The organism is Mesorhizobium sanjuanii, from assembly GCF_002529485.1.
In the GTDB taxonomy this organism is placed as follows: Bacteria; Pseudomonadota; Alphaproteobacteria; order Rhizobiales; family Rhizobiaceae; genus Mesorhizobium; species Mesorhizobium sanjuanii.
In genome coordinates this window covers 1-43,676 of record NZ_NWQG01000105.1, presented here as the reverse complement: position 1 = coordinate 43,676, position 43,676 = coordinate 1, and the positions used below count along the sequence as shown (strand labels likewise).

42 protein-coding genes and 3 tRNA genes are annotated in these 43,676 nt (G+C 61.1%); 21 read left to right on the top strand and 24 right to left on the bottom strand.

Annotation, left to right across the window (positions count from 1 at the left end; all coding sequences use genetic code 11):
• Positions 1-1,165, bottom strand: a 1,165-nt coding sequence (gene tuf, locus CN311_RS17245; RefSeq protein ID WP_097574961.1) for an elongation factor Tu, incomplete at its 3' end; no start/stop codon positions are given.
• Positions 1,166-1,448: 283 nt separating this feature from the next.
• On the opposite strand from tuf, the gene CN311_RS17240 reads away from it, so the two are divergent.
• Positions 1,449-2,336 (top strand): DMT family transporter, encoded by an 888-nt coding sequence (locus tag CN311_RS17240; protein WP_097574955.1) that lies wholly within the window; start codon positions 1,449-1,451, stop codon positions 2,334-2,336.
• Positions 2,337-2,384: 48 nt separating this feature from the next.
• On the opposite strand, the gene CN311_RS17235 is transcribed toward CN311_RS17240, so the two are convergent.
• A tRNA-Gly gene (locus CN311_RS17235) sits at positions 2,385-2,458 on the bottom strand.
• 26 nt (positions 2,459-2,484) lie between these two features.
• Positions 2,485-2,569, bottom strand: a tRNA-Tyr gene (locus tag CN311_RS17230).
• A 200-nt stretch (positions 2,570-2,769) separates the two neighbouring features.
• On the opposite strand from CN311_RS17230, the gene CN311_RS17225 reads away from it, so the two are divergent.
• Positions 2,770-3,612 (top strand): TrmH family RNA methyltransferase, encoded by an 843-nt coding sequence (locus tag CN311_RS17225; protein ID WP_097574954.1) that lies wholly within the window; start codon positions 2,770-2,772, stop codon positions 3,610-3,612.
• Positions 3,613-3,687: 75 nt separating this feature from the next.
• Here the strand turns inward: CN311_RS17225 and CN311_RS17220 are convergent, their stop codons facing one another.
• The 3 genes from CN311_RS17220 to gcl form a co-directional block, all read right to left on the bottom strand.
• A complete protein-coding gene (locus CN311_RS17220) occupies positions 3,688-4,581 on the bottom strand; it encodes a 2-hydroxy-3-oxopropionate reductase (protein WP_097574953.1) in 894 nt (297 codons plus the stop codon).
• Positions 4,582-4,787: 206 nt separating this feature from the next.
• The gene (gene otnI / locus CN311_RS17215; protein WP_097574952.1) at positions 4,788-5,585 is read right to left on the bottom strand and encodes a 2-oxo-tetronate isomerase; all 798 of its coding nucleotides are present in this window, start codon (positions 5,583-5,585) and stop codon (positions 4,788-4,790) included.
• Positions 5,586-5,631: 46 nt separating this feature from the next.
• The gene (gene gcl / locus CN311_RS17210; RefSeq protein ID WP_097574951.1) at positions 5,632-7,413 is read right to left on the bottom strand and encodes a glyoxylate carboligase; all 1,782 of its coding nucleotides are present in this window, start codon (positions 7,411-7,413) and stop codon (positions 5,632-5,634) included.
• 204 nt (positions 7,414-7,617) lie between these two features.
• Between gcl and bhcR the strand changes: the two genes are divergently transcribed.
• Together bhcR and CN311_RS17200 are read left to right on the top strand one after the other, a co-directional pair.
• Positions 7,618-8,502 (top strand): HTH-type transcriptional regulator BhcR, encoded by an 885-nt coding sequence (bhcR, locus tag CN311_RS17205; protein ID WP_097574960.1) that lies wholly within the window; start codon positions 7,618-7,620, stop codon positions 8,500-8,502.
• Positions 8,503-8,557: 55 nt separating this feature from the next.
• On the top strand, positions 8,558-9,052 hold the full coding sequence (locus CN311_RS17200; RefSeq protein WP_097574959.1) for a YbaK/EbsC family protein: 495 nt from the start codon (positions 8,558-8,560) through the stop codon (positions 9,050-9,052).
• Between the two features lie 163 nt (positions 9,053-9,215).
• Here the strand turns inward: CN311_RS17200 and CN311_RS17195 are convergent, their stop codons facing one another.
• Entirely contained in the window at positions 9,216-9,515 is a 300-nt protein-coding gene (locus CN311_RS17195; RefSeq protein ID WP_097574958.1) for a BA14K family protein, read from the bottom strand.
• Here CN311_RS17195 and CN311_RS32285 point away from each other — a divergent pair.
• Positions 9,508-9,699, top strand: coding sequence for a hypothetical protein (locus tag CN311_RS32285; protein WP_133117209.1), 192 nt, complete (start codon positions 9,508-9,510; stop codon positions 9,697-9,699). The genes CN311_RS17195 and CN311_RS32285 overlap by 8 nt on opposite strands.
• A 384-nt stretch (positions 9,700-10,083) precedes the next feature.
• Here the strand turns inward: CN311_RS32285 and CN311_RS17190 are convergent, their stop codons facing one another.
• Entirely contained in the window at positions 10,084-10,251 is a 168-nt protein-coding gene (locus CN311_RS17190; RefSeq protein WP_097574950.1) for a hypothetical protein, read from the bottom strand.
• Between the two features lie 260 nt (positions 10,252-10,511).
• Between CN311_RS17190 and CN311_RS17185 the strand changes: the two genes are divergently transcribed.
• Positions 10,512-10,587 (top strand) — tRNA-Thr (locus tag CN311_RS17185).
• A gap of 531 nt (positions 10,588-11,118) precedes the next feature.
• The gene (locus CN311_RS32995) at positions 11,119-11,346 is read left to right on the top strand and encodes a hypothetical protein (protein ID WP_208866519.1); all 228 of its coding nucleotides are present in this window, start codon (positions 11,119-11,121) and stop codon (positions 11,344-11,346) included.
• Positions 11,347-11,512: 166 nt separating this feature from the next.
• Here CN311_RS32995 and CN311_RS32280 read toward each other — a convergent pair whose 3' ends face one another.
• Positions 11,513-12,034 carry a hypothetical protein gene (locus CN311_RS32280; RefSeq protein WP_133117208.1) on the bottom strand — a complete coding sequence of 174 codons (522 nt, stop codon included), beginning with the start codon at positions 12,032-12,034 and terminating at the stop codon, positions 11,513-11,515.
• Positions 12,035-12,343: 309 nt separating this feature from the next.
• Here CN311_RS32280 and CN311_RS17180 point away from each other — a divergent pair, with 309 nt between their 5' ends.
• A complete protein-coding gene (locus CN311_RS17180) occupies positions 12,344-12,832 on the top strand; it encodes a hypothetical protein (protein ID WP_133117207.1) in 489 nt (162 codons plus the stop codon).
• Positions 12,833-12,834: 2 nt separating this feature from the next.
• A complete protein-coding gene (locus CN311_RS17175) occupies positions 12,835-13,242 on the top strand; it encodes a hypothetical protein (protein WP_097574948.1) in 408 nt (135 codons plus the stop codon).
• 198 nt (positions 13,243-13,440) lie between these two features.
• Here the strand turns inward: CN311_RS17175 and CN311_RS32620 are convergent, their stop codons facing one another.
• Positions 13,441-13,593, bottom strand: a complete 153-nt coding sequence (locus CN311_RS32620; RefSeq protein ID WP_165779732.1) for a hypothetical protein — start codon at positions 13,591-13,593, stop codon at positions 13,441-13,443.
• Between the two features lie 9 nt (positions 13,594-13,602).
• Positions 13,603-14,373, bottom strand: coding sequence for a hypothetical protein (locus CN311_RS17170; protein ID WP_133117206.1), 771 nt, complete (start codon positions 14,371-14,373; stop codon positions 13,603-13,605).
• A 32-nt stretch (positions 14,374-14,405) separates the two neighbouring features.
• On the opposite strand from CN311_RS17170, the gene CN311_RS17165 reads away from it, so the two are divergent.
• The 3 genes from CN311_RS17165 to CN311_RS17155 all read left to right on the top strand — a co-directional run bounded on the left by CN311_RS17165 (position 14,406) and on the right by CN311_RS17155 (position 15,898).
• Positions 14,406-14,720 carry a hypothetical protein gene (locus CN311_RS17165; RefSeq protein WP_133117205.1) on the top strand — a complete coding sequence of 105 codons (315 nt, stop codon included), beginning with the start codon at positions 14,406-14,408 and terminating at the stop codon, positions 14,718-14,720.
• 200 nt (positions 14,721-14,920) lie between these two features.
• Positions 14,921-15,118 (top strand): hypothetical protein, encoded by a 198-nt coding sequence (locus tag CN311_RS17160; RefSeq protein WP_097574957.1) that lies wholly within the window; start codon positions 14,921-14,923, stop codon positions 15,116-15,118.
• Positions 15,119-15,259: 141 nt separating this feature from the next.
• Positions 15,260-15,898 (top strand): cupin domain-containing protein, encoded by a 639-nt coding sequence (locus CN311_RS17155; protein WP_097574956.1) that lies wholly within the window; start codon positions 15,260-15,262, stop codon positions 15,896-15,898.
• Positions 15,899-15,975: 77 nt separating this feature from the next.
• Here the strand turns inward: CN311_RS17155 and CN311_RS17150 are convergent, their stop codons facing one another.
• Positions 15,976-17,970: a diguanylate cyclase domain-containing protein gene (locus CN311_RS17150; protein ID WP_245440854.1), complete on the bottom strand. Its 1,995-nt coding sequence runs from the start codon at positions 17,968-17,970 to the stop codon at positions 15,976-15,978.
• Positions 17,960-18,574, bottom strand: coding sequence for a TetR/AcrR family transcriptional regulator (locus CN311_RS17145; RefSeq protein WP_097574944.1), 615 nt, complete (start codon positions 18,572-18,574; stop codon positions 17,960-17,962). Before CN311_RS17145 ends, CN311_RS17150 begins: the two co-directional genes overlap by 11 nt.
• 91 nt (positions 18,575-18,665) lie before the next feature.
• Between CN311_RS17145 and CN311_RS17140 the strand changes: the two genes are divergently transcribed.
• The 5 genes from CN311_RS17140 to CN311_RS17120 are packed head-to-tail and all read left to right on the top strand — an operon-like array spanning position 18,666 to position 23,213.
• Positions 18,666-19,736, top strand: coding sequence for a polyamine ABC transporter substrate-binding protein (locus CN311_RS17140; protein WP_097574943.1), 1,071 nt, complete (start codon positions 18,666-18,668; stop codon positions 19,734-19,736).
• A 6-nt stretch (positions 19,737-19,742) separates the two neighbouring features.
• A complete protein-coding gene (locus CN311_RS17135) occupies positions 19,743-20,603 on the top strand; it encodes an ABC transporter permease (protein WP_097574942.1) in 861 nt (286 codons plus the stop codon).
• 1 nt (position 20,604) lies between these two features.
• Entirely contained in the window at positions 20,605-21,387 is a 783-nt protein-coding gene (locus tag CN311_RS17130) for an ABC transporter permease (RefSeq protein ID WP_097574941.1), read from the top strand.
• The gene (locus tag CN311_RS17125) at positions 21,384-22,448 is read left to right on the top strand and encodes an ABC transporter ATP-binding protein (RefSeq protein WP_097574940.1); all 1,065 of its coding nucleotides are present in this window, start codon (positions 21,384-21,386) and stop codon (positions 22,446-22,448) included. Before CN311_RS17130 ends, CN311_RS17125 begins: the two co-directional genes overlap by 4 nt.
• Before the next feature lie 3 nt (positions 22,449-22,451).
• Positions 22,452-23,213, top strand: coding sequence for an MBL fold metallo-hydrolase (locus CN311_RS17120; RefSeq protein WP_097574939.1), 762 nt, complete (start codon positions 22,452-22,454; stop codon positions 23,211-23,213).
• Positions 23,214-23,216: 3 nt separating this feature from the next.
• Here CN311_RS17120 and CN311_RS17115 read toward each other — a convergent pair whose 3' ends face one another.
• Both CN311_RS17115 and CN311_RS17110 read right to left on the bottom strand, forming a co-directional pair.
• On the bottom strand, positions 23,217-24,218 hold the full coding sequence (locus tag CN311_RS17115) for a glycosyl transferase family 90 (protein WP_097574938.1): 1,002 nt from the start codon (positions 24,216-24,218) through the stop codon (positions 23,217-23,219).
• A 100-nt stretch (positions 24,219-24,318) separates the two neighbouring features.
• On the bottom strand, positions 24,319-25,251 hold the full coding sequence (locus tag CN311_RS17110) for a hypothetical protein (protein ID WP_097574937.1): 933 nt from the start codon (positions 25,249-25,251) through the stop codon (positions 24,319-24,321).
• A gap of 252 nt (positions 25,252-25,503) precedes the next feature.
• Between CN311_RS17110 and glf the strand changes: the two genes are divergently transcribed.
• Positions 25,504-26,736: a UDP-galactopyranose mutase gene (gene glf, locus CN311_RS17105; protein WP_097574936.1), complete on the top strand. Its 1,233-nt coding sequence runs from the start codon at positions 25,504-25,506 to the stop codon at positions 26,734-26,736.
• On the opposite strand, the gene CN311_RS17100 is transcribed toward glf, so the two are convergent.
• Positions 26,646-27,653 (bottom strand): NAD-dependent epimerase/dehydratase family protein, encoded by a 1,008-nt coding sequence (locus tag CN311_RS17100; RefSeq protein ID WP_097574935.1) that lies wholly within the window; start codon positions 27,651-27,653, stop codon positions 26,646-26,648. The two genes, glf and CN311_RS17100, sit on opposite strands and share 91 nt — an antisense overlap.
• A gap of 574 nt (positions 27,654-28,227) precedes the next feature.
• Here CN311_RS17100 and CN311_RS17095 point away from each other — a divergent pair.
• A complete protein-coding gene (locus CN311_RS17095) occupies positions 28,228-29,001 on the top strand; it encodes an NAD kinase (RefSeq protein ID WP_097574934.1) in 774 nt (257 codons plus the stop codon).
• A gap of 190 nt (positions 29,002-29,191) precedes the next feature.
• Positions 29,192-30,787 (top strand): DEAD/DEAH box helicase, encoded by a 1,596-nt coding sequence (locus CN311_RS17090; RefSeq protein WP_165779731.1) that lies wholly within the window; start codon positions 29,192-29,194, stop codon positions 30,785-30,787.
• Between the two features lie 81 nt (positions 30,788-30,868).
• On the opposite strand, the gene CN311_RS17085 is transcribed toward CN311_RS17090, so the two are convergent.
• The 7 genes from CN311_RS17085 to CN311_RS17055 form a co-directional block, all read right to left on the bottom strand.
• Positions 30,869-31,477: a hypothetical protein gene (locus CN311_RS17085; RefSeq protein WP_097574932.1), complete on the bottom strand. Its 609-nt coding sequence runs from the start codon at positions 31,475-31,477 to the stop codon at positions 30,869-30,871.
• Positions 31,478-31,722: 245 nt separating this feature from the next.
• Positions 31,723-32,373, bottom strand: a complete 651-nt coding sequence (locus CN311_RS17080; protein WP_097574931.1) for a YiaD family glycine zipper/OmpA-like lipoprotein — start codon at positions 32,371-32,373, stop codon at positions 31,723-31,725.
• Positions 32,374-32,529: 156 nt separating this feature from the next.
• Entirely contained in the window at positions 32,530-32,898 is a 369-nt protein-coding gene (locus tag CN311_RS17075) for a GFA family protein (RefSeq protein WP_097574930.1), read from the bottom strand.
• A 235-nt stretch (positions 32,899-33,133) separates the two neighbouring features.
• Positions 33,134-33,511, bottom strand: coding sequence for a hypothetical protein (locus CN311_RS17070; RefSeq protein ID WP_097574929.1), 378 nt, complete (start codon positions 33,509-33,511; stop codon positions 33,134-33,136).
• A gap of 356 nt (positions 33,512-33,867) precedes the next feature.
• A protein-coding gene (prfB, locus tag CN311_RS17065; protein WP_097574928.1) for a peptide chain release factor 2 occupies positions 33,868-34,999 on the bottom strand; the annotation gives its coding sequence in 2 pieces (ribosomal slippage) (positions 33,868-34,932 and positions 34,934-34,999; 1,131 coding nt in all).
• Positions 35,000-35,221: 222 nt separating this feature from the next.
• Positions 35,222-37,678 (bottom strand): penicillin-binding protein 1A, encoded by a 2,457-nt coding sequence (locus CN311_RS17060; RefSeq protein WP_097574927.1) that lies wholly within the window; start codon positions 37,676-37,678, stop codon positions 35,222-35,224.
• A 214-nt stretch (positions 37,679-37,892) separates the two neighbouring features.
• Entirely contained in the window at positions 37,893-39,155 is a 1,263-nt protein-coding gene (locus CN311_RS17055) for an N-acetylmuramoyl-L-alanine amidase (protein WP_097574926.1), read from the bottom strand.
• Positions 39,156-39,804: 649 nt separating this feature from the next.
• Between CN311_RS17055 and CN311_RS17050 the strand changes: the two genes are divergently transcribed.
• Positions 39,805-42,714, top strand: a complete 2,910-nt coding sequence (locus tag CN311_RS17050) for a ribonuclease E/G (protein ID WP_097574925.1) — start codon at positions 39,805-39,807, stop codon at positions 42,712-42,714.
• 106 nt (positions 42,715-42,820) lie between these two features.
• Here CN311_RS17050 and CN311_RS17045 read toward each other — a convergent pair whose 3' ends face one another.
• Complete coding sequence (locus tag CN311_RS17045) at positions 42,821-43,609, bottom strand: heme ABC transporter ATP-binding protein (RefSeq protein ID WP_097574924.1); 789 nt, start codon at positions 43,607-43,609, stop codon at positions 42,821-42,823.
• Positions 43,610-43,676: the final 67 nt, after the last annotated feature.

The window sequence follows — 43,676 nt, the reverse complement described above, 5'->3', positions numbered from 1 at the left end:
TGGTGACGACGATGCCGGCACCGACGGTGCGGCCGCCTTCACGGATGGCGAAGCGCAGCTTCTCTTCCATGGCGATCGGCACGATCAGCTCGACATCGACCGTGATGTTGTCGCCAGGCATCACCATCTCGGTGCCTTCCGGCAGCGACACGATGCCGGTCACGTCCGTCGTGCGGAAGTAGAACTGCGGACGGTAGTTGGTGAAGAACGGCGTGTGACGGCCACCCTCGTCCTTGGTCAGGATGTAGGCTTCGGCCACGAACTTCTTGTGCGGCTTGACCGTACCCGGCTTGGCCAGAACCTGGCCGCGCTCGACGCCTTCACGGTCGACACCGCGCAGCAGCGCGCCGATGTTGTCGCCGGCCTGGCCCTGATCGAGCAGCTTGCGGAACATCTCGACGCCCGTGCAGGTCGTCTTGGTCGTCGGACGGATGCCGATGATCTCGAGCTCCTCGCCAACCTTGACCACGCCGCGCTCGACGCGGCCGGTCACCACCGTGCCACGGCCCGAGATCGAGAACACGTCCTCGATCGGCATCAGGAACGGCTTGTCGAGCGGGCGAACCGGGGTCGGGATGTAGGCGTCGACCTGCTCCATCAGCTCGCGGATCGCGTCCTCGCCGATCTTCTTGTCGGAATCTTCCAGAGCGGCCAAAGCCGAACCCTTGACGATCGGAATGTCGTCGCCGGGGAACTCGTTCTTGGTCAGAAGCTCGCGCACCTCGAGCTCGACCAGCTCCAGAAGCTCGGCGTCGTCGACCTGGTCGACCTTGTTCAAAAACACCACGATCGAAGGCACGCCGACCTGGCGGGCCAGCAGGATGTGCTCGCGCGTCTGCGGCATCGGGCCGTCGGCGGCCGAAACCACCAGGATCGCGCCGTCCATCTGCGCGGCACCGGTGATCATGTTCTTCACATAGTCGGCGTGGCCGGGGCAGTCGACGTGAGCGTAGTGGCGGTTGGCCGTCTCGTATTCGACATGCGCCGTCGAAATCGTGATGCCGCGCGCCTTCTCTTCCGGAGCCGCATCGATCTGGTCATAGCGCTTGTATTCGCCAAAATACTTGGTGATCGCCGCCGTCAGCGACGTCTTGCCATGGTCGACGTGACCAATCGTGCCGATGTTCACATGAGGCTTAGTGCGCTCGAATTTACCTTTTGCCATAGTCTCTTTCCTTGGACGGCCGGAACCTTCAGTTCAGTCGAATGCGGGGCGATTAGCGACAACGGCCGAAAAACACAAGTGCCTTGTGGCTGAGCGCTTTCCGCTCGGTCCGAACCCATGATCCGATTTTCGGGGGATATGGCGCGGATATAGGAACGCCAGCCGGGAAATGAAATAGGCAGGCGCCCGGCTCGTCGAAGGCCGCATTGCCCCTGCCCTTGCTGGAATCACAGCGCAAGCCTGGCCCATTGCCGCCGCAGCATCCGTCTGATTTGTTCGACCGATGCAGTTCATTCCCAGCTCCATTCGCGGCCCGCTGTTCATGATCGTCTCGACCGGGTCGTATCTGGTCAACGATACGATGATGAAGCTCGCGACCGTTGGCCTGCCGCCCTACGAGGTGCTGTTCCTGCGCGGTATGGCGGCCACGCTGTGGGGTGTGCCGCTGCTGTTCCTGCTCGGTTATAGCAGGCAGATCCCGCTGATCCTGGACGGGAAGGTCCTGCGCAGGAACCTGCTCGAGTTGGGTGCGATCCTTTGCTATGTGGTGGCGCTCGCCAACATGCAGATCGCCGATTCGACTGCGCTGGGGCAGATCACGCCGCTGCTCATGCTGGTCGGCTCCTCGATCCTGTTCGGCGAGCGGATCGGCGGCATGCGCATGGCGCTGATCGGTCTCGGCTTCATCGGCGCGCTGATGGTGGCGCAACCGACGATGCAGGGCATTTCGGTCTATGCAGCGCTGGCGCTCGGCAATGCTGCGCTCGCCGCCGCGCGCGATCTCGCCGGGCGCAAGGTCGCCTCGAAGGTGCCGGGCATGATCGTCGCCATTTCCGCCGTCGTGGTGGTGCTGGCCGGCGCGGGCATCGCGCATCTTGCGACCGAGCAATGGGCGGCGCCCGCGGCCCATCATCTGCTGCTGATCGCCGGGGCCGGGCTGTTCCTGATCTTCGGCCATTTCTTCATCTTCATGGCCTATCGCGTCGGGCCGACGAGCGCGGTAGCGCCGTTCTATTATTGCTTCACTGTCTGGGCGGTCATTTCGGGCCTGGTGGTGTTCGGCCAGTTCCCGAATGCGCTGGCGGTCTGCGGCATCCTGCTGGTGGTGGCCAGCGGGCTGACCATCGTGTCGCTCGACGAGCGCAAGCGCCGGCTGGCCGTCGTCGCCTAGTAGAGGCCTGAAACCAGCCCGGCGCGCTTGGTGTTGAAAAGGAAAACTTGGAGCGGGTAGCGGGAATCGAACCCGCATATTCAGCTTGGAAGGCTGCTGCTCTACCACTGAGCTATACCCGCACGTTTCAAGGCCTACGGGCTGGCAGTGGTGGAGAGGGTTGGATTCGAACCAACGTAGGCTAAGCCAACGGATTTACAGTCCGTCCCCTTTAACCACTCGGGCACCTCTCCAGCCTGCCGTCGAAGCCTTGCAACGAGGCATTCTCGCCGATCAGGGAGGAAACCTCTGGTTTTCTCCGAAATCAGCGAAGCGCCTTATGGCGGCAAGGCCATTTTGTGTCAACCGCGCAGCCAGGCTTTTTCGCTGTTGTCCGGCATCCGCGGCGACGTGCCATATCCTTAGCCGAAAGAGGCGGTTATAGAAGCCAGCCATGAGCAACAAGACCGGCACGCCGAAAGACACCCATTACGCCAAGCTGCGCCGCGCCTATCGCGACGACAAGGCCGGCGCGCCGGCGTTCCGGCCGCGCCAACCGGTGCCGCCAGGCGAAAACGCCAGCGACGGGCTGGTGCGACTCTATGGCCTGCACACGGTGCGCGCCGCGCTCGACAATCCGCGCCGCAAGATCAGGAAAATGCTGGTGACGCGCAACGCGGCCGAGCGGCTTGATATCGCCGACCTCGCCGCCTTGCCCTTCAAGGCCGAGCTGGTCGAGCCCAGGGAGATCGACAGGATCACCGGTTCGGACGCCGTGCATCAGGGCGTGCTGGTCGAAGCCGAGCCGCTGAAGCCGAAACGCCTCGATGCGCTTGGCGACACCAGGCTGGTGCTGGTGCTCGACCAGGTCACCGACCCGCACAATGTCGGCGCGATCCTGCGCTCGGCGGTCGCCTTCGGCGCCGGCGCATTGATCACCACGGCGCGCCACAGCCCGCAGGAATCCGGCGTGCTGGCGAAATCCGCCTCCGGCGCGCTTGAACATATCGACCAGATCGAGGTGAAGAACCTCGCCGATGCGCTTGGCCAGCTTCACGATGCCGGCTTCCAGACCATCGGTCTCGATTCGGACGGGCCGGCGGAACTCGAAAAGAGCTTTTCCGGCGACAGAATAGCGCTGGTGCTCGGCGCGGAAGGCAAGGGCCTGCGCCAGAAGACGCGTGAGACGGTGACGACGCTGGCCCGACTCGACATGCCCGGCGCCATCCGCTCGCTCAACGTGTCGAACGCCGCGGCGGTGAGCCTTTATGCGGCGAGGAAGTTTTTGAAAGAGTGAATGGTGAATGGTGAATGGTGAATGGAAGTGGCAGAGCGTCGTTCGACGTCTATAGTCAGTTCTATCTACCATTTACTATTCACCATTCACCACCTCATGTCCCGCCATCCGCTCCAGCGCCCTGACCAGGGCCGAATGATCCTCCTTGGCGCCGCCATTGGCCGCGCAGGCGTTGAATAGCTGCTGCGTCGTCGAGGTGTTGGGTAGTGCTACGCCAAGCGCCCTTGCCCCTTCCAGCGCGAGATTGAGATCCTTCTGGTGCAGCTCGATGCGGAAGCCCGGCGCGAAGCTGCGCTTGACCATCCGCTCGCCATGCACTTCGAGAATACGCGAGGCGGCCAGCCCGCCCATCAGCGCCTGCCGTACCTTGGCCGGGTCGGCGCCGGCTTTCGATGCAAAAACAAGCGCTTCGGCGACCGCTTCAATGGTCAGCGCGACGACGATCTGATTGGCGACCTTGGTGGTCTGGCCGACGCCGTTGGGACCGACCAGGGTGATGTTCTTGCCCATCTTTTCGAAGACCGGCCTGGCGCGTTCGAAGGCCTTTTCTTCTCCGCCGACCATGATGGTCAGCGACGCCGCCTTGGCGCCGACCTCGCCGCCCGACACCGGCGCGTCGAGATAGTCGCAGCCGAGATCGTTGATCTTGCTGGCGAATTTTTTGGTCTCGATCGGCGAGATCGAGCTCATGTCGATGACCAGCCTGCCCTTGGCGAGGCCGGACGCGACGCCCTTGTCGCCGAACAGCACTTCGGCCACCTGCGGGGTGTCAGGCACCATGGTGATGATGATGTCGGCAGCCTTGGCCACGGCATCATGGCCGGTGACCGTCTTCAATCCCTTGGCGACGAGATCGGCCGGTGGCTTCGAGCGGTGGCCGCTGGCCACGACTGTGTAGCCGGCATCCAGCAAGTGCCCCGCCATCGGCGCGCCCATGATGCCGAGGCCGATGAAGCCGATGGTTTCCATTGTTTTTCTCCTGAAATCTTATTGGAACTCAACCAGAGGTCGGCGCAGCCTCTCATCCGCCTGCCGGCACCTTCTCCCCGTTTAGTGACGGGGAGAAGGGAAGCGCTCCAGCGTCGGCGCCCCTCTCCCCGTCTCTATACGGGGAGAGGGCAAGATACGGGGAGAGGGCAAGGGTGAGGGCAGCGCCAGCGTTGGTTGGAAATCGCTTAAGCCGCCGCACTCCCTCGCCCGGCAAACTCCCGAAACCATCCCAACCCCGCTTCCGTCCCGGCCTTTGGCTTGTACTCCGCCCCGATCCAGCCCGCATAACCAATCCGGTCGATATGGCTGTACAGGAAAGGAAAATTGATTTCGCCCGTCCCCGGCTCGTGACGGCCGGGATTGTCCGCAAGCTGGATATGGGCGATGCGGTCGAGATTGGCCTCGATGGTACGGGCGAGATCCCCCTCCATGATCTGCATGTGATAGATGTCGTATTGCAGGAACAGGTTCTTCGAACCGATGCGGTCGATCAGCGCCAGTGCCTGGTCCGAGTAGTTGAGAAAAAAGCCCGGAATGTCACGGGTGTTGATCGGCTCGATCAAAAGGCGAATGCCGGCCTGCTCCAGCTTCTCGGCCGCGAAGGCGAGGTTCTCGGCAAAGACGTTTTCCAGCACCAAACGGTCGGCGCCCTGTGGCGCGATGCCGGCGAGGCAGTTGACCTGCTCGCAGCCGAGCGCATGGGCATAAGTGATTGCCTTGGCGACGCTTTGCCGGAATTCCGGCACACGGTCTGGCAGCACGGCGATGCCGCGCTCGCCTTTTGCCCAGTCGCCGGCCGGCAGGTTGAACAGCACTTGCGTCAGGCCGTTCTTCTTCAGCCTGGCGGCGACGACATCGGGCGCATGGTCGTAGGGGCCGATATATTCGACGCCCTTGAAACCGGCGCGAGCGGCCGCATCGAAGCGGTCGAGGAATTCATGCTCGCCAAAAAGCATCGAAAGATTGGCTGAAAAACGCGGCATTCTTTTTCTCCCTGGAGCATCGATCCAAAAATTGGATCCAAACAATCTAGTCCAGCATGACGATCGCTGTCGGCGCATCCTCATGGCTTTCGGCAAGTTCCTCGAATTCGGTGATCTTGTCGATTTCCGTGCCCATCGAAATATTGGTAACGCGCTCCAGGATGAATTCCAGCACGACCGGAACCTGATGCTCCTTCATCAGCTGCTGCGCTTGCTTGAAGGCGCCGCCGAACTCCTCGGGCTTCCTCACCCTGACCGCCTTGCAGCCCATGGCCTCGGCGACGGCGACATGGTCGACGCCATAGCCCGCCTCGGGGTCATCCTTCCGGTTGACATTCTCGAAGGCAAGACTGACCTCGAAATCCATGGAAAAGCCGCGCTGCGCCTGGCGGATCAGGCCGAGATAGGCGTTGTTCACGACGACGTGGATGTAGGGCAATTTGTGCTGCGCGCCGACGGCCAGTTCCTCGATCATGAACTGGAAATCATAGTCGCCGGACAGCGCCACGATGGTGCGGTCGGAATCGGCGGCGCGTACGCCGAGTGCGGCCGGCAGCGTCCAGCCGAGCGGGCCGGCCTGGCCGCAATTGATCCAGTTGCGTGGCTTGTAGACATGCAGGAACTGCGCGCCGGCGATCTGCGACAGGCCGATCGTGGTGACATAGGTGGTGTCGCGGCCGAACGCCTTGTTCATCTCCTCATAGACGCGCTGCGGCTTCAGCGGCACCTGGTCGAAATGCGTCTTGCGCTTCATCGTCTTCTTGCGCTGCTGGCATTCCCTGGCCCAGCCCGACCAGTCGTGCAGTTTCCCCGCCGTCCTCCACTCGGTGGCGACGTCGAGCAGCATTTTTAACGCCGCGCCGGCATCCGAGACGACGCCGAGGTCCGGCGCGAAGACTCGGCCTATTTGCGTGGGTTCGATATCGACATGGATGAATTTCTTGCCCTTGGTGTAGACGTCGATCGAACCGGTGTGGCGATTGGCCCAGCGATTGCCGATGCCGAAGACGAAATCGGCTTCGAGCATGGTCGCATTGCCGTAGCGATGCGAGGTCTGCAGCCCGCACATGCCGGCCATCAACCGGTGGTCGTCGGGGATCGCGCCCCAGCCCATCAGCGTCGGAATGACGGGCACGCCGGTAATCTCGGCGAATTCGATCAGGAGATCGGACGCGTCGGCATTGATGATGCCGCCACCGGCGACGATCAGCGGCTTTTCCGCTGCGTTGAGCATCGCCAGCGCCTTCTCGGCCTGGCCGCGCGTCATCGCCGGCTTGAATGGCGCCAGCGGCTCATAGGCGTCGATGTCGAATTCGATCTCGGCCAGTTGCACGTCGACCGGCAGGTCGATCAGCACCGGGCCCGGACGCGACGAGCGCATCAGGTGAAACGCCTTCTGCAGCGCCATCGGCACCAGATAGGGCTCCATGACGGTGACAGCCCATTTCGCCACGGGCGCCGCGATCGCGGCGATATCGACGGCCTGGAAATCCTCCTTGTTCAACCGCGCACGCGGCGCCTGGCCGGTGATGCACAGGATGGGGATAGAATCCGCCGCCGCCGAATAGAGCCCGGTGATCATGTCGGTGCCGGCCGGGCCGGAGGTACCGATGCACAGCCCGATATTGCCAGCCTTTGCCCGCGTATAGCCTTCGGCCATATGCGAAGCGGCCTCGACATGGCGCGCCAGGATGTGGCGGATCGAGCCCCTCGCCTTCAGCGCCGAATAGAGCGGGTTGATCGCGGCGCCCGGCACGCCGAAGGCACAGGAAATGCCTTCCTTTTCGAGAACGAGAACCGCGGCGTCGACAGCGCGCATCCTGGCCATAGCAAGCCTCCGCAAATGTGTTGATGGCCAAGGATGACAGCGTTCCCGCTATTTTTCAATTTTTTCAGAATATTTTTTCATTTCTAAGAAAATGACGGTATCCGCTGATTTTATTGTGCTTTCCGTTTTCCAGAAATCGACCTCCTCTGACCGATGAAAAACTTTTTCATTGCGTGTTTCGCGGGACTTGGCGACAATGGCGGCATGGAAACGACCGAAAAACGTCAGCGTGGCCGGCCCCGCTCCTTCAATGGCCCCGCCGAGGCCACCTCGGTCCAGTCGCTCGACCGGGCGCTGCGCATCCTTGCCATCGTCGCCGAAGGCAGCGGCCTGTCGCTGAGCGAGATCGCCGCCAGTTCCGGCCTGGCTGCCTCCACCGCCTACCGCATGCTGACGACGCTGGAGAACCACGGCATGGTCGAGTTCGACGGCACCGACCAGCTCTGGTCGATCGGCGTCGAGACCTATCGCATGGGCGCGGCGTTCCTGCGCCGCCGCAAGCTGGTCGACCGCGCCCGCATCGTCATGCAGGAACTGATGGAGAAGACCGGCGAGACCGCCAATCTCGGCGTCGCCGAGGACGATTGCGTCGTCTTCGTCAGCCAGGTCGAGACGCATCAGGCGATCCGCGCCTTCTTCCGGCCGGGCACGCGCAGTTCCTTCCATGCGTCGGGCATCGGCAAGGCGGTGCTGGCGCATCTCGACCCCGACCGTGTCGCCACCATCCTGCGCAAGGCCGGGCTGGAGCGCTTCACCGAAAACACGCTTTCCGACATCTCCGCACTGGCGCACGACCTTGTGAGGATCAAGCTGCGCGGCTGGTCGGTCGACGACGAGGAACGGCATCCGGGCATGCGCTGCGTCGCCGCCGCCATATTCAACGAGTTCGGCGAGCCGATCGGCGGCGTTTCGGTCTCGGGGCCGACGGTGCGGGTGACGCCGGAGCGGCTGGCGGAGATCGGCCCGCTGGTGCGTGAGGCCGCGGCCAATATCACCAGGATGATCGGTGGCCTGCCGGCCTCTTCTTCACCAAGCCGCCCCGCCGAGCCGGGTTCACTCTTCGAGATTGGCGCAGCGCGCTCACCTTGACAGCCGCCCGGCTACGGCCAAGGTTGCGTCCATCTTCCGCCAGCCGAAAAGACGCATGAGCCTCCAGTCCGTCAAAGCCTTCTTCGCCGAACATGCCCCCGACATCGAGGTGATCGAAACGTCGACAAGCTCGGCGACCGTGGCGCTCGCCGCGGAGGCGCACGGCGTCGAGCCGGGGCAGATCGCCAAGACCATCTGCCTGCGCGTTGGTGAGCGGGTCATGCTGGTCGTCGCGCGCGGCGACGCGCGCATCGACAACCGCAAATCGCGCGATGCATTCGGCGGCAAGCCGCGCATGCTCGATGCCGGGCAGGTGGCCGAGATCACCGGCCATCCGGTTGGCGGCGTCTGCCCCTTCGGCCTCGCCTCGCCGCTGCAGGTCTATTGCGACCTATCGTTGCGCGCCTATGACGAGGTTGTGCCGGCGGCCGGCGCAACCAATGCGGCGGTCAAGATCGGCGTCGAGCGCATGGCCAGGCTGGTCGGCGCTGAATGGTGCGACATCTGCCAGGACGCCGGGCCGGCGGCGGATGCGCCAACCGCCGAATGATTCCGGGCACGGCAGCGTGCCGCTAGAGCATTTTGCAGCCAAGCGGAACCGCTTGGCGTCGCACAAATGCGGTTGAAACAAGCAGATAGAGCGGGGCGCGTGGTCCAATTTGAACGCATCCCGCTCTAACGGAAAAAGGGGCGGCGGCGCCCCCTTCCCTTGCTCAAAGCCCGCAGTAGTGACGATAGCCGTCGTAGCCGACATAAGTGTCGGTATAGGGATCGTAGCTCCGGTAGCGATCGAGGCAGCGGCGGACGTGCCACGAACCGCGCTCCTCCTCGATATAGACGGTGCGCGGCTGGGCGAGCGCCGTGCCGAGGAGGAAGCCGCCGACGCCGGCGGCGATGCCGATGCCAAGGTGCCTCCTGTGATGACTGCCATGAGCGGCCGAAGGCTGAATGGTGCCGGCCAGCATGGCGGCGGCGACGGAGGTGGCGATGAGGCCGGAAATGAAAGTGCGCATGATGGTCTCCTTGCTTCGTTGCGAGAGGCGATCCATCCGCCCCTTGACCATCAGTCGTTTCGGCGAGGAAAAAGGTTCGAAGAGTTTTTGGAGATTTTTTCGAACGGAGAAAATCGACCGGCCCGAGGTCGGCAAGGTTAGTTTGACCACGCAACAGATTGGCAAGGGCGTTGATGACGGCTAATCTCCCTCCTTGCGGGGGAGATGTCCGGCAGGACAGAGGGGGGTGCTGTCCCGCCGACCTGTATATCGATCGTAGTTACATCCTTCGGGTTCTCTTGGCGAAGCCTGGATCTCGAAAGTTAGCGATCCTTCCGACCCCCCTCTGCCCTACCGGGCATCTCCCCCGCAAGGGGGGAGATCAGCAGCTTCACCGGCGGCGCCAACCCGGACGCAAAAAAAGGCGGCCGAAGCCCGGCCGAAGCCGCCCTTTCACGAACCGGGTCACCTGATCAAAGGAAGATGATCACCTTGCCGTGCTTGTGGTGCTGAGTAGTGAGTAGTGAAATCCGTGCCATGACGCATCTCGATCCACTACTGACTACTGCCTACTCACTCTTTCACCGCGTCATCCCATGCCGGTGACGTGGCGCAGCCAGAAGGCGAGCGCGATGAAGCCGACGATGGTGGTAACCCCGGTCCAGTCGATATTGGCGTTCTTCACATCCTTGATGAGTTTCACCAAAAGAAGCCAGGCCACCACGACGATCGGCAGAATGATGATGAGTCTGATCATGCGACACCCTCGCTTTCGCATCGGCCCGAAAATCGGCATCGATTTTCGGAAAGCACGATGCGAAATCTAAAAGTATTAGAGCGTACTTTGTGCGTCCAATTGGACGCACGTCGCTCTAATGCGATTGCACCTCCTCCAGATATAGGAAGCGAATGGGCCGTTTTCAGGATGCACTCTCCGGCAGCCGATGCAGCAGGGCCGATAACCGAAAATGGAGTTTTGTCTTTACTGGCGCAACAAATATGCTACCGGAGCGCCGTGCCCTTGTAGCTCAGCTGGTAGAGCAGCGGTTTTGTAAACCGAAGGTCGGCGGTTCGATCCCGTCCGGGGGCACCACTTTTTACTTAACAAATTCAAATAGTTGTAGAGTCTGACGCAAGGCAATCTCGCACAGGTAGCCGTGCAACACGTTGCATTCAGAACCGCGCATTTACGGGCTTTATCAGATATTCCCACGGAGTCCGTGCAACACATCTGCAACACGGACCTCGCATGAAAAAAGGACCGCACGAGAAAGGCAGTCGATCACGTACCGACTCGATACCGTTGGCCGCACACAGAACAATCGTACCTTCGCGAGTTGGCGGGGTCGTCGTCTTTAACGGCCTTGAGTTTCGACGGCCTTGTGACACCTTCGATGTAGCATTTCGGGCACCAGCAGTCTCCATCTCTTACCGGCTCGTAGGTATCCAGTCGCCGCCGACGATCTGGTGTCACGGCTATTTGCCCCGCGAGTTCGACCAGCGCACCGTTTATTGGCAATGTTGAAGTCATCATTGAAGCTTCCCTTTCCTGAAACGGGCAGTGCCATGTTGAGCACTGCGCCAATGACATCGTAGGAAGGCTCGCCGAAAAAAGTCTGACCACATGAAAAAGCCCGCCGAAGCGGGCTTCTGTCTGTGGTGCGTGGGAAACGGTCAGGCGGCCACCAACACCTCGCCAAAAATCATGAGATCGCGCACCTCGCTTTCCTCCTGGCGCCGTAGGCCTGCACCTGCGGAGCCGCAAAGAACGGCGGTCAAGCCAGCGCTGTCCGACTACCAACTTCACAAGAGCCTTGTGAAACTGACCCGCAAAAAGAAACCGCGGACATAGAAAAAGCTCGCTCCGGTTACGACGCCAGAACGCAATTTTAATGCTGAAGCGTCGGCAATCGGTTCTCGCGAAAACCAGCACGTACGATCCGGCGTGCCGCCTGCGGAATAGATCGTCTAATCACGGACAGCAACTCGACTTCCTCCCGTCCTTACCTCTGTTAGCTTTAACGACATTCGATGTAGCGGTTTCTGTCGGCGTCTGTGAACCGCCGACAACCAGCCGCATTGTGTGGTGGCAATGCAATGTTCGAGTCGTGTACCGCGTCTGAAAAACCATTCGTAAAACACTTCTCGTAATTCTTGGATTCTTCAACCTCATCAAATATTTTAAGCCACCTAGTTTGGATGCGCACGAATACCTTTTTTCCTCGTGCGTCTGAGTTTCCTATGAATGTGTTATCTGCTTCGTTGCTTTGCATCTTGAAGCGGTTTGGATTTTCTCCTGCCGTAATCATTCTCCAGCCGCAAAGAACCCAGCGGTTTCCATCCGGCTTCATTTCGAATCTATAAAATTTGCCAGTGTCGTGACTTATGAGTATTGTACGACACATATATTTGGCCTGCGCTTCAGGAACAATCGAAGGGCCGCAAGTAGCATTGGCAAGAAAATTTTGGGTGTCTTGCGCGTGAGATGCACTAATTGAAGTCAAAAGGAAAACGAACAAACAGCCTATTAGGCGCAGCATGTTTAGATCCTCCGTTTTTTGCAGCAGTCTTCGAAGGTGGACCGACTTCAAACCGGACGCAAGTAAATAATTTCTGCTTTCTATTAGGGCTGGGCGGGACTGCTTAGGGGTTTGCTGGAGCGCGACGTTGATCGATGGCCGCTCAGTGGGGAAGCGGGCGAGCTGTCAAGCGGGCGCGCGTTGTTGGCAAGTGCGGGTAGAGCGGCGAGAGTGCTAGATGTCTCTACTACACGGAACGATCCTACCGATAACTTTGCTCCCTAACGGGCGCATGCTAAGCATACTCTGGGTCGTGGGTCGGGGGCATGAATGGGAAATGCTGAAACTTCGCTGTGCCAGTCCGTCCTGAGTTTGTGCGGATACCGCACCGCAACAGCTGAATGGGCATCAATAGCCGCCCTCTTTATTTCCGCATACGTGGCATTTACGGTCTGGCGCGTTCGAGAGCAGATATTGGGTAGGGTGCGACTCCCTGTCTTGATGTCTGGAATCGAAAAGAATTCCAAAACCATTGCGGGGTTGATGGGAAACTACGATATCAACAAGGATGCAATCAGCCTGGAAATGACGGTGTGTCAAACGCGCTTGAATCTAATTAAGCAGAGCGTAAAGGGGCGATCCAAGTCGTCAATCCGATCCTTGATAAGGGAAATAAGGCAGTACCGGGGAGAGCGAAATTGGCTCTCCAAGAAGCCTCCTCCCGCTTCCCAAGGGGCTGCATGGCATCTTTATGAAAGGCTAAACGGATTGATCGAGGAGCTCAAACATTTCCAAGATGATCAACGGTTTGGAGGATAATTGTGGCAGAGACGGACAGAGCGATCAAGTTCATATCAAAATTGGTACAGTTGACGCAGAGTAAGGCAATTGAATGGGAATCAACTTCTGCTCCTGATGATAAATTGTCGGCGGCGTTCATTGCCGAGCTTGAGGGTAGAAGAATTAGGATTCGCAAGTACTCGAAGGAATATCCAAACCCAGAATATGAGCGCTATACGCAATCTCCGACAATTTCGGCCTTTATAGTTTCTGGGCGAGAACCACCGAAGACGGTTCTAAGGTCGGGTATAATCCTTGAGATTCTCAACAACAAAGGTTTGCCGATTTACAACTTCGATAACAAAACAGGGCTGTCCGACTTGCTTGAAACTGCATCGTATTCGTCAGCGAAAATTGATGATCTCATGGAGTCGGTGTTGTCGAAGTAGCGCCACTGACGCAGTTCGACCTGATGCGCTCCAGAGATATGCTGCTCGATATTGATCTTCGGTAATCCACCGCCCGCTCACTCTCGTAGAGCCCAAACGCCCTCCAGTACTGCGTCTTCGTTTAAAGTTTGCTTCGTCATCTGCTCTCCTATTGCCACGCCCTAATGAATGGCGGGCCTAGATGCCCACCATCGTAAATCAAGCTTCCGTCGCTAACCTCACTTCAGGAGCAGCCGGCTGCAACAGCGTCAAAGCAGCCACGATCTGCGCAACCTCATGGTAAGGACGTTTCACAAGGTACTCGCCGATCGACTGGACTAGCGAGGCTTGGATGATGAATTTCTCTTCCATGGTGTCTCCTTAGGTGCGCAGTGCGCCGTAACCGGCTGTCTGGTGGAAGTCTTGGATAAGTGCAGCAACCCGTTCAGCCAGCTGTGGCAGCGTGACAGTGCTGGTGACGTAGGTTGTGCGGGTAAAGGTACCGGTAGGCACTCCCCAGCCGGTCTTTGCCGCAACAGGCGTGGTGCCGAAGAAACCAATACCAGTCGTGTTGACCTCGAACTTGGTCGCCGCAGCGCCGTCATTAATCTTGACGCCGCCTGTGCCTTTGCCCTGCACGATCATGGAGGGGTTAGCGTCAGAGCCGCCCGGCTGGACGATTGGATGATCAGTGGTGACCGCGCCTTTCAGCGAGACCCAGTTGACTGCCGAGGCAACATGCCCGATCTCGACTTGCTTATAGAACGAGGCGCCGCCTGAATAGAACGAATGGACGCCTGCGCCCTTCGTGCCAAAGCTGGCACCGACGTCCGTGTCGGAGCCTTTCATCCAAAGTAGCGGAGCTTGCCCGGAAACCGCGCCAGACACCTCGAAATTGTTGACGGCGTTGTTAATGGAAATGATTGCAAACTGCTTTTCGAAGTCTGAGTTCGAAAAGAAGAGCGCCTTCGACGCGCCACCAGCTGCCAGCCAGGTGTTGTCGGTCGTGTCCAGAAAGAGCAGCGATGCTGCTGTAGACCCCACCGCATTCATCGCGGCAATGGAGTCGTTATTATTTAGCAGTATGGCTTGGCCGGTCGTGAAGGAGGGCGATTTCTTGGCTGTCTTGTACCAAGGCAAAATTTTTGGCAAGTTCCTCGCGTCTTGGGAGAGGGCCAACAACTATGAAATCATCTTACATTGGCATGATGCCGGTCGCGGCAATAGTGATTTGCGTAAACTCATTCGTCGCAACCACCACCCACGCCAACTCGGTTGCCTTCGATCATGGGTATCAGATGGCGGCTTATTTGTTTTGCTCTCAATCGATCTATAACGACAAGCGTTTTGGCGACTTCCTCATTGAGGATAGGAAGTATGACAAAACTAAAGAGTACAATCGTGGCGTTGCCGCTCTGAAAGCCGCTCTCAAAGGCAACCACCCCAGCAAAGCGTGCTTCGATGCCGCTCGCGCCAGCGGTTCGTGGACCGCCCGCTGACGGCTTTACCAACTCCAGGCTCATCGAGCTCGGCCTTTAGGCGCTGCTAAGTCGCACTATCCGGCCCGACCGGAATCCCGCCCCGCCATTCAACGCCATTCGATTAAACTTCTCCTGTGCATATTAGTAATCGCTCAATTTAGCGCGCGGACAATATCTGGGCGGCGGTCAAACCAATGGGTGAACCAGTGGGTGTTGTCATGCGAAGTGACTTCGCAGCAGCGCGCGAGCTTTTGGAATGCGCGCAAAACCGTCTCAGCGGCATCGACGAAACGAGCCAACGTGTCAGCCAGGCGCTCGACGCGCTGATCGAGGAAATAGCCATCGCCGAATTCCGGAAGGCGCCAGTGACGATCGTGCCGTTTCCCCGTGCGCGGCCGCCCAGGCATGCCCGCTAGAATCGCGATTGCACTTGCGGGAAGTCAGCGCAGGCGTTTCCGCGATCGTCTTTCAATCGTCGTTGAAACAGCAGTTCCTTTGGCCGTATGGTGGCGAGCGCGGCACCGGGATGCTCCGGTGTTCCGAGCTACGAGCTCATCATGTCGTGCTGTGGGGATGTCTACGAGAACAAGGTGACTGGCGAATTTGCCGTGATCCTGCGCGGCACCGAAGACCGTGGCCGGGGACCAGGCATCGCCCATTTGACCGCCCGGCCGGGGGCCGCCGTGGTTGGCGAGCACTTCCACCCGAACATGATCGAGCGGTTCACCGTCTTCAGCGGCCGGCTCGACGCCCGCATCGCCGGCAAGACTCTTTCCCTGGAGCCCGGCCAATCCGCAACGGTGGAGGCTGGCGTGGCGCATGATTGGTGGAACAGCAGCAAGACCGATGAAGCGCATGTCCTGATCGAATTCGACCGGGCGCAGGGCACCGACCACATTGACCCGAACCGTTTCGAGCTGCTGATCGGCATGCTCTTCGGCCTGGCCAATGCTGGCAAGGTGGACAAGAAAGGCAGGCCGTCGCCGCTTCAGGCGGCAGTGATCGCCAGGGAATTTGCCGACGTGATCGTCTTCACCAGGCCGTCACCCGCGATCCAGAAGCTGGCGCTTGGAATCCTGGCGCCGCTCGGCAATCTGCTTGGCTATCGGGCGATCGACCCAAGCTACTGCAAACCGCACGGACATATCACGCCTGCCGCCGAAATCCTCGCTCTGGCAGGTCTTCCGGCTGGCTGATCCCGATCGAATGCAGGTAGTGGTCGCTTCGGAGCTGCTGATGCCGTTGATGATCGCCGCGCCTTTATGGCGCCTCGTTACCCGCGTCGAGCGGTGGTCGTCGCAACCGCATTTGGGTCGTAGGCCTTCCAGGTGCCTCGGCCTCTCGCCTTGGCCTGATAGAGCGCCTTGTCGGCATTCTTGAGCAGCCCCTCCGGATCTGCCTGATCTCCGGGGAAGACGGTATAACCGATGGTTCCGCCGGGAAGCAGGGTGACATCGTCCATCTTCAGCGGCTGCGACAAGTTCTTCATGATCCGTGTCGCCAGGCTGACGTCGCCGGTGCCGTCCGTTGGACCATACATCAGCACGGCGAATTCATCGCCGCCCAGTCTCGCAACCATGTCACCGCGCCTGATCGATTTCTCGAGACGTCGCGCAATCTCGACCAGAAACATGTCTCCCACGGCATGCCCGAAATTGTCGTTGACTTCCTTGAAGCGGTCGAGGTCGAGAAGCATGACGACAAGCTCTCCGCTCTCCGCTCGCGCCTTGTCGACCAGCCTGTTGAGTTCGCGGTTGAAGAAGGCGCGGTTTGGCAAGCCGGTGAGAGGATCGTGCAGCGCCTGGCGTTCGAGACTCTTCTCGAAACTGCGCCGTTCCGTTACATCAGAGATCGTCTGCACGGTGCAGCCATTGGCCAGGACCTTGGTGCGTAAGGCGAAGGTTCTGCCATCGCCGAGTTCGACCAGCTTCTCGCCGTCCTCGCGAAGCGTCGCAAGTTTTTCAGCCAGATGATCGTCCAGGCTTTTGCGAGGACCAAGCGGCTCCTCGCTAAGCTTGACCGACGCCCGGATGATATCGGCGAAGCTGGCGCCCGGTATCCGCAGATGTGCCGTGAGAGGAAACAATTCGCTGTAACGATTGTTGCAGAACAGAATGACGCCATCTGGATCGTACATCGCCAACCCATCATTCATGTTCTCAAGCGCCTGATCCAGATAGGCCTGGGTCTCTTCGAGCTTTGTTTGCAACGTCCTGCGCAGCGTGACATCGCGATTGTGCGTGATCAGCCCGATGACATCGCCCACATCGTTCGTCATCGGCGCCTTCAAGGTCGACAGCCAGCCTGTCGAGCCATCGGCAAAAATGCCCGGCTGCTCGATGGTGGCATGCTTTCCCTCCCGCAGCACCGCCAGTTCGTCGTCACGAAACTGTTTCGCGAGTTCCGGCGGATAGAAATCGAAATCGGTCTTGCCGAGAAGGTCGTCCGCGCTCGCCGCTCCCATCAGTTTCGCAGTGGCCGGATTTGCCGCCAGGAACCGGCCATCGACACCTTTGATGTTCAGGCAATCCGGCAAGGCGTCGACCATGGAGCGAAAAAGCTGGTTGGCGACGGACAGTTCGCGACGCCGCATTTCCTGGAGAAGCAGAACGCCCAGCAGCAGGGTGGCCACAAACGCCAGCAAAACACGCTGCCAAAGCTGCGATATCAGAACAGCCTGCTGTTCCAGGGGCAGCGTCAGCACAAGCACCGAACTCAACGTCGCAACCGCGGCAGCCATGAATATGAGGTCGAGGTATCGGATGCGCCGGGATCGACGCAGAGCATAGCCAAGCAATCCGATGGTCGTCGCAAGCATAATGCTCAAAACGCCCGAGAAGACTGCTCCGCCAAGATACAGGCGATACATCAAGGCCGCCCCGGCTGCCATGACGGCTGCGGGCACCCCACCGAACAAGCCTGTCACGGCGATCAACGGCCCACGAAAATCATTGTAGACGCCGGGGGAGGCCTCGAAGGCCATCATCATCGAGCCGACGGTGCCTGCGGTCATTACAACGCCAAACAGCAGCCTTTGGCGCGTCTCGCTCAACCGGGCCACGAAATCGCCCACGGAACTCCAGGCAACCAGCATGACAGCGGAAGCGGCAAGATTCGCAAAGAGAGGTTGCCAGATAGCCACCACGGAACCTTTCGGCATAAAGACCGGATGGCATTGTCGACGGCGACGAATTTCTGATTGGTTACTCGATTTATTTATCTGATTGAATGGTGAATTTATCACTTGCAGCGGATCTTCAAACCGCAATCGCCGCCACCAGAATCCGGTTCTGCCGGCGTATCGCCGCGCGCAACTCCGCAATCCTCGCCTCGTCGCGCTTCACGAATTCGATGAACATCATGTTCATGTTGTTGAAGATGAGTTCGCCGAGCGCCGACCCGTCGATGTCGCGGCGTGCCAGGCCGATCTCTTGCAGCCTGGCGATCAGGGCGCGGATCTGCTCGATCAGCGCCCGGTCGAGCCCGCTATAGGCCTGGCCGAACGGGCTGTCGGGAAGCTGCGTCGAGATTGCCATCGCCTGGCGCCACATCTCCTTGCTGAGATAATGCAGCGAATGCTCGATATAGATGCCGAGCAGCGTATCCAGCGCATCGCCGACATTGGCCGGCGGGTTGGCAACGACGCCGCGCCCGGCATTGAGCACCTCGTTGACCTCCATCGAGACGATGGCGCCGAGGATGTCGCCCTTGTTCTCATAGTAATTGTAGATCGTGCCGATCGAGACTTCGGCCTGAGCGGCGATCGTCTCAATCTTGGCGCCTTCATAGCCGGCCTCGCGGAAAAGGGCCGCGGCCGCCTCGATGATGCGGCGGTGCCGGTCTGCCTTTTGCCTTGCCCGCAATCCACTCATATCGGCTGTTTGCCACAAAAACAGAATTGACTCAATTTTAGAATTGGTTCAATTTTTTGCAAGAAGCCAGTAAGGCAAGGGAGAACACTCGATGTCCATGAATTTTACGTCCGTTCTGAAAACCCATTTGCGTGCCGCAACCGCGGCTGCAGCCCTGCTGCTCGCGACCGGGGCTCAGGCCGCGGATCTCAACGCGTTGATCTGGTGCGATCATGCCGACCCGGCGCTGCTGCAGCCTTTCGAGGAGGCCAATGGCGTCAAGGTCAATGTCAAGGAGTTCGAAGGCACAGGGGCAGGCCTGGCCATCGTCGAACAGTCGCAGCCGGGCGACTGGGACGTGATGGTGATCGACTCGATCGACATCCCGCGAGGCGTCGAAAAAGGCCTGTTCGAACCCTTGCCGGAAGACAAATTGCCTGTCGCCGATCTCTTTCCCGAGGTGAGGATGGACGGTTCCACCGTCGTCGACGGCAAGCGCTACGGCATCACCGAAAAATTCGGCTACAACACCATCGGCTACAACAAGACCAAGGTCGACCCGGCCGACATGCAGTCGATGGCAGCCCTCACCGGCGACAAATACAAGGGCAAGATCGCCATCTATGACTACTACCTGCCGGTCATCGGCATGGCGGCGCTGGCCATCGGCAAGAAGACGGCGGAGCTGACCGAGGCCGACCTTCCCGCCATCAAGGCCGAACTTCTCAAGATGAAGGCCAACGCCAAGCTGGTCGGCGAAGTCACCGCCAGCCAGACGGCGCTGGCGACCGGCGAGGTCGATATCCTGGTCGGCGGCGGCGAATGGGTGACCGCGGGGCTGGCCAAGGAGAACCCGGCGCTCGACTTCTCCATCCCGAAAGAGGGCGCGGTCCTGTGGTCGCAGTCGCTGGCGATGTTCAAGGACTCAAAGAACAAGGACATGGCGCTGAAGTTCATCCAGTACATCATGAGCCCGGAAGGCCAGGCGCGGCTTGCCACCTCCTCCTGCTACTGGGGCATGCCGGCGAACGCCAAGGCGGCGCTCACCGACGACCAGAAGAAGATCCTGCGCTTCGACGAGCAGCCTGGCTTCCTCGCCCGCGCCCAGTCCTACCCGGCGCCGAACCCCGATCTCGACAAGAAGATGCAGGACGTCTGGACCGAAATGCTGCAGGCGCAATGAGCGGCCATGAGCGCTAGCGGGAACGCCAGGCGGACCCTGCCTTGGGCGCCCCTGCCCTGGGCGCTGGTCACGCCGGCGCTCGGCTGGACGCTGCTGTTCTTCGTGCTGCCTTTCCTGGCCATGGGGCTTTCCAGCCTCACGGCGCATGACGGCGGCGCCTTCACGCTCGCCAACTACAGCCAGTTCTTCGCCAATCCGGCCTATTGGCGCGCCATGGTGAACTCGCTCGAGGTGACCGCCATCGTCACCGTGATCTCGGTGCTGCTCGCCTACCCCTTTGCCTGGATCCTCGCCGAACAGGTGCCCGAGCGCTGGCAGCGGCTGGCGCTGATGCTGGCCGTGCTGCCGTTCTGGACCTCCTATGTCGTGCGCTCCTATTCCTGGCTGCTGGTGCTGGCGCAGAACGGTGTCGTCAACCGGGCGCTGACCAGCCTCGGCCTGGTTGCCGAGCCGCTGCAACTCGCCAACACGCGTTTCGCCACCGTCACCGGCTTCGTGCATTTCTTCGTCATGCTGTTGACGCTGACCATCTTCGCCAATCTGAAACAGCTCAGCCCGAGCTACCGCAAGGCCGCCGCCGATCTCGGCGCCGGGCCGGTGCGCACTTTCCTGCATGTCGTGCTGCCGCTGACATTGCCCGGGATCATGGTCGGCGCCTTCCTCACCTTCGTGCTGTGCATCGGCGACTACATCACGCCGCAGATCCTGGGCGGCAACAACGAGCTTTTGATGCCGCAACTGGTGATGATGCAGATCGGCCGGCGCGGCGACTTTCCGCTGGCGTCGGCGCTGTCGATCATCCTGATGGCGGTCGTCACCGTCGCCTACCTCGCCTGCGCCCGCTGGCTGAAGATCGAGCGGGCCTGAGATGCGCGCTCTTGGCCGCATCGCGTCCTGGCTCTACGCGCTTGCCGTCTATGGCTTCATCTTCCTGCCTGTGGTCGTGCTGGTGCTGTTTTCGCTGCAGGCGACATCGTTTCCGATCCCGCCCTTCACCGGCCCGTCGCTGCGCTGGTACGAGGCGGTGCTTTCCGACACGCGGCTGACCTCGGCGCTGGTCAATTCGCTGCTCGTCGCCATGCTTTCTTCGCTGGCCGCAGTAACGCTCGGCTTTCTTTCCGCCTGGGGGTTTGCCCGCTTCACCCTCCCAGGCTCGGCCCTGCTGCGCGGGCTGATCACGCTGCCGCTGACGGTCAGCTATCTCATCATCGGCATGGGGCTCTTGGTGCTGTTCAACTGGGCCGGCGTGCCGAAATCGCTGCTGGCGGCCGGCATCGGCCATGTCGTGATCAACCTGCCGCTCTGCTTCGCCATCATCTACAGCCAGATGGGCGACCACCAGATCAATATCGAGCGCGCCGCGCGCGACCTCGGCGCACCCGAATGGAAGGTGCTGCTTTTGATCACCGTGCCGGTCATGGCGCCAGCGATCTTCGCCGGTTTCTTCCTGTCGATGACCTTCTCCTGGGACGAGTTCGTCATTTCCTTCCTGTTGACCCGCTTCGATACAACGCTGCCGGTCGAGATCTGGAACCTCTTGCGCTCCGGCCTCAATCCCAAGACCAATGCCATCGGATCACTGGTCTTCGCCGTCTCCATCGTCCTGGTGGTGCTGTTCGAACTGACGCTGTTGCGGAGAAAGCCGGCATGACCGCGCCCCTGGTCGATATCCGTGCCGTCTCGCACCGCTTCGGCCAGCAGACGGTCCTGAAGAACGTCTCATTGCAGATCGAACCGGGCAGCTACACTATCCTGCTAGGCCCTTCGGGCTCCGGCAAGACCACGCTGCTCTCCATTCTCGGCGGCTTTGTCAGCCCGAGCGAAGGCAAGGTGTTCATACGCGGCGAGGATTGCACCGCCGTGCCTCCGGCGAAGCGCCCGACGACCACGGTGTTCCAGGACTATGCGCTGTTCCCGCATATGAGCGTCGGCGCCAATGTCGGCTTCGGCCTGCGCATGCAAGGCGTCGATGCCACAACACGCGCCGCCAGGGCGCGCGAGGCGTTGGCGCTGGTCGGCCTGGCGTCCGCCTTCGACAAGAAGCCGCACCAGCTTTCCGGCGGCCAGCGGCAGCGTGTTGCGCTGGCGCGCGCGCTGGTCATCGAGCCGGCGGTGCTCTTGCTCGACGAGCCGCTCGGCGCGCTCGACCTCAAATTGCGCCGGCAGATGCAGGACGAGCTGAAGGCGATCCAGAAGCGGGTCGGCACCGCCTTCATCCATGTCACCCACGACCAGGAAGAAGCGATGGCGCTGGCCGACCATTGCGTGGTGATGAATGACGGTCGCATTGAGGACGAAGGCCCGCCCGAGCGCGTCTATGCGCGGCCGGCGACACGCTTTTCCGCGACCTTCATGGGTGAAAGCACTATCCTGCAGGGAAACGTGACGGAGGCGAAGAACGGGACGATCTCGGTCGCGACATCAGCCGGCGCGGTCCTGTTGCCCGCTGCATTGCAGCCAGGCGCGAAAGTCGCCCTCGCCATCCGGCCGGAGCACCTTGTCCTCGGCGCGGCCGGAGGCGCGGTTGCGCTCGGCACGGCCGAGGTAAGCGACGTCGTCTTCCAGGGCAGTTTCAAGCGCGTGCTGGCCACCTCCACTTTAGATGCGCGATTGCAGTTCGTCGCCAGGGCCCCGGCTGCGGCTGCCGTCCAGCCGGGCGACACAACAGCGGTTTCATGCAACGCTGACGACATCATCCTGCTGACGGAGTGAGCGATGGGCATGCTTCCGGTCATCGGCGCCCCCAACTGGTACGAGACAATCCGCATGGGCGACGGCGTGACGCTGATCCATGAGCCGTGGATCAAGCCGTTCTTCCGCTGCAACATCTGGCATGTGCGCGGCCGCGACCGCGATCTCCTGTTCGATACCGGCCTCGGCCATTTCAGCCTGCGCTCCCACGTGCCGCTGGTGACTGAGCGAAAACTCACCTGCGTCGCCAGCCACACGCATTTCGACCATATCGGCTGCCATCACGAATTTCCCGACCGCTGCGTGCATCGCGCGGAGGCCGAAATCCTGGCCGACCCTCGCAACGAATGGACGGTCGCCGACCGCTATGCGACCGACGAGATGTTCGATGGCATGCCGCAGGGATGGGACACGGCGCGCTACCATATCCTGCCGGCGCCGGCCGACCGGTTGTTGGAAAATGGCGATGTCGTCGATCTTGGCGACCGGGCCTTCGAGGTGATCCATACGCCAGGCCACTCGCCGGGCGGGATCGCGCTCTACGAAAACAGGACGGGCATCCTGTTATCCGGCGACATCATATATGACGGCCCGCTGATCGACGATGTCTACCATTCGCTGGTCGATGACTATGTCGCAACGCTGCTTCGCATGCGCGATCTCGATGTCACGGTCGTGCATGGCGGCCATTTCCCGAGCTTCGGCAAGGTGCGTTATCGCCAGCTTGTCGATGACTATCTCGCACACAAGCGGCAAGCCGGCTGCCATCTGCCGCAGGCCCGATAAGCATCAGCTTCCACGCGTCCCGTGCCGAGCTGTCGCGGCAATCCGGCGCGGCCCTCCGTTGGATGGCTGCTTCACACCGGATTTCAAATTGCCACCGGCAGCCACGTGATCTTCAAGCAAGCGGGCCCATGCGGCCACCGCGGCCGAGCGCGTCAGGTGGGTTCGCGCGAATTCCTGCGCCTCGGCCGCTATTTCGGCCTCCATTTTTGGATTGGCACGCAACCATTCGATACGCTCGACCAGGTCGGACATGTTTCGTGTCACCGGGACATAGTGACGGAACGGCTCGATGTCCCTGAAGAACCACTCATGCCATGGTCGTTCCTGCATCAGCACAACACGTCTGGTGTGGAGCAGCAATTTTAAGCGACCGCTGTAGCCCGCACCTTCCACGTCAATCATGTATCTGTATGTGGCTGCCTGTTCCTCCATGGTCTTGAAAGCGCCGGAATATTGCACGGACGCGGGGTCGTATTCAGGCGCGGTGTCGTAGGCCTCCAGGAGATCGGGCCGGACTGTCGCGGCCCTGACTGTCGCCTTGCGCGCGTCGTTCATGCAGCGCCCTGCCCAAAACGCGATGTTCTTGCGTGGCGGCCCTTCCGACGCGGCTGCCATCGCCGACGTTTTTTTATCGAAGTCGTCGAATTTCGCCTCCGGCCAGCCATTGAAGGTGAAATCAGGCGCGGCGATCTCGGTATATCCGTCTGCCGACGAAAAGCCGAAACGCGTTCGGTGCCTGAATCTCTTTTTAAACGGCGCATCGGCCAAGTTGACATAGAAAGGCGGAATACTACGAACGCCGAGCGATGCCAGCGCTTCGGCAACAAGGGTTAGGACTTGTACGTGCCTTTGAAGCCAGACAGCGCGGAAACTAGCCTCCAACCCTCCCCTGCTGAACTGGCAGTACATTTCGCCTCGATTGAGCCTATGCACCAAGCCGCCTCCCTGTTCGGCGATGCGAACAGATAGGGGCAGATTCGGGATCACCGCCTTGAGGCCCGCCATTTCAACGATGCTTCCCTGAGTGGTTATGTGCGAATTTTGATAGCGGTTCCGGCGAGTCAGACACTTGCGGAAGGCGGATCAGCCGCCGCCCCGCGCAGGGTCAGCCGGCAACGATTGCGGGAAGCGAGATCGTGTATTTCGGCGGCCGGCCTCTTTTGAGCTTGCGCCACGGCCTTAGCCGATCCTTCAGCCGGATAGCGGGTATCTGATAGACCGGAGGAGCCAAGCCAGCGAGTTCATAGTATCTGTCCAGAATGTTCGTCTGCAGAAGGCGGCGTTCCTGGGTGAAGAAGCTGAAATGCGCCACGACCAGATCGCCGAGCACCTTGCCTGGACGATCGAGTTTTGCCGGCAGCGTTGCTGAAAGCCATTCTTCCTCACCACCATGGTCGCCGCCTGGCGGAAAGAAACCATCGCCAAGCTCGACTATGTCCGATCCGAAAAAGCCGATTGCGTTGATCGAGAAGCGCGACAGCCTGATCTCCCGGTCCGGCACGCGGAAATCGCCGAGCCGATTGGTCCGGACGGCTTCGATGAAGACCGGATGAAGCGCCTGCGGAAAACTTGCATGAGCCCAGGAGAACTCGCATGAAGCCTGGCACGTGAGCGGTCCCTCGACCAGAACCTTGGACAGGTACTTGATCATTGTATTGCAGATCGCATTGTTGATGATCAGCGGCGCGTACCAGAGGGCCGCCCCCTTCTCCGCCATGACCCGTTTCATGAAGCGGGCGAAGAAGCCTTCCTCCAGAAAAACCACGTCATCGTCGAGGCGCAGATAGAAAGCATCCGCGTCGTCGCAGAAGCGGAAGAAATCGCCGATCGCATTGTTGCTGCCGTCGGCTTGGGGAAGCGTCTTTATCACGCAGCGCTTATCTGTCGCAGCCAGGCGTTGGAGGTAGGCACGATCGGCCTCGTTGCGACAATTGTCCCACAGATGCCATTCGTAAACATCCGCGCTTTTCAGGACATGATGGCTGAGCAAGCGAAGATATCTCTCGCGGCCGGCCGGAGTTACGACAATCAACTTCATGGGATGGTCACGTCCTGCCGTGGCCGCAGATCTGCCGCCGCTTTTTCCGATGACACTTGCGAGCGATCGCCCACATCGGCCGCGCCGGTCATAGCAGACATGAAATCGGTTGGCATCCGCTACTTCGACGCATAGGACCGTCCATCGGAGCGTCTGATCTTCCCTGGCTTCGACGGACCCCGACGGTGACCCTTCGCGCTCACCCCGGTTTGGTGTAAAGGCCGGCCTCAAACCTCAAGAGCAGGTATACGAATGAACGACAACGTGCTGAACGGTGCCGCAATCCTTATCGTCGGCGCTGGATTTTATGGCGCGACGCTCGCCGAGCGCATCGCCACGAAGCTCGGCCGGCGTGTACTGGTGATCGATAGGCGCCCGCATATCGGCGGCAATGCCTACACCGAACCGGATCCGACCACAGGCGTCGAGATACACCGCTACGGGCCGCATCTCTTCCACACATCGAACGAAGAGGTCTGGCGTTACCTCCGGAACTTCACCGACTTCAGCGCCTACCGTCACCGTGCCTTCTCGACCCATCGCGACCAGGTTTATCCGCTGCCGATCAACCTCGCCACGATCTGCCAGTTCTTCGGCCGGCGCTTCAGCCCCGACGAGGCTCGCGCCATGATTGCCGAGCAGTCGTCCGAACTTGGCGACCGTTTGCCGAGCAATCTCGAGGAGAAGGCGATATCCCTGGTCGGACGGCGGCTCTACGAGGCCTTCATCAAGGGCTACACCGCCAAGCAGTGGCAGACCGACCCGCGCGAGCTACCCGCGCAGGTCATCACGCGCCTGCCCGTCCGCTACAATTTCGAGGACGGCTATTTCAACGACCGCTTCCAGGGCCAGCCGCTGGACGGCTATACGGCGATCTTCGAGAAGATGCTCGCCCATGATCTCATCGAGACGAGGCTTGGCATTGACTTCTTCGATATCAGGAACTCGCTGCCAGAGGGCGTGCCGGTCGTCTACACCGGTCCGATCGACCGCTATTTCGACTATGCCGAAGGAGAACTCGGCTGGCGAACCATCGACATCGAACTGGAGATCATGGATACGCCGGACTATCAGGGCACCTCGATCATGAACTATGCCGACGAAGCCGTGCCCTATACACGCGTGCTCGAGTTCCGGCATTTCAACCCGGAGCGCCAGCATACAAGCGGGAAAACGCTGATCGGCCGCGAATATTCGCGTTTCGCGCGCCGCGCCGATGAACCTTATTATCCGATAGATACACGCAGGGACCAGACGATCTATGGGCGCTATATCGCGCGCACGGGCCGGGAAAAGAACATCCATTTCGGCGGCCGCCTGGGCACTTACCGCTATCTGGATATGCACCAGGCCATCGGCTCGGCCCTCAAGGCGTTCGAGACCGTGTTCGAACCCTATTTCGAAGGACGGCTGGACTCCGTGTCGCGAAATGCCGGCGCAACGGGGCCGGCGTCAATAGCCGCCATATGTTCCCGAAACCAATGAAGGGTGCGCTCAATGCCATCCTGATAACCGGTTTTCGCTTTCCAGCCAGGGAGAATGCGTCTGGCCAAAGTCAAATCCGGACACCGATTTGTCGGATCCTGGGGGGCTGGCGGACGATGCTCGATGGAGCCGCCCGGAACAAGTGAGCAGACGAATTTTGCGATCTGCAGCACGGGCACCTCGCAATCGTTTCCGATGTTCAGCGGGCCTCGATGTGAGATGTTGTCGCGCCAAAAGAAGCGCTCCAGTGCGTCGACGATATCGTCGACATGACCCCAGCTCCGCGATTGAGAACCGTCGCCGTACACGGTCAGGATTCCGGTTGTCAGGGCCTGACTTATGAAGTTCGAAATCGCGCGGCCGTCGTCGATCCGCGTTCGCGAACCATAGACGTTGAAGAGCCTCACCACTCGGACGTCAAGGCCGTCGACACGTTGCGTCTCGAACAGCAAGGACTCCGTGCAGCGCTTGCTTTCGTCATATGACGATCTGGGTCCGGTGCAATCCACGGAGCCCCTGTAGCTCTCGGGCTGTGGGGAAACCAGCGGATCGCCATAGACTTCCGAGGTCGAGGTGAAGCAGAAGCGGCCGCCCGGTTTGAGCAAGGTCAGAAGATTGAGGGCTCCACCCAAATTGGCCTTGATGGTGCGGGCCGGCGAGCGCATGTACCAGGGGGGCGACGCAGGCGAGGCAAGGTGGATGATCTCGTCGAAGCGTCGATCGGACCGGAAGTTCTCGACGTCCTGGATTTCCAGGCTCAGGCGTGGATCGGCGATATGCGCAATGTTCTGCCGCGACCCTGTCCACAGATTGTCGACGACAACCAAGGTCTCCAAATCGGCGCGTAGCAACAGGCGGTCGATCAAATGTGAACCGATGAAGCCGCAGCCTCCGGATACCAAAACGCTGCGCGCCATAAAAAATTCAACCCCTCGACGTCGGCCGTCCAAGGCCACGTGACTCTTCCGCCAAGCGTCATGTAGATCGCGACCGACGCCAATTGCAATGAGCGGCTTGGCGTAGGCTGTGTATTCACGGCTGAGGAACCGCTAAAGCGTGTCCCGTTTGAAGGAATTCAGGCGGCGCGTTCCGGAGCCTGGCGAATTCACAGCGCCCTTTGCGGGCACGGCGTGCCGGCGGCGTCACCGCAGCGTGAAGCCGTGGGCTGGGGTCGGAAACTCATTTCTTCGGACTGGCGCACCAGTTGGGCGAAGGCCAGGGCGAAACCTCCCAGCATCAGGAAGACGATAATCAGGCGTGCCAGTGGCAATAGATCGGCCTCGACTGGTTAGCCCCCACGCCGCCCGTCCGCTGTCGGCTAACATGATCGATCCGGCTTTACGAGAGCTTAAGCCTGGCCTTAACCATCACATTCGCTTGTGCCGCGACACGATGCGCGAACAATCGCCCCAGCGCCTCCCTTTGCAGAAATGCCCGCCCATGCTACCCCGGCGCTGGCGCAGCCCAGCAACCGGCCGCCACTCGGGAGCCATGAGCAAAGCCGCCAGCCCTTTCGCCTTCGTCTCCTCCGGCACCGCCGACGCCAATGCGGCGCTGGAGAGCCTTTCGGCGCGCTATGGCCAGACACCGATCGAAGAAGCCGAAATTGTCGTCGCGCTCGGCGGCGACGGCTTCCTGTTGCAGACATTGCGCGACACGATGAGCACGGGAAAGAAGGTCTACGGCATGAACCGTGGCACCATCGGCTTCCTGATGAACGAGTACCGCGCCAGCGGCCTGGCGGAGCGCATCGCGGCTGCGGTTGCCGAAACGATCCGTCCGCTGGAGATGCTGGCGGTGACGCATGAAGGCGAAACGGTCTCGGCGCTGGCGATCAACGAGGTGGCGCTGTGGCGCCAATCCTATCAGACGGCCAAGATCCGCATTACCGTGGACGAGCAGGAACGGCTGGAGGAGTTGAACTGCGACGGCGTGATGATCGCCACGCCGGCCGGCTCGACCGCCTACAATCTGTCAGCTCACGGACCGATCCTGCCACTCGACGCGCCGCTGCTGGCGCTGACTCCGGTCAGCCCGTTTCGTCCGCGCCGCTGGCGCGGCGCGCTGCTCTCCAACAAGGCGACTGTGCGCTTCGATATTCTGGAGCCGGAAAAGCGGCCGGTGAACGCCGCCGCCGACCACACCGAAGTCAAGGCGGTGACCTCGGTCACGGTCAGGGAGTCACCGAATGCGACGGCGACACTGCTGTTCGATCCCAACCATTCTTGGAACGAACGCATCCTCACGGAGCAGTTCCGCTACTGAGCCAGCGCCTGTCCGCCGCCTGATTAAGCATCGCGATTAAGGTTACAACTTCACAATCGTGCTGATCCCGGCTGTTTCTGTTGACAAATCGCAGGCTTGCGCCTATCGCAATGCACAATATCGCAGGCGCGTGGCGCTTGCCGCGACGGCTACCGTTGCGCCCCCGAACTCAGCCAAAGACAGCCAACACTTGTCCTCAGACACCCAGATCGCTCAAGAAGCGTTGACTTTCGCAGACCTTGGCCTGTCGCCAAAGGTCCTTTCCGCAGTCACCGATGCCGGATACACCCAGCCGACGCCAATCCAGGCTGGCGCCATACCGCACGCCTTGCTCGGCAAGGATATTTTAGGCATCGCCCAGACCGGCACCGGCAAGACGGCATCGTTTGTGCTGCCGATGCTGACGCGCCTCGAAAAAGGCCGGGCACGCGCCCGCATGCCGCGCACGCTGATTTTGGAACCGACGCGCGAACTCGCCGCGCAGGTCGAAGAGAATTTCATCAGATACGGCAAGAACCACAAGCTCAACATCGCTCTGTTGATCGGCGGCGTGTCCTTCGACGAGCAGGACAAGAAGCTGGAGCGCGGCGCCGACGTGCTGATCGCGACGCCCGGCCGTCTGCTTGACCATCGCGAGCGCGGCAAGCTGTTGCTCAACGGCGTCGAGATCCTTGTCATCGATGAGGCCGACCGCATGCTCGACATGGGCTTCATCCCCGACATCGAGCGCATCTGCGAGATGATCCCGTTCACGCGCCAGACGCTGTTCTTCTCGGCGACGATGCCGCCGGAGATCACCAAGCTCACCGAGAAATTCCTGCATGCGCCGGTGCGCGTCGAGGTCTCGAAAGCGGCGTCCGCCGCCACCAACATCATCCAGCGGCTGGTCAAGTCCGGCTCGAAACCCTGGGACAAGCGCGAGACGCTGCGCAACCTGATCAAGGCCGAGGATGCGGAGTTGAAGAACGCCATCATCTTCTGCAATCGCAAGGTCGAGGTCTCGGAACTTTTCCGCTCGCTGCTGAAGTATGATTTCGATGCCGGCGCGCTGCATGGCGACATGGACCAGCGCGCGCGCATGCAGATGCTGGCCAATTTCCGCGACGGCAAGTTGCGCTATCTCGTCGCCTCGGACGTCGCGGCGCGCGGCCTCGACATTCCCGATGTCAGCCATGTCTTCAACTATGACGTACCGATCCACGCCGAAGACTATGTCCATCGCATCGGCCGTACCGGCCGCGCCGGACGCTCGGGAAAATCCTTCACCATCGCCACCAAGTCGGACACCAAATACATCGACGCCATCGAGCGACTGATCGGCACCAAGATCGAGTGGCATGACGGCGATTTGTCGACGGTGGTCGCCAGCGAAGGCGAGGACGAAGCACCGCGTCGTGGCCGTGGCGCCCCGCGCCGCGCCGGCCGCAAGGACGACGACCGCAAGAATGGTGGCGAGCGCAAGCCACGTGGACGCCACGCCAAGCCCGGCGAAGACGCGGCACAGGAAGCCACGCGCGAGGAACAGCCCGATGTCGCCGAGGCAGCGGTCGCCGACATCGGCGAACGGCGTGCACGCAAGGAAGCGATCCGTTCGGAAAACAGCGAACGCCAGGCTTCACCCGACCGGAAGCCCTCATCCGACCGCAACGCTCAGCGCACGCCGGAACGTGGCGACAGCAAACCGCAGCGCGACCGCCCTGCCCGCCATCGCCAGGAAGACAATGACGCGACCGTCGGCTTCGGCGACGACATGCCGGCCTTCATGCGGATCATCGCCAAGGTCTGACAAATCAAATGGAGGAGCGGTTCAGCGATGCCAAAATCGTTGAACCGCCCTAACGCGTGCCACGCTGCAACCGGGTAGCCGTCACATCGGTCCGGGCATCATCTTGGTCGGTTTCTCCAGCATCGGGAACTCGGCCTCGCTGCATTTCACGTTCGGGTTCGTCGGGCTGAACATGCCGTTCGGGTTGTCCCTGAACAGCCACGCATGAAGATCGTAGTGGACGAACTCCTTCGGGATAAGGGGATAGTGCCCCTCCATCGGTCCCTGGAAGACCTGGCCAAAGAGCTTCGGAGGTTCCTTGGTGTCTGGAGTCAGAGGCACCAGCCATTCCACGCCTACCAAGTGCAGGCCTTTCTCGGTCGGCTCATAGATCAGCACATTCGGGCGCATCGGGTCGAGCTCCTGGCCGACGCTGGGGACGTTGACGAAATGGATGCCCATGGCGCCCTCCGGGTAATCCATCGCGCCGGATATCTTTTCTCCGCTGTAGTGGACGCAGCCGACGGTCGACAGATAAAGGTCGCGTATGGCGGCCGTGTAATCTTCATACTTGGCCAGCGATTTTTTCAAGGCTTCGATGTCGGCCTTGTTGGCGTCCTCGGCCTGGGCCGTGGCCATGCCAAGCCATGCACCAATCACACCTGTCAAAACGAGGACGCCGCAACGCCCAAGGCGAGTTGTTCTTGTCATGCATTCCTCCCAGATTTTCTGATCTGGCCGTGCAAGACCGAGGCGTCAAAGATGCTGATTGCGCGGCCGATTTTTACTGCCTCATCCCCTCTGGAACAGCGTCGATGCTAATCCTTTCCGCGGTTGCGCGAAAGCAGTTCGTTAGAACTAGCTAATGCTCTTCGTTGGGCGGCGGAGCACAAACGTTCATAGACACAAAAACGGCCCCGAAACGGGGCCGTTTTTCGCATTTGGTGCCGTATTGTTCAGGTGAGCGGCGAAAGCTGGATCTCGACGCGGCGGTTTTGTGCGCGGCCCTCGGCCGTGGCATTTGAGGCGACCGGACGCGTCTTGCCGAAGCCGGTAACGGCGAAGCGGCGGGGATCGACGCCCTGCCCGGACAGATAGTTGGCGACCGCCAAGGCGCGGCGCTGCGACAGGTCGAAATTGTGCTCGGCGCTACCGGTCGAATCAGTGTGGCCGAATACGTCGACCGTGGTCTGCTTGAACTTCTTCAGCACAAGCGCCACCGAATTCAGGACGTCATAAAAGCCGGGCTTCACGGCATCCTGGTCGACATTGAAGGTGATGTCGGACGGCATGTTGAGGATGATCTGGTCGCCGGTGCGGGTGACGCTGACGCCGGTACCCTCAAGCTGCCGGCGCAGTTCCGCCTCGTTCTGGTCCATGGTAGCGCCGATGGCGCCGCCGGCCAGCGCACCGATGCCGGCGCCGATCAGCGCGTTGCGGCGATCATTGCCGCCGGCAAGCAGGCCGACGCCGGCGCCGGCCAGCGCGCCGAGACCGGCACCGGCCGCGGTGTTGGAGATCTTCTGGTCTCCAGTATACGGATCGGTGGTGGTGCAGGCGCTCATGAGTACAGCCGTCGCCACAACGACGAGCACAGTCTTTTTCATCGGGTAGTCCCTCTCCAAACCGCGGTCGCGCCGAAGGCGCGCCAAATCAGCCCTTCCTGCGTCGTTGTAACATGAAATGCGGCGAAAAACGGAACGGGAAAAGCGGCTGACCATGGCTTTTCCCGCTCAATCACGGCCGCTGCGTCGGGCGATCGGCTACCAAAGATTCTTGCCGTCGATGACGACGACTTCGACCTTGTCGAGGTCGAAATCGTCAAACAAGCGCGAATTCACGCTGATCTTGGGATTGTCGAAATCCGGCTTGCCGGTCGACCAGTCCGGCGTTTCGGTGAAGGTGCCGCAGCCGCAGGTCGCGCAGAAACCATGCTTTACGGTTTTCGATCCCCACCTGTAGAACGAGACATTCTCGAGCGGGCTGGTGAGCTTGAATTGCGAAGGGGTGTAGTAGGCCCACAACGAACCACGCTTCGAGCAGAAGGAACAGGTGCATTGGGTTACGGTTTGCGGTGCTTGCGAAACCTCGAATGTCGTTGCCTTGCAGTGGCAACTTGCCTTGATGACCATGAAAAAGTCCCTTGTCCTTGTCCGCCGGACCCGAGGCGACAAGGCACCATAGACGAGCCTTCCTGACAACCCTGCGTCAATAGCCCGTCACCGAGGACATCCGCCTATCGCATCGGCCCGAAAATCGAAATCATTCTGCTGCGCTGACCTTCGGTTCGGAAAGCACGATGCGTAGATTCAAAAGTATTAGAGCGTATTTTGTGCGTCCAAGTGGACGCACGTCGCTCTGATACGCTCAGTAGGAGCGCGGCGGCACGAACAGGCAGATAGTCTTGCCGGCGTCGAGGCCAGCCTGATGAGCGCACCAGTGGAACTCGCCATCCGGGCTGTCCTTGACGCGCTTGTCGGTCATGGGAACAACCTCGCCCGTGCCGGCAATCACATAGCCCTCGGGTTTTTCCAGGACTTCGCCCGTATGCGTCGTGCGGCAATCATAGTTCGCACAGCAGGCGAATGGATAGCTCCAGCCTTGCGGCTTCGCCGCGGTCGGCGTGGCGTCGTGTGCAAACGCAGGTGCCGTCAGCACCGCGATCGCCCCGGTTGTGAACAAGGAAAGCAAGAGGCGGCCCGCCGTTTGTGCGGCTGAAGCCGATCGGATCATTGAAGCAGGCATGGGCGCAGTCCTATCAAACGAGTTATCAAGCGTTTCGCTTGCCCCGCCCGGAACGTGTCTTCCCAGTAGCCGGATCGTCAGGTCGCAGATATGCCGCGTCCGGCCATAAATGCTTTTACTCCCAAGCCCTGGATGCTGGGCTGATTCCTTGGTTGGCGCAAGAAATTGCTGATACTCAGCCCAACAACCGACTGCATCAATTCCGAAAACCGCAAACGGTTCCGGAAGGGATCGCGCACGATCGATAAAATATTAGAACACTCTGTTATAAGTCGTTTTCGACACTCGGCTCCAAATCTGGAACCGAGCCGGCCTGCTCAACGACAGGGCGGCCTTCGCGGCCACACCGTGGGCCGTCAGTCGATGTCAGCCACCACTTCGCCGGCGCCGCCCTCGATGCGCTGCGACAGCGAAGCTTCCATGAAATCGTCGAGGTCGCCATCCAGCACGCTCGACGGGCTTGTGCTCTCGACGCCGGTACGCAGATCCTTCACCAACTGATAGGGCTGCAGCACGTAGGAGCGGATCTGGTGGCCCCAGCCGATATCGCTCTTCGACGCTTCGGTGGCATTGGCCACCGCCTCGCGCTTTTTCAGCTCTTCCTCGTAGAGCCGCGAGCGCAGCATCTCCCAGGCTTTCGCCTTGTTCTTGTGCTGGGAGCGTTCGGCCTGGCAGGCAACCGCGATGCCGGTGGCCAGATGGGTGATGCGGACGGCCGAATCGGTGGTGTTGACGTGCTGGCCGCCCGATCCGGACGAGCGATAAGTGTCGATGCGGACATCGGATTCGGAAACGTCGATCTCGATCGTGTCGTCGATGACGGGATAAACCCAGACACTGGCGAAAGACGTGTGGCGACGCGCATTGCTGTCATAGGGCGAAATGCGCACGAGACGGTGGACGCCGGATTCCGTCTTCAGCCAGCCATAGGCGTTGTGGCCCTTGATCAGCAGCGTGGCGGACTTGATGCCGGCTTCTTCGCCGTCATGCACTTCCAGCACCTCCACCTTGAAGCGGCGCCGCTCGGCCCAGCGCGTGTACATGCGCAGAAGCATCGAGGCCCAGTCCTGGCTTTCCGTGCCGCCGGCGCCGGCATGGATTTCGAGATAGGTGTCGTTGGCGTCCGCCTCGCCCGAAAGCAGCGTCTCGATCTGGCGGGCCTTTGCTTCGCCGCGCATCGAGCGGATCGAAGCTTCAGCCTCGGCGACGACGCTCTCGTCGCCCTCTTCCTCGCCAAGCTGGATCAGGCCGACATTGTCATCCAGCGCCTGGGTGAGACTTTTGACCGCCGCGATGCCTTCCTCCAGGCCCTGGCGCTCTCGCATCAGCTTCTGCGCTTCCAGAGGTTCGTTCCATAGGCTGGAATCCTCGGCGCGCACATTCAGGTATTCAAGCCGCTTTATGGCCTGATCCCAGTCAAAGATGCCTCCTCAGCAGGGTTATCGCCTGCCTGATCTCGTCGACGATGTTCTGCGTTTCCGCGCGCATGGCTGAGTTTTTGTCCTGTTTTGGAAATAGTGCCCGGAGCGCTTCCACTCCCGGTCGGCGCGATACATAGGCACGGCACCGCCGCCTGTAAAGCCAAATGGCCAGCCGGCAAGGCAATCGCTCCGGTGAATTCGCGCCTTGCCCATCCGGCGTCAGGCCGGGCTGGATCTGCGCGGCGGACCAGGCAAGCCGACCGACTGGGCCGACCGAACAGGCCGACCGTCAGTAGAGGCCGCCGCCGCCAGACTGGATGGCCTGGTTGGCCTGCGGCGACAGCGCCCCGCCAGAGGCGTTGGATCCATCCGCGCCCATGCCGATCACCCAGTAGCTGTCGGCGGGACCGGTGCCCGGCTTGAAGGCTTCGATAATGGTGCCTGCTGCGCCCTCGCTGGCACGCATGCCGGTCTTGCGATTGATGGCGATCAGCTTCATACCTTCGGGGACCTGGAAGTCGACATTGGGCGTGCCGTCCAGCGCCACGCGCATGAAGTCCTTGAAGATCGGCGCGGCGAGGCCGCCGCCGGTCGCGCCTTTGCCGAGACCTTTCGGCTGGTCGTAGCCCATATAGAGGCCGACGACGAGATTGGGCGTGTAGCCGATGAACCAGGCATCCTTCTCGTCATTCGTCGTTCCGGTCTTGCCGGCGATGTGGCGGCCGAGTTCGGCGACGGTGGCGCCGGTGCCGCGCTGGACGACGCCCTCCATCATCGAAGTGATCTGATAGGCGGTCATCGGATCGAGCACCTGCTCGGAATTATCGACAAGTTCCGGCTCGGGCTGGTTCTGCCATTCGGCGGCATTGCAATTTTCGCAACCGCGTTCGTCCTGCTTGAACACCGTCTTGCCGTAACGGTCCTGAATGCGGTCGATCAGCGACGGCTTGATCGACTTGCCGCCATTGGCCATGATCGAATAGGCCGACACCATGCGCATCACGGTCGTCTCGCCCGAACCCAGCGCCATCGGCAGATACGGCGCCAGATGGTCATAGACGCCGAAGCGCTCGGCATATTCCACGACCAGCTTCATGCCCATGTCGTTGGCGAGGCGCACCGTCATCAGATTGCGCGACTTCTCGATGCCGGACCGCAAGGTCGCCGGTCCCGCCGCCGTTCCGTCGTAATTCTTCGGAGTCCAGGTCGTATTGCCGCTCTGGATGGTGATCGGCCCGTCCATGATCACCGAGGCCGGCGTATAGCCGTTGTCGAGGGCGGCCGAATAGACGATCGGCTTGAACGAGGAGCCCGGCTGTCGCATGGCCTGCGTGGCGCGGTTGAACTCGGACTGCGCGTAGGAGAACCCGCCGACCATGGCCAGAACGCGGCCGGTATGCGGATCCATGGCAACCATGCCGCCTTCCACTTCAGGAACCTGGCGCAGGCTGTAGGCGTTGTCCGAACCTTCGTTCTTCTGCACGAAGATGACGTCGCCCGGCTTCAGCACCTCCGCCGGCGATCTTGCCTTGACCGTCTTGCCATTGACCACATGACGCATGGCGAAGCTCATGTCCTCGCGGCTCACCGTGCCCTCGATGCGCTCCTTGACGAGGTCGCCCGAGACCTGCCGCGTTGGCTTAAGGCCGATGGACAGGCCGGTTGCCGAACTGTCGAGCACGACGGCGAGCGACCATTCGGGCACATCCTCCAGCCCCTTGACGCCGCTCAAAGGCACACCCCAGTCGCCTGAGATATCGATGTTCTTCACCGGCCCGCGATAGCCGCGCAGCGTATCGTATTTAAGCAATCCGTTCTGCATCGCCTTGCGCGCGATGAGCTGCATTTTCGGATCGAGCGTCGTGCGCACGGACAGGCCGCCCTCGTAGAGCGCGTTCTCGCCATAGCGTGCGATGATCTGGCGGCGCACCTCCTCGGTGAAATATTCGCCGGCGAACAGATAGGGGCCGGTGCGGCGTGGCGTGACGCCGAGCGGTTCGGCCTTGGCCTTCTCGCCCTCTTCATGCGTAACGTAGCCATTTTCGACCATCTGGTCGATGACCCAGTTGCGGCGCTCCAGCGCGCGGTCGGTATGCTTGAAGGGATGGTAGTTGTTGGGGCCTTTCGGCAAGGAGGCCAGGTAGGCTGCTTCCGCCACGCTGAGCTCGTTCACCGACTTGTCGAAATAGGTGAGCGCGGCGCCGGCGACGCCATAGGCGCCGAAGCCGAAGAATATCTCGTTAAGATAAAGCTCCAGGATCCGGTCCTTCGAATAGGCCTGCTCGATGCGGAAGGCGAGGATCATCTCCTTGATCTTGCGCTCGTAGGTCTGATCCGAGGTCAACAGGAAATTCTTCGCCACTTGCTGGGTGATGGTCGAGGCGCCAACCTGGCGCCTGCCCGATCCGAAATTCTGCAGATTGACAATGACCGCGCGGCCAAGCCCGGTCATATCGATGCCGGGGTGGTTGTAGAAATTCTTGTCCTCGGCCGACAGGAACGCCGCCTTGACGCGGTCCGGTATTGCCTGGATCGGCAAATACAAGCGCCGTTCGCGCGCATATTCAGCCATTAGCGCGCCGTCCGACGCATGGATGCGGGTCGTCACCGGCGGCTCATACTTGGCCAGGACCTCGTAGTCGGGCAGATCCTTCGACAAATGGCTGATATAGATCGCCACGCCCGCCGCGACCAAAAGGGCCAGCGCCGTGCCGATGCCGAAGAAATAGCCAATGAGACGAATCATGCCCGCTCCAGTCCTTGGTTCGGGAATCTCCTAAACGAAGCCGCCTTTCGCGCAAGCTTTCGAGACGATCCCGATCCGCATTCGAAAACCCATGTCGCCATCATGTGGGTAAAATACGGCAGGCCAGGATTTCGGTTTCGAATACCTGACAATAAAGGCACGGGGTGTTGTCACCGTGCAACGCTGCCCCTGGTTGTGGGCGATGGCTGGCATGTCAGCCGCCGGTTCCCGCCCCCGCCTTGGCTGAGGCAAACAGCGCGACGGCGTTGGTTATGCTCTGGGCCGCCTTGCCGCGCCAATCGGCGCTGAGCAATTGCGCCTCGTCCTTGGCATTGGAGAGATAGCCGAGTTCTACCAGCACGGAAGGCACATCCGGCGCCTTCAGCACCTTGAAGCCGGCCGAACGCTGCGGATTGTTGATGAGGCCGACGCTGCTGGAAAGCTGGCCGACCAGAGTATGGGCGAAACTCATCGAGAAACTGTGCGTTTCGCGGCGAATCAGGTCGATCAGGATATCGGTCACTTCCTTGTTGTCGTCCTTGATCTCCATGCCGGCGAACTGGTCGGAGAGGTTTTCACGGTCGGCAAGCGCCTGGGCTTGCGGGTCGGAAGCCTTGTCGGAGACGGTGTAAACGGTCGCGCCACGGATGCCCTTGAGGCTGATCGTATCGGCGTGGATCGAGATGAGCAGGTCGGCCTCGTGCTGGCGGGCAATGCGCACGCGGTCGTCCAGCCGCAGGAACACGTCGCTCTCTCGTGTCATGAACACGTCGTATTTGCCGACCGCAGCAAGCTTGTCGCGCAATTCGGTGGCAAAGGCGAGCGTGACGTTCTTCTCGATCGTGCCGTTCAGGCCCTCGGCGCCGCCGTCGATGCCGCCATGACCGGGATCGATGACCACGGTGAAGCGATGGCCCGGATTGGAGACCGGGCCGGTACCGACCCGGCCGCCCTTGTCGGCGGAAGCCGTCGAACCGGTGGTCAACGCCTGATTGGAAAGTGCGGCGTCGAATTCGCGCGCGGACGCCGCCGACATGTCTATGGCGATGCGGTAGCCATTGCCGTCCTCGTTTTTGAGCACGTCGAGCCTGTCTATGGCGAATGGGCCCTTGCCGGTGAGGATCAGCCGCGAGGCGCCCTCGCCCAAATCGCCGTAGCGCACGTGCCTGACCAGGCCACGCGCCTTCACATCCTTGGCATTGATGGCGAATCGGGTGCTTGGCAGATCGATGACCAGGCGGTTAGGGCCGCGCAGGAGGAACCATTTGACGTCGGGTTCGCGATCGAAATTGACGACGATGCGCATCTTGGTGGCGTCGCCGGCCATTTTGTAGCTCGTCGCAAGAAGCGGCGTCTCGACGGCAAAGGAAACCGGCGGGAAAGCCAGACAAACGGCAAACAACAGCAGCAGGCAGGCGGCACGGGAGAAAATGCCGCCGACACGCCTGCCCTTGTCCGTGAAACCTGCCAGTCCCATTTCTTTCCAGTCGCTCAGGTTTGGCGCCAGAAGGCGATCGTCTTGTCGAAGTGCCGGTCAAGCCGCGAACTCGATTAACGATTGGTATCCAGAGAAGGTTAACCAAGCCTTTTCATGCAAGGTCCAAACCCTGTACCTGCCGTAACGGAACTGCTTTTTGCCGGCATCGGAAATCGGGGTTGCCTTCCAACCCGCCAAATCATAAAAGCGATGGTGGATCACTGCAATCCTGGAACCGTCCTCTTCCGCAGCTTCCTGCTACAGGTCAGACGAAAGGCGGCTCCTTCGCTTCAGGCGAAAAGGCATCAGGTGATCGCGACGAATTTCGCAGGTGTAAGCCCGTGGCGGGGGAAGCGCCTGCGTGAGGAAAACGGCCGGGATTGTTCCGCGCCGGCTCTGTACGAGCAAACAAGCTGGTCCGGATTTCCCGGGCTTTGGTTCAAAAAGGATCCGCTGGTTACGATGGCTTCAAGCGCAATCATGGAAAGGTCCGCAGCAAACCGCGCCATTGTGGCAGCGGGCGGCACCTCCATGGCGCTCAAGCGGCGGCCGGCGGACGTTCAAATGTCCGGCACCCATGTTCACCCGCAGCGAAGGGCTTTGCCCCGCAAGCTGCAAGCGATGACGGCTGTCGGCGGGAAACGAAATAATGCCCAACAAAATGCTGATAGACGCCTCCCACCCGGAGGAAACACGTGTTGTCGTCGTTCGCGGTAACCGTATCGAAGAATTCGACTTTGAATCCCAGGACAAGAAGCAGCTCAAAGGAAACATCTATCTCGCCCGCGTAACCCGCGTCGAACCCTCCCTTCAGGCAGCCTTTGTCGAATATGGCGGCAACCGTCACGGTTTTCTCGCCTTCAGTGAAATTCACCCCGACTACTACCAGATCCCGGTCGCCGACCGTCAGGCGCTGTTGCGCGCGGAAGCGCAGGAGGCTGAGGACGAGGACGAAGAGGACGGCGAAGGCGAAGACCGCCAGAGCCGCGAACGCGGCCGGCGCGGCCGCCGTCGTGGCGGCAAGAGCCGCGATCGCGGCGAGCACAAGCGCGACGCAAGCACGGCCGATTCTGCCGATTCCAATGAGAGCGGCGGTCATAATGAGAGCCATGAGGATGCGGTCGCGGAAAATGTCGACGCCGCACCTGAACATGATAACTCCGCAGCCGATAGCGCGGATCACGGCGAGGACGTTGCCGACCGTGGCGAGGATAGCGCTGACGCTGAGACCGAGGCTTCCGAAGGCGGGCCCAATTCCATTGCCGCCAGCATCGAAGCGGATGTGATCTCCGAAGCCGTGCTGCAGGCAGAGCCTGCGGGCGAAGCCACCTCGAGCGACAATGATCGCGGTTTGCTGGAAGAGGTGCAATCCTCACACTCGGACGACCATGAGGTCGAATCGGTCGGCGCCGAGGATGCGCTGGATGAAGTGCGCAATCGCCGCAAGCCGGTGCGCCGCCAGTACAAGATCCAGGAAGTGATCAAGCGCCGGCAGATCCTGCTGGTGCAGGTCGTCAAGGAAGAGCGCGGCAACAAGGGCGCGGCACTCACCACCTATCTATCGCTTGCCGGCCGCTATTCGGTGCTGATGCCGAACACGGCGCGCGGCGGCGGCATTTCGCGCAAGATCACCAGCGCGGTGGACCGCAAGCGGCTGAAGGAAGTCGTCGCCGATCTCGAAGTGCCGCAAGGCATGGGCGTTATCCTGCGCACCGCCGGCGAAAGCCGCACCAAGGCCGAGATCAAGCGCGACTACGAATATCTGATGCGGCTTTGGGAAAACGTCCGCAATCTGACTCTGGAGTCCACTGCCCCTGCCCTGGTCTATGAGGAAGGCAGCCTGATCAAGCGCTCTGTGCGCGATCTCTACAACAAGGACATCGACGAGATCCTGGTCTCCGGCGACGAAGGCTACCGCGAGGCCAAGGATTTCATGCGCATGCTGATGCCGAGCCACGCCAAGGTCGTGCAGCCGTTCCGCGACACGACGCCGATCTTCGTGCGCAATGGCATCGAGGCACAGCTCGACCGCATGCTGCAGCCGCAGGTGACGCTGAAGAGCGGCGGCTACATCATCATCAACCAGACCGAAGCGCTGGTCGCCATCGACGTCAATTCGGGCCGTTCCACCAAGGAGCACTCGATCGAGGACACCGCGCTTCACACCAATCTGGAAGCGGCCGAGGAAGTCGCGCGGCAACTGAGGCTGCGCGATCTTGCCGGCCTGATCGTCATCGACTTCATCGACATGGAGGAGAACCGCAACAACCGCTCCGTCGAGAAGCGGCTGAAGGATCACCTCAAGAACGATCGCGCCCGCATCCAGGTCGGCCGCATCTCGCATTTCGGCCTGATGGAGATGTCGCGCCAGCGCATCCGCGCCAGCGTGCTGGAATCGACGATGAAGCCCTGCCCGCATTGCGGCGGCACCGGCCATGTGCGCTCCGATTCGTCCGTGGCGCTGATGGTGGTGCGGGCGATCGAGGAATTCCTGCTCAAGGATTCGCGCAGCCACATCACGGTGCGGACGCCGGCGGCGACCGCGCTCTACGTGCTCAATCACAAGCGCGGCACGCTGGTCGAACTCGAAAGCCGCTTCGGCCTGACCATCACCGTCGAGGCCGACGACACGGTCGGCGCCCAGCATTACGCGATCTTCCGCGGCGCGCTGGCCGAAAAGCCTGAGGGCTTCGTCGAGGCGCGCAGCTTGCCCGCCTATGTCGAGCCGGAAGAGCCCGAGGACGAAATCGTCATCGAGGAGGAGGACGAGGCTCCCGTGCAAGCGGAGCAGCCGCGCCACGGCCAGCAGCCACAGCAGCCAAGGTCCGGCGAGGATGGCGAAGGTCGCGATCGCAAGCGCCGCAAGCGCCGCAGACGGCGTGGCGGCAAGGACCGCGACCGCGAGCATGGCGCGCCGGTGGAAGATGCTTCCGCCCCGATGCCGGCGGCTGACGCCGTCGAAGCGACAAGTGATGAAGATGCTGGCGATGAACATGCCGAAGCAGGTCAGGAAGCACCGGTCGGCGTTATCGATGCCCAGGACGCTTCTGATGACGGCCAAGGCAAGAAGCGGCGGCGCGGCAAGCGCGGCGGCAAGCGCAATCGCCGTGAAGACGACGAAGACGCGAGCGCCGGCGAAGCAGCGACCGCGTCCGAGGCCGACGCCCCGCAAAGCGAGCCTGTAGCAATCGAACCGGTCGCAGCAACACCGGTCGAAGAGCCTGCGGTTCTCGCTCCAGCCAATGACGACGCGCCGAGCACGGAGAAGCCGAAAAAGCCGCGCCGCGTCGCCAAGCCCAAGAAGGCGGCTGCGGAAACTGCCGCCGCAACTGTAGCGGACGTTCCCTTGGCAGCCCCGGCCGAACCCCTTGCGCCCGTTTCGGAAGAAATAGCGGTGGTGGCTTCCGATGAAACGCCGAAGGCCCGCCTGTCGCGGCGCAAGCCCGCGCCGGTGGATGCTCCGGTCGAGCCGGTCGTCTCCTCGACCGTCGCCGACGAAGCCAAGACTGAAGAAAAGCCGAAGCGTGCCGGCTGGTGGCAGCGAAAAGGCTTTTTCTAAGGTTTTCGGCTGCTTGTTGACCATCTGACAAAAACCGCGCCGTCGAAAGGCGGCGCGGTTTTGCCTGCTTATCGAAGGTCGAATCTGAAAAACTGTCCCGGCCGAGCTAAGCCGCCGACTGCGGCAACACGAACGGCATATTTCCCGGCGGCAGCGCACCGACCTTCAGCCGGCAGTCGAACACTTTTTCGATCAGATCATCGCTCAGCACATCCTGCGGTGAGCCGGTGGCGGCGAGCCTGCCGCGGTGCATGACGAAAATGCGGTCGGCATACATGGCCGTCAAATTGAGGTCGTGCAGGATGGCGACCACGCCGCCGCCTCTTCTTGCAAAATCGCGGGCGATGTTCATGATGATCAGTTGATGCTTGATGTCGAGGCTGGAAACCGGCTCGTCGAGGAACAGATAGCGCGGCTTGCCGTCGAGCACCGGCGCCCAGACCTGGCAGAGCACGCGGGCAAGCTGCACGCGCTGCTGCTCGCCGCCCGAAAGCTCCTGATAGAAACGACCGGCAAATCCGTCGAGATCGACGCGCGCCAATGCCCGTTCGGGCAGCCGCTCGTCCTCGCCGGGCAACACGCCGGAGCGTCCGCCGACCAGGCCGAGCCTGACGATCTCGCGCACCGTGAAGGGGAAGGACAGCGTCGTCGCCTGCGGCAGCACGGCACGCACTGTCGCGGCCTCGACTGGCTTCATCGCCGAGAGATCACGGCCGTTGATGGCGATCCGGCCCGAATAGGCAAGATCGCCTGACAACGCCCTCAGGAAGGTCGTCTTGCCCGATCCGTTGGGACCGACGATCGCCGCGACTTCGCCGGGCCGCATGTCGAAATCGACATTGGCGACAATGCGTTTGCCGCCAATCGCCGCCGAAACATCCCGCGCTTCAATCATGAAACCCATCTCACAGGTCGACGACGCCGCGTTTGCGCAGCAGTATCCACAGGAAGAACGGCGCACC

What these genes read in the sequence shown, in the direction of transcription:
- CN311_RS17240 (WP_097574955.1), top strand. Translation starts at nt 1,449, where the DNA reads ATGCAGTTCATTCCCAGCTCCATTCGCGGCCCGCTGTTCATGATCGTC.
- CN311_RS17225 (WP_097574954.1), top strand. Translation starts at nt 2,770, where the DNA reads ATGAGCAACAAGACCGGCACGCCGAAAGACACCCATTACGCCAAGCTG.
- CN311_RS17220 (WP_097574953.1), bottom strand. Translation starts at nt 4,581, where the DNA reads ATGGAAACCATCGGCTTCATCGGCCTCGGCATCATGGGCGCGCCGATG.
- otnI (WP_097574952.1), bottom strand. Translation starts at nt 5,585, where the DNA reads ATGCCGCGTTTTTCAGCCAATCTTTCGATGCTTTTTGGCGAGCATGAA.
- gcl (WP_097574951.1), bottom strand. Translation starts at nt 7,413, where the DNA reads ATGGCCAGGATGCGCGCTGTCGACGCCGCGGTTCTCGTTCTCGAAAAG.
- bhcR (WP_097574960.1), top strand. Translation starts at nt 7,618, where the DNA reads ATGGAAACGACCGAAAAACGTCAGCGTGGCCGGCCCCGCTCCTTCAAT.
- CN311_RS17200 (WP_097574959.1), top strand. Translation starts at nt 8,558, where the DNA reads ATGAGCCTCCAGTCCGTCAAAGCCTTCTTCGCCGAACATGCCCCCGAC.
- CN311_RS17195 (WP_097574958.1), bottom strand. Translation starts at nt 9,515, where the DNA reads ATGCGCACTTTCATTTCCGGCCTCATCGCCACCTCCGTCGCCGCCGCC.
- CN311_RS17190 (WP_097574950.1), bottom strand. Translation starts at nt 10,251, where the DNA reads ATGATCAGACTCATCATCATTCTGCCGATCGTCGTGGTGGCCTGGCTT.
- CN311_RS32995 (WP_208866519.1), top strand. Translation starts at nt 11,119, where the DNA reads ATGAAAAAGCCCGCCGAAGCGGGCTTCTGTCTGTGGTGCGTGGGAAAC.
- CN311_RS32280 (WP_133117208.1), bottom strand. Translation starts at nt 12,034, where the DNA reads ATGCTGCGCCTAATAGGCTGTTTGTTCGTTTTCCTTTTGACTTCAATT.
- CN311_RS17180 (WP_133117207.1), top strand. Translation starts at nt 12,344, where the DNA reads ATGGGAAATGCTGAAACTTCGCTGTGCCAGTCCGTCCTGAGTTTGTGC.
- CN311_RS32620 (WP_165779732.1), bottom strand. Translation starts at nt 13,593, where the DNA reads ATGGAAGAGAAATTCATCATCCAAGCCTCGCTAGTCCAGTCGATCGGC.
- CN311_RS17165 (WP_133117205.1), top strand. Translation starts at nt 14,406, where the DNA reads ATGAAATCATCTTACATTGGCATGATGCCGGTCGCGGCAATAGTGATT.
- CN311_RS17160 (WP_097574957.1), top strand. Translation starts at nt 14,921, where the DNA reads ATGCGAAGTGACTTCGCAGCAGCGCGCGAGCTTTTGGAATGCGCGCAA.
- CN311_RS17155 (WP_097574956.1), top strand. Translation starts at nt 15,260, where the DNA reads ATGTCGTGCTGTGGGGATGTCTACGAGAACAAGGTGACTGGCGAATTT.
- CN311_RS17145 (WP_097574944.1), bottom strand. Translation starts at nt 18,574, where the DNA reads ATGAGTGGATTGCGGGCAAGGCAAAAGGCAGACCGGCACCGCCGCATC.
- CN311_RS17140 (WP_097574943.1), top strand. Translation starts at nt 18,666, where the DNA reads ATGTCCATGAATTTTACGTCCGTTCTGAAAACCCATTTGCGTGCCGCA.
- CN311_RS17135 (WP_097574942.1), top strand. Translation starts at nt 19,743, where the DNA reads ATGAGCGCTAGCGGGAACGCCAGGCGGACCCTGCCTTGGGCGCCCCTG.
- CN311_RS17130 (WP_097574941.1), top strand. Translation starts at nt 20,605, where the DNA reads ATGCGCGCTCTTGGCCGCATCGCGTCCTGGCTCTACGCGCTTGCCGTC.
- CN311_RS17125 (WP_097574940.1), top strand. Translation starts at nt 21,384, where the DNA reads ATGACCGCGCCCCTGGTCGATATCCGTGCCGTCTCGCACCGCTTCGGC.
- CN311_RS17120 (WP_097574939.1), top strand. Translation starts at nt 22,452, where the DNA reads ATGGGCATGCTTCCGGTCATCGGCGCCCCCAACTGGTACGAGACAATC.
- CN311_RS17115 (WP_097574938.1), bottom strand. Translation starts at nt 24,218, where the DNA reads ATGGCGGGCCTCAAGGCGGTGATCCCGAATCTGCCCCTATCTGTTCGC.
- CN311_RS17110 (WP_097574937.1), bottom strand. Translation starts at nt 25,251, where the DNA reads ATGAAGTTGATTGTCGTAACTCCGGCCGGCCGCGAGAGATATCTTCGC.
- glf (WP_097574936.1), top strand. Translation starts at nt 25,504, where the DNA reads ATGAACGACAACGTGCTGAACGGTGCCGCAATCCTTATCGTCGGCGCT.
- CN311_RS17100 (WP_097574935.1), bottom strand. Translation starts at nt 27,653, where the DNA reads ATGGCGCGCAGCGTTTTGGTATCCGGAGGCTGCGGCTTCATCGGTTCA.
- CN311_RS17095 (WP_097574934.1), top strand. Translation starts at nt 28,228, where the DNA reads ATGAGCAAAGCCGCCAGCCCTTTCGCCTTCGTCTCCTCCGGCACCGCC.
- CN311_RS17085 (WP_097574932.1), bottom strand. Translation starts at nt 31,477, where the DNA reads ATGACAAGAACAACTCGCCTTGGGCGTTGCGGCGTCCTCGTTTTGACA.
- CN311_RS17080 (WP_097574931.1), bottom strand. Translation starts at nt 32,373, where the DNA reads ATGAAAAAGACTGTGCTCGTCGTTGTGGCGACGGCTGTACTCATGAGC.
- CN311_RS17075 (WP_097574930.1), bottom strand. Translation starts at nt 32,898, where the DNA reads ATGGTCATCAAGGCAAGTTGCCACTGCAAGGCAACGACATTCGAGGTT.
- CN311_RS17070 (WP_097574929.1), bottom strand. Translation starts at nt 33,511, where the DNA reads ATGCCTGCTTCAATGATCCGATCGGCTTCAGCCGCACAAACGGCGGGC.
- CN311_RS17060 (WP_097574927.1), bottom strand. Translation starts at nt 37,678, where the DNA reads ATGATTCGTCTCATTGGCTATTTCTTCGGCATCGGCACGGCGCTGGCC.
- CN311_RS17055 (WP_097574926.1), bottom strand. Translation starts at nt 39,155, where the DNA reads ATGGGACTGGCAGGTTTCACGGACAAGGGCAGGCGTGTCGGCGGCATT.
- CN311_RS17050 (WP_097574925.1), top strand. Translation starts at nt 39,805, where the DNA reads ATGCCCAACAAAATGCTGATAGACGCCTCCCACCCGGAGGAAACACGT.
- CN311_RS17045 (WP_097574924.1), bottom strand. Translation starts at nt 43,609, where the DNA reads ATGATTGAAGCGCGGGATGTTTCGGCGGCGATTGGCGGCAAACGCATT.